This window comes from Paeniglutamicibacter kerguelensis (assembly GCF_017876535.1).
Lineage (GTDB): Bacteria > Actinomycetota > Actinomycetes > Actinomycetales > Micrococcaceae > Paeniglutamicibacter > Paeniglutamicibacter kerguelensis.
In genome coordinates this window covers 916,390-971,146 of the sequence record NZ_JAGIOF010000001.1, presented here as the reverse complement: position 1 = coordinate 971,146, position 54,757 = coordinate 916,390, and the positions used below count along the sequence as shown (strand labels likewise).

Below are 54,757 nucleotides of genomic sequence, written 5' to 3'. Positions count from 1 at the left end.
GAGGCCAAGGAGCTGGGCTCCTTCTAGCCGGCACCGCGCGGATCCCGCCACGGGCCCGACACGGATCGGTCCCCGAGGGCCCGGGTGGGATAGGTTTAACGGCATGAACTCCGATGTGATGACGTACAACGACGACCTGCGCCTGGCCCACGTGATTGCGGACTCGGTCGACTCGTTGACCCTCTCCCGCTTCAAGGCCGTGGACCTGGTGGTGGAGACCAAGCCGGACCTCACCCCGGTCTCCGACGCGGACAAGGCGGCGGAGGAAGCGATCCGCTCGCACCTGGCCCGCGCCCGCCCGCGCGACGCCGTCACCGGCGAGGAATTCGGCACCACCGGCAAGTCGAACCGCCACTGGGTGATCGACCCGATCGACGGCACCAAGAACTTCGTGCGCGGCGTCCCGGTCTGGGCCACGCTGATCGCGCTGATCGAGGACGGGGAACCGGTGGTCGGGCTGGTCTCCGCCCCGGCCCTGGGGCGGCGCTGGTGGGCCGCCAAGGACATGGGCGCCTACACCGGCAAGTCGATGTCCGCCGCCCACAAGCTGCAGGTCTCCTCCGTCGCCAAGCTGGAGGACGCCTCGCTGTCCTACTCCTCGCTCTCGGGCTGGAAGGAACGCGGGCAGCGGGAGAACTTCATCGAGCTGACCGACGCCCTCTGGCGCACGCGCGCCTACGGGGATTTCTGGTCCTACTGCATGGTCGCCGAGGGCGCCGTGGACCTTGCGGCCGAACCGGAGCTGAACCTCTACGACATGGCGGCCCTGGTGCCGATCGTGCGCGAGGCCGGCGGGCGCTTCACCTCCGTGGAGGGCGTCGAGGGCTGCGACGGCGGCAACGCGGTGGCCAGCAACTCGCTGCTGCACGACGCCGCCCTGGAAATCCTGAACGCCGGCCGCTGATGCGACACCCGCAGCACCCCGTGCTGACCGCCAGCGAGGAAAACTACCTCAAGGCGCTCCATGCGCTCACCGAGTGGGAAAACGACCCCGTGACCACCGGGAACATCGCCGCGCAGCTGGGCGTCGCCCCCGCCTCGGCCACCTCCATGGTGGCCAAGCTCGCCGGCAAGGAGCTGGTCGTCCACCCGCGTTACGGCGCCATCGAGTTCACCCCCGCCGGGCGCCTTGCGGCGCTTTCGGTGGTGCGCCGGCACCGGCTGATCGAGACGTTCCTGCTCAGCGAGCTCGGCTACTCCTGGGACGAGGTGCACAACGAGGCCGAACAGCTCGAGCACACCGTCTCCGACCGCTTCATCGAGGCGCTCGCGGCGCGGCTCGGCCACCCGGCCGCGGATCCGCACGGGGACCCGATTCCGGGGCCCGACGGCACGGTGGTGATGCCCCCGGCGATCCGGCTTGACCGCTTCGCCGAGGCGGGTTCCCCGGCGCGCGCGATCGTGAGCCGGATCAGCGACGAGGACCCCGCCTGGTTGCGCCGCTGCACCGAGCTCGGCATCGCTCCCGGCGTCGTCATCGAGCTTCCGCACCCGCAGCTCAGCGACATCGACGCCACCATGATGTGGGTGCTGCCCGCCGATCCCGGGTCGTAGGGCGCGGGCGTCGGGCCGGGCACCGCGGCCACCTTCAGGGCGGCCACGGCGCCGGCCACCTGACCGTTGTGTCGGAGGAGCACAGGAATTTCTAGCGGGCTGCGCGGCGCCCGGAGCCCTTCGACTTCCGACGTCGTTTCGCGGCCGCGACCTGCCCCGGTTTCCCTGCGTCCACGGTGGAATCCCGGCCGCGAACCAGCAGCGTCAATACGATGCTGGCCACCGTGAGTGCGCCCATGGCGATCGCCAACACCGGCTGCCCGGCAACAGCCAGCATCACGGTTCCCGCCGCAAAGAGCGCGTGGCTCAGCAACGCGTGCGGCACGGGGGAAACCCTGAAACGCGCCTTCGGGGACATGAACAGGCCCCAGAAGACCATCAGCGGGATCACCGTGACCAGCACGGCGGCCGCGGGGGCCAGCGGCAACGCCCCCAGGGCCCACAGCGCGCCGGCGCCGAGCAACGCGACCTCCAGTACAAACGAGACCACCATCAACGCCGTGAGCGCCACGGTGCCGCCGCTGCGGTCCGTTCGACCCTCGGCCGGGGCGGCCGCCGGGGCTTTCGCAACCACAGGCACGGCGGATTCAACAGGTCCTGAGTCGGCGGCCGGTTCATCGGATTCAGTAGATGCCGACGGCTTCATGGGTGGCGACGGTTCGCTGGACGAAGCCGGCTCCGCCACCGGCATCTCCTCGCCGGGTTCCCGCACCGGTGCCGCAACTTCGGCCAACGGGGTCAAGGTGTCGTCCAGCGCGGACGGACCGAGGTCCCCTTCGCCGGCCGGCCCGTCCGCCTCCTTGACGGCGGGCGCTTCGGCCGATCCATCGGCAACGGGAACGACGGCCTCCGGCGTTGCCGGCCGCCCGTCATCCACGGGGAATGCCTGATCCCCCGGCACGGATGCCGCGGCCGCGGCCGCTGCCGGGGGAACATCGTGGCGTTCCCGCACCGCCGGAGCAGGCTTCACGCCCGGAACGGTCTTGACGTCCGGTACAGCATTCATGCCCGAAACGGCACTGACCGACAACTCTTTCGCCGGGGTTGCGGGCTGCGCTGCAACTGCCTCGGGCGCTGCGCCGCTCGCCACGGGTACCTTCGGCGCCGCCGGCTTCACGGGCTTCGGCGCCGACGAGGCACCCTGCGGCTTGCCGGCAACAAATCCCGGTGCAGCCGCGGCCGGGCCGGCAGGCGCTTCGTTGCCGGCACCCGCCTTGGCCGCGGGCTGGACCGGGTGCGGCTTCATCATTGCCGGCGAAGGCCGCTCGACGGAGGTCGCCAGACCACCCACGGGGCGCCCCGTCGGGGAACCCGCAGCACTCGCGGCCCCCGGCTTCATGCCCGACCCCGGTTTCGCATGCACGGCAGGCTTCGCGCCAGCGGCAGGCCTCGGCACCTCCCCGGGGCCCGTTTTGGCAACGCGCATGACCGCATCCACCGGTTTGCCGGGCTTACCGGGCTTCGAAGCGACCCTCGGCCCCGGCTTCGGCATTGGCTTCGCCTGCACCTTGGCCCCATGCTGCGGCCCCGGCTTCGGGACCGTCATTCTCTCCGTGGCAGGGCGCGCAACATCGTCTCTGGCACCGGCGGCACCGGAATTCTCCATGGGTTTCCCGTTGCTGGACGCTGGTTGCTTCTGCATGTTGGCCTAACCTCACCAAAACTCGTCATTGCCCGGCCTTCGCCGAGCTCAACACTTACATCTCAAGTCTATGTCCACGCTCCGGGCACCCCCAACGGAGCTCCCGCCGCCCCGCTCCTGCCACCCTTCGTTGGCGACTTTTCCACACCACGCAGCCGCGCGCTTTCGGCACACACCGCGCATGGCCCATGATCGTGGAATGAACACCGAGCAGTTCATCGACCGGCTGGCCCGGGAGCGCGGAGGACCCGCGCCACACGCCCGGCCCGGGCACCCAGGGTCCCGGGCCGACCGGGTGCGCGCCCTGCTCGCCGTGGAAGAGCTCTTCGTCGGCCTCGCCACCGACATCGCTGCCGACCACGGCTCCCCCACCGTGGCCGCACTGTTGGGCATGATCACCGAACGGGCCCACCGGCGCATCGGCTTCACCCAGATCCTTGCCGCGGACGCGGCACGGTCCACCCTCGCCCATGAACTGCCTGCCCGGACCCTGAACCACCTGCGCGGCATCATCAGCGACCCCGCTGGTTTCCTCTCGGGCGCCGAGGCACTGCCGGAGGACCCGTACACGGTTCCCTCCGGCAGGCCGCAGCACAAGGACACCCCAGAATTCCTGCAGAAGGTCCTTGGCATCAACCTATTCGAGGCCCGGGATCGCATCCAAGCGGCCGACGCACTGTTGCCGCACACCGACGTCAACGGGATCCCTGAGCCCGCCCGCTACCCCGGAATCGCCGGCGCACTCGGCAAGGCCGCAACCATCACCGAGCGTGAGCAGATGGAAGCTCTGCCGGATGGCTCAGCGTTCATTGATTCAGCCGATGATATTGGCACGGTTCATCTGGGCAAGGTTTGGTATCCGGAGACTGCGCCGATCACCCTCGAGCGTGCCGCTGGGCGGTTCTTGCCCGCCCGCGTCCTGCACCGGGGCTCCGCGTGACAACGCGAAGGAGGCCCCAACCCCGAAAGGTTAGAGCCTCCTCCACATGCATAATCTACGCCTTCTTGCGCGTCAACAATCCCCAGACAACGAGGACGATCAACGCTCCGCCGATGGCCAGCAACCACGTCGACAGCGACCAGAACTCATTGATGTTCACATCGAAGATCAACGAGCCCAACCAGCCGCCGAGTACGGCACCAACTACACCGAGCAGCAGGGTGGCGAACAAACCGCCGCCCTGGTCACCTGGCTTGATCGCCTTAGCGATCGCACCGGCAAGCAGGCCCAGAACAATCCAACCAATGAATCCCATGACTTTTCTCCGTTCGGATGAAGTTACGTCGTTCAGCATCAGGATCGCGATGCACGTAGAGAACCCTACTAGGGAGCATTGCCCGAGTGTGTCGACACGCCTAGGTAAAGGAGAAGCAACGCATGAATGCTGATATTTCGGGCGGCGGCCAAGCCGGATCGCTTGATCTGGCCGCAAACATCACCGAGCGCGAACAGCTCACCTCACTGCCGAACAACTCGGTGATCGAGGACTGTTCGGGCGACGTGGGCAGCATCTTCAACGGGAAGATCTGGCATCCCGAGACTGCCCCGCTGAGCCTGGGACGCGCCACCCGCTACCTGCCCGCAACAGTCGTCCACCAGGGCACCGAATGATTGCCGATCACTTCAACCCGATAGGTCGAAAGTACAGGCCAGCCGGAGTAATCGTTGCCGATGCCATGGGCCGAGAATGGAAGAATGAAGCATGACCACCACCCCGACCCCTATTGACCTGGGCACACTACGAGCCGAGGTCGAGCCGTACGACGCCGGGCAGCGAGCGCACGTGACCAACCGCGAAGTGCTCGCCCTGCTCGATGCGGTGGCACGCCTGAACGTAGCCGCGGCCGACCTCTTCAACGAAGGCGTACGGCAGAAGGAGCGCGCCGTTGACGCCGAAGCCCGCGCCGAGGCCGCCGAAGACGCAGTAACGCGGGCGTACGCCCTGGCGGACAGGTGGGAGCATAGTGGGCCGCACGAAGCCGGATTGCTGCGCGCCGCACTGGACGGGGAACCGGACTCGAGCGCACCCCTCGCCCACCTCAACGAACCCCGCATCGGACGCTTCGACGGGCAGGTGCTGCTCATTGGCGGCACGTACCGGAAGCCGCTCACCCCAGACGCAGCGCGGAACCTCGCCGATGCACTCAAAGTGAACGCCGACAGCCTGGACCAACCACCGCGCCGCTGACCGCGTGGTGGGCCACGTTCTTCGCGATCATCTGAAACTCCCCGGCTCGTGGCCTTACCACTACCCAGACACATGACTCTGACAAAGCAGAAAGGCGCCGACCGGGTAACCCCAGCCGGCGCCTTCACGAACGAACCGCTGCTACTTCTTTACGGTCAACGTCTGCTTCATCGTCTTGGTCTGTTCTTTCGACCATACCTTGGAGGTGGTCTTCTGAACGGTGTTGGTGGACTTGAACAGGTCCTTCGGCGACAGGACGTTCAGCTTGGCCGTCTCGCTGGAGTTCTCCGGAACGAAGACGCCCGGGTTTCCGCCCGGGACGAATGCCGGATCCCAGCCGTTGTAGCCCTCGGCGTCCAGGGCGATGTTTCCCTCCGTTGCCGGGGCGCTGATTCCGTGAACCTCGAAGGAGCCGTCGAATCCTCCGGTGCAGGTGGTCGTCACGAGAAGGATTTCCACCCCGTCTTTATCGGCAGGATCTCCTGTGAAAATGCCAAGGGGCGCTATACCGTCTGTCGAGTTCTTGAACTTGCAGGTGACCGCAACGTTGCTGCCCTTCTTGGCAACGAGCTTCTTGGTGGTGACAGCCTTGCTGGTCGTCTTGCTGGTCCAGGTCTTGTACTTGGCAGTTGTCGTAACCGAGTACTTGCCCGCCTTGAGCTTGGCTGAGGACACGTTCTTGGCGACGGTCTTTTTGCCCTGCTTCACGGTGATCTTGGACGAGGAGACCTTGACCTGGCCGGAGGACTTCACCGATGGCTTGACCGTTGCCTTCTTCGTCTTCTTGTTCACCTTGGCGGTCTTGATCTTGCTGATCGCGACCTTGTTCGGCACTGGCTTCGCAGCTTGAACGGCGGCAATCGGTGCGACCGGAGCTGCATTGGCGGGCAATGTGCCGCCGATGACTAGCCCTGCCGACATGGTGAGCGCCAGGAATGGCGCAAAGGCCTATAGGCCCAGCCGAAAGGTTGGCGGCTTTACTTCGTTAACGTGGTCAAAGTCAGGTGCCGACCAACTCCCGGAACAACGCCCCCAAGGTCTGCACATTCCCCACGGCCGCAGACCTGCCACACCGCGCATGGTGGTAGCGCTCTAACAAACCCACCCGCATGGTTCATCGACGACAGGAACCCGACTAGCCGGCGTAACCGGCCCAAGACCTTTGCAGTCGCAACGCACTTCAACACTCGTCAAGCGAACCGCAAGCAAGGGCACACAACCACCGGACACCGCCTCAGCCAAATCGGAAGCACAAGCAGAGGAAACAACTGAATAGCCCAACCGGAACATGAGCCGCCGGGCAGGGATGACAGCCAGGCTGACAGCGCGATCAAGGCGCGGCATCCCACTCACGGCCCGGAGCCTTCCACCTCTCGACATTCTGGCCATGCTCAGATCAGTATGGGTACAGAACAAGCCGCCCTCATCCCCAAGGAGTTACCGTGACAGAAATTCCAAGCGACATCGGCAACACCCGAAACAGGTACAGCCACGTGCGCATCAAAGCAACCGGCGAAATTGGTCGACTGGCCTACAACCAAGGGCCCAGCCACCTCATGAAAACTTCCGAGGGGCATGAACTGACTGCCTACGTACAGTTTGAAGAGACCGGCGAATTCCGAATGTTCCCATTCGCATCCCTAGAGCTCGTCGAGTTCTAAGATCCTTCCATTGCCCGTCCTCACCAACGTGAGGGCGGGCTTTGCTACGTGCCACTCCGCGCAGACGCTAGACCATGGCCCGACGCGCCTTCCACCGTCGGGCCTGCTACTTAGCCGCTAAGCGGCAGACAGCGCCAAATGCTTGGCACGGACATGAGCCTTGATTCCTGCGTACTGCTGATCGCGAGCAGCCAGCTCACCGAGTGACATCGACCCGGGAGCAGACTGGAGCCAGAAGTTGCCGCACTCCGAATTGAGGCACGTGACCTCATCGCATTCAAGCGCACCATAACTCTCCGGACCAAAAGGCATCAGAACATAGTGGAGCAACATGCCACATGAATCGCATGGAACGAGGCCTGGACTGAATTCCTTGATGTCTTGCAAAACTTCCCCTTTGTCGATTTTCCAAAGAGTCAAGCCTACCAAACGGTCAGTTCAGCACGCCGAAGACGGCAGCCCGCCCCCACGTTGGTGAGGGCGGGATAAGTCACAGGCAAAATGTGGCCGATTCGGGCGATCAAGTCACAGAGCTCACACCAAAACAAGGCAAACCGGCAACCTATTGCCGAAGTAATGGAAGTGAGAGTGATGGCCAACCATCGCAATGGTCGCGGGCATCGCGCCTACCGACGCAAGCAAGCACGCCTCAAGCGCGAACAACTCCCCCTGCGCATAGTGCGGCAAACCAATCGACTACACCCTGCACTACAACGACCCCATGGCCTACACCGCAGACCTCCCCTGACAGGCTCTCGGCGGCCTGACCCCCTACGGCCTGTTGATGCTGGCGATCTGGCTGATCCTCACCAGCCAGCTCGTTCCGAAGAGCATCTACGACGTGATGGTGAGAGCGAAGGAGCATTGGCGGGACGCAGCGGAAACGCTGAAGGAAACCAACGCCGTCCAAGCCCGCACCATCGAGAAGCAAACCATGGTCGGCGAGTCCGTCATCAAGGTGATGGGCGCGGCGCGGGACGGTGACGGGACATGAAATGGTTCCGCCGATTCTGCCCCTCGCAAGACGACAGCACCGAGGCGCTGGCCGCAAAGATCGAAGCCAGCGTGCACCACAAGGCCGCGCTTGACCGTTTCGCCGAAGCCCGGGAGCAATCCGTGCAGCTTGAGCGGATCAACCACCGCAACCACTTCAGCGAGAGCCTGACCAAGGCGTTTCGGGACAGGCCGCTATGACCATCCAACCGCTGACCGGGATCCTAGTCCTGTCCGCTTGCCTGTCCACGCTGGGCGTGATGATCGGCTGGCACGTCCTCACCCGGGGCGTGTGGCGCCGGCACGCGGCCGGGCGCGCACTCATGGGGCTACTGGCCACCCAGTCCGCGATCACCGCCCTGGCGACCGCGAGCAGCTTCTTCCCGGAGTTCCCCGGCCGCGCCCACGTCTGCCTCGCGCTCAACGTCCTGCTGATCGCCTCAGTCTGGCGCATCGGCTGGACCGTCTTCCGCGAACAGCGCCGCAACCTCTGACTGCATTATTTGTTCGGCTTCCATACGGCGGTCGCATGATGCGGTTCGGGGAACAGTTTAGTCACGTCGTAGGGAAGCGCGTGCGACAACCCGTTCCAGACATACCGACCACCGGGCAGGTGCATCGGGAAGACACTGACGTCCAGCAATGTCTTTTCGTCGTCACGCGGGCCGCCACGAAAAGTGAATATGTAGTCCATCAATCCAATCTAACTCGCTCAAGCCGCCCCACCTAGATGATTGATTCCAAGGGGTGACTATGCAGGCAAGGGTGTCCAGAATCGAGGTGTAATACCCAACATTCGAACCTGGAGAGTTCTGATGGACAACGACCTGGACACCCTTGGCAACAGCACTGTACTCCTCGACGGACGACTTTTTGAAGGCCAATCCGGACGCGGCCCCGTGGCGGCCGGAGGTCGGTTTGCAACCGCTGATCACCGACGCGGAACTGGTCATCGTGACCGTGCTGCAGGCCCTGCCCGGCTACACCCCGGAACGCCGGTGGCTGCGCCATGCCCGGGTTGACCTGATCGAATGGTTCCCGCACCTGCCGGGCCAGTCCGGCTACAACAAGCACCTGCGGCACCTGGGCGGAACCCTGCAGGCCGTGACCGCACACCTGGGCCGGGACACCGGGTTGTGGGCCGACGGGATCACAGGTGGCCGACTCGACACCGGTCGAATGCGGCCGCTCCCGCGAAACGGTCCACCGCTCCGGGCTGGCCGGGTTCGCCGAAACCGGGTACTGCGCCTCGCACTCCCGCTGGTTCCGGGGCCTGCGCCTGCACCCTTTGTGCACGCTGGCCGGGGTTGCCGGTGGGCTTCGCCCTGACCGGGGCGAAGCCCGATGAACGCGAGGTCCTGCTCGGGATCCTGGACTCCACCCCCGCCAGGATCGGGGCCGGGCAAACGATCCTGGCGGACAAGAACTACTTCGGTCGGGCCTTCGAGACAGACCTCGCCGAGGCCGGAATCGTCCTGGTCCGGCCCACCCGGCCGGGCAGGGAGTTCCTCAAGCCATTGCGGCAGGTCATCGAGTCAATCAACGACACCCTCAAGGGCCAGCCGGGCCTCGAGGCCCACGGCGGGAGAACCGTCGCCGGGGTCACCGTGCGGGTGTTGCAGCGCCTCCTGGCCATGACCGCGGCGATCTGGCACAACCTGAACATCGGCGCCCATCCGCTGCGTTCATTGACCGCCTATGACCACTGACCCCTTGGAATCAACCATCTATGGCGGCTTTACCTACGCCCAGGAGGCTCCCATTGGAAGTTATCGTCATCTCTTCAGACGCACCCGCGGCGGTCAAGGCCACCGCGGGAACCTACGTTCTCGTGGCAACCGGCACGAACGACGGGGCCGTCATCAACGCTGCCATCGATCTTGCCGCCGCCCTGCAGGCGCGCAACGACACCTCACCGGCAGGCGCGGCCCAACTGGGCACGGTGCGCCTGACCGGTGGCCGGTTCAACATCACCAGCCCGATCCTGATGCGTTCCGGCGTGCGGCTGACCGGCGCCGGCTGGCTCACCGAACTGCGCGCCGTGAACTGCACCGCGGCGGGCATGATCATGCTGGCCTCGGCCGGGGACCACATGGTGATGGTCGAAAAGTGTGGTTGAACGGCAACTATTCCTCCGGCGGAACCAGCGCCGGGATCTACTTCAACATGACCGGCAGCACGAACGCCGACGTGTCCAAGTACCCGCCGAGCAACCCCGACAGCTACCACACCATCCAAGACGTCTACATCCGCGCTTTCACCAGCGGCGTGAACCGGCACGGCATCGTGCTCTTCTGCACGAGCACCGCCGCCCAGCGCGGTTGGATGATCGACCGGGTGCAGCTGCGCGAAATCGGCGGGCACGGCATCTGGGTCCAGTCGTCCTCGGATGGGTTCATCTCCAACGTGCACGCAGGCACGGTCACCGGGGACGGCTTCAAGATCGACACCGCAAACGTGAAGATGGCCAACTCCAAGGCGTTCTACTGCGACGGCTGGGGGCTCAACTGGTTATCCAGCTACGGCGTGGTCAGCGGCTTCGAGTCGCAGGACAACGCCAAGGGCGTCTATGTGGGACAGCCGAACAACACGCTGACCGGCATCGTCGTTGACGACTGCCGCGACGAGGGGCTCTACATCGACCACGACCGGATCACCGCGACGGGCTTCACCATCGGCAAGAACGGCTCCCGCTACGCCACGATGGCCAACGGCGTGCGCATCGGTTCCGGGTGCGCCGACACGACCGCCATCGGCATGGTCGCCAACGCCACCAACCGGGTCGTTGGAACCTGGGGCGCCGGCTCGTATGTCCGCATCAACGGCAACGGCTCCCTTGTGGCGGTTGGCTGACACCCGGACTGGCCGACTCCCCTGTGTGCCCGCCACAATCCGTGGCGGGCACACCCGTTTCCCCCGAATGATCCGAAAACCAATCCACCCCATAGCCCCAAGCCAGTGCCAACGCGCTGGCTTTTTCATGCCCGGGAGGCACCCATGGCCTATCACCTTGCCCCATCCCTGATGCGCCTACGCGGCCAGGTCAACAAACGCTGGCCGGACCGCGACAGGGATTCCGACGGCTGGATCGGCGACCCGTCCCACCAGGCCCGACCGTCCGACCACAACCCGGACTATGCGGACGGCGGCGTGGTCCGCGCTCTCGACTTCGACAAGGACGGCATCGACGTCGACGAGCTGCTGGCCACCATCGTCGGTGAACCCCGGGTCGCCTACGTCATCTGGAACCGCCGCATCTGGACCCACGCCGCGGGCTGGCAGCCGTACACCGGCCCGAATGGCCACACCGCCCACCTCCACGTGCGCATCCGCCACACGGCCGCGGCTTCGGCAGCCGGGGCATGGAAGATCGGCAGCGACGTGAAGCCGGCCGGCGCCAGCAAGCCGAATCCCCAGGTCGCAACCCCCGGCGAAGTCGTGGCCCAACAGCAAGCTCAAGGCCACCGACTCCCACACCCTCGCCAGCGACCAGGCATGGCGCGAAATCATGCGCCGCGAAGGCTACAAGGACAAGTCGCTGACCACGAACCTCCAGCGGTGGCTCAAGAAGCTCGGCTATTACAAGGGCACCATCGAAGCCGACCGCGGGAAGAAGCCGGTCTTCGGCACGGTCCTCGTTCGCGCCCTGCAAGCCCTGCTTGTGGCCAACGGGTTCCTGCCGTCCAAGGCGTACATCGACGGGAAGCGCGAGGCCAAGACCATCCGCGGCGAAATCGGATGGCTCAACCACCAAGCCCAGTACTTCAAGAAGTAGGAGACACACATGCTCATCTCGATTCTTCGAACGATCGCCCCGGCAATGTGGGGCAGCTTCATTGTGTGTCTGCTCGGTGTCGCACCGGTGCTGAAGCCGCTGCGTGCCGACCTGCTGGCCTACGGTGACCTTGCCGTGCCAGTCATCAGCGCGTTCATCATCGGCGCCTGGTACGCGCTCTGGCGCTGGCTGGAACCCAAGCTGCCCGACTGGCTGACCCGTGCAGTGCTCGGCTCCGCCAAGGCACCTGTCTACGCACAGGGCCGCCACGAGGCAATTACACAGGATGACACCGATGACAGCACTGTTCACAGTGGTGATCACGAGCCCACGCGGGCCGCCCCCGAACGCTACGCACAGCGCGCCACCGAATAGACAGCAAAATAGCACCACCCGATCCGAAAGGAAAGGGTGGGGCTATTTTGTGTTCAGGAGGACCCGCGGGCTAGCGGTGATCCCGAATCTGATAGATCCGCGGCTTCGACAGTCCGCTTGCTTCGGCGATCCGCACGGCCGTTAGGCCCTGCGCACAGGCTTCGCGCACAAGCCCGTTCAGCGCCTCGGACCGCTCGTCAAGAGCGGCCTGTGCCTCGCCTTTAGCGTCGGCGGCCTCGCGGATCTGGTCGAGTACGCTCATTGGTCGTTCACCGCTTTCCGCCCGCGGCCGGGGCGGCTGGCGTTCCAAGCATCGATCGTTTCGGGAAGCCAGCCGCGGACGCTCTTGGGCCCGTCGCCGGTAATGGCATCAGGCTCAGGCAGTCGTCCGTCATCGGCATACTTCTTGATCGTATTGGGCGAGACTCCCACGCGAGTGGCGATGCCCGCAATGGCTAGATAGCGAACGGTCACTGTGACTCCTTGCGCGCTTTGATCAAGTATCGGATGGCAACCCCGAGCGCCACGCAGGCGAGGATGAATCGGGGAATGGTCGGCAGTGGAAGGAAAAATACCACTAGTGCCATCACTACGATGGCGACTGTTGTTTTGTTGATCTTCATGATGATGTTGGTGTCATAATTATGGGGTGGGCCGGTTCCCGCCTACTTGGTTTAGGCGGGAACCGGCTCTACTTCTTTTTCTGCTTTCGCTTCCGGTCTGGCTGTTTGGCCTCGACCAGTTGGGCGTAGGCTCCGACGAGCAGTGCGAGTGATGCGATCACTCCGGTTAGCCCGTCTAGAAGTTCCCGATATTGTGACATCCGTACCTCCTTTCTGTAATTAGTACATACGCTAACATTGCAGTTCGCAACTAAGGTAAAGCCCCGCACCTCCCTCGCGGAAAGGGTGGGGGCTTCGATCTCGAAGTAGGGACATTCATTGGCACCTGAGAACACTGGTATGGTTGCCGTTGCGCAGGTAACCCCCCAGTACCTGCGCAACCGTTCGCAGGTAACCCCCAAGGACCTGCGCAACCGTTCGTAGACGCTCATGCCCGTCATGGCATCTGCGAATAGATGAGCCCTACCCTCACGGGTGGGGCTCATTTTGTCGTTAGGCGGCCCCCTGGTTTACGTCTCGAACCCGCCAACCACCGGTGGGGTGATGATGAACCAGCTCCCAGGTCAACAGATCCGACGATCGGCACCCAGGGTGACCTGCACCTGCCACACCAGCGCATTAATCCCGGGCGATACAACCCGTAGACAAGCGGCAATCGACGGCGTAGCTTTTCAGAACAACTCCATAAACTCCGCGACTCGTTTCCACGCCCTACCGCGGAGGATCCGTAAATAGATGGCTCCCACTCGACCTTTTCGGATGGGAGCCAATTGTTGTGCTCTCTATGAACCCGGGATCTCGCGTATGGCTGGGGAAATCTCGGAATCTGGAGCGGCGCCAGCCCCCTGCCACCTCGACTCCGCCGTCTTGGTCTGCCGCTCACGACGGGTCGCCCAACAGCGACCAAGGCCCGAGGCCACCAGCACCACGACCGTCATCCCCGCGACGCCAAAGCCACTTGACCCTCAAGCATTGTCATAGGAACCCCTTTGCCTGATCATCCAGGGGCGGAATGCCACTCGGTTGGTTGAGGAAACAACACCAAAAAACCCACCTGAATGCAATAGAAAATCCAGGGCAGCAGGGCGTCAATTTTCCCGCTTGCAGGGAACGTCCAGAAAACTTTCCTAGGGTCGAAGAGGTAAGCCAGATCATCGAAAGGAAACCCACATGGGACTCGGAGACAAGATCAGCAACAAAGCCAAGGAAGCAACCGGCAAGGCCAAGGAAGGCGTTGGAAACGCCACCAACAACCCAGACCTCAAGGCAGAAGGCCACAAGGACAAAGCGGTCGCAAACGCCAAACAGGCAGGCGAAAACGTCAAGGACGCAGCCAAAGACCTCAAGGGGAAGTAACCAGCCCTGAACGAAATCGCCCCACCCAATCCGAAAGGAATTGGGTGGGGCGATTTTTTTGTTCCCGAAATGCGCGGTCGCTAGTCGGGTGTGGAGTTCAGCGCTTCGCGGCGGCGTTCCGCGATCGCTTGGTGTCGCTCTACCGGGCGTTCGGTTGTCTCGCATCGCAATCGGTTGCGAGAGGGTTGGATTCGCCGCCTTGGCGGATGACGGTTCCAGGCAAATCCACCCCGACAGGGTCTGTGCCTGTCCATCAGTACGGCCGGGGCCGGGCAGCTCTGCGGGCTTCGCATCCTTGCGGCACCAGCGGTGCGGAGCGGGCTTGAGGGATGCCGGGGTAGCCGGCGGTGGGCTCACCCCCTGCGGGTGATGTCGTCCCATGCCTCGGCGCACTAGGTTTGCGGGTAGAGCCGGGGCGATCCGATCCCGTCGCGTCCCTCGGCCCACACCACCGCAACCGGATGGAGACATGACCATGGCCGAAGAAGAAAACCCAGTCCTCGACACCCTCGTCGAGATCACCACCGCATCACTGGATCGCTGCAGCCTCGATCCTCGTGAGCTGATGCTGGCACGGATCGCGGCCCTCGCGGCGGTCGACGCCCCGCCCGCCTCCTACCTGTTCAACGCCGGTGGAGCGATGGAGCTCGGAATCACCCTGCAGGATGCGCAGGGCATCCTCGTCGCCGTTGCACCCATCATCGGCACGCCCCGGGTCGTGGAGGCAGCCAGCAGCCTCGCCGCGGCGCTCGGCTTCGCCGTCGGGCTCGCAGCCGCGGCTGACGCCGAGGCCGAAGGCTGAGCCTGTCCCGGTGGGCACTTTTGCGTTAGCGCACCGGCCATCCTGGATCGCGGACCTGCCAACCGCCGGTCTGCGGATGATGCATCAGTTGCCATGTCACTGGCTCCGAGGCCGGCGACCCAAGCGTCACTTGCACCTGCCACACCTGCACTTCAATCCGGAAAGGCTCACCCTTCGGTGCGCGCAATTCCGTCCTCCACCAAGCAACCCACTCAAACCAGCAGACCGGCTCAACAACCACAGTCCACACGCGACCAGCACGACGCACCCGCAAAGGCTTCCCCGACGCCGTCCACTGAATCTCCACACCCTCCATGGGAACAAGTGTACGATTTTCAAGTAACTAAATAGAACATATGCACTACTAGTCAGCACAAGAACGCCCCCGAACTCGGTTGAGTTCGGGGGCTACTTTTTGTTGCCAGGAATCAGCCGAGCACGTCGGCAGCGTTACGGTCGTCGTCGTTTGTCAGTCTCGCGTAGATCTTGAGCGTCGTCTGGGGATCCTCTCATGCCCGAGTCGAGCTTGCACCACGTTCACCGCCACGCCCTTCTGAAGAAGGTGTGTGGTGTGAGCCTTGCGGATCTCATGAATCCACGGCTTTTCATCCAGGTCGCCGTCCGCCACAAGCTTGTTGATCACCGGCTGCCATGTGTATTTGTGGAAGTAGCTGTTGCGAAGGAACTCGCCGCCAACCCTAGTGAACAACAGCCCCCCCCCCCCCCCCCCCGGGCCGCATGTCCTTCATGGGTTCAATCAGGTCAGCGGAGAACTCCAGGGAGCAGGTGACATTGCGTTTCGCCATTGAGGTCTTCGGCGGGCCGATCACTTCGCCGATGTCGCTGCTTTTCCAAGCTCGGGTGATCATGATTACGCACCGCTCCCCCTCCACGCGAATGTCTCACTTGCGAAGGGCCGTAGCTTCGTTGTATCGAAGTCCGGTCTTGGAAAGGACGCGGATGAATAGCTTGTAACGTTCCGGCATCGCGTTTTCGATGATCACGAGGTCTTCCGGGGACAGGTAGACAGGCTCCCGAGCTTCGTGCGTGTCCGGGTCGCCCATCCCCTTGGCCACATTCTTGTTCATCAGCCCGGCGTCTACAGCTGTATCAAACGCGCTGGACGGGAGCGCGTGGATGTTCTTCTTGGTCCGCTGCGAAAGCTCCGACCCCTCGGGGATGTTTGATTCCTTGGCGGATCGGAGCCCGTCAATCCAGTCGATCACATGCTGCTTGGATACTTTGTTGATTGCCATCTTGCCCAGGGCGGACTCGTTGATGTGCCCGTTCGCATGGTTGCGATAGCGCTTGATGGTTCCGGACTGAGGCTTCGTGAGCTGATCAATATGTGTCTTAACAATTTCGTGCACACGCGGAAGCTTCTTGTCATAGACACGCTTTACCTCCGTCGCGGCCTTGAGGCCGTGCCCGTTGCCTTCCAAGAAATCTCTGAAGGTTTCAGCTTTGTCCTGCTCTGGGAAAACCCGAGAAGCGACCTTGCCCGTATCTGTGTTCCGGTACACGACTCGGTACACGGAGCCTTTCTTGCGTTCGATAACTTGTATCGTTACCAGGCCGTTCCACCCTGCCTTCATGCCGTTCTGGGCAACATTTAAGCCGGTTTAAGCAACAGGCAAAAAGAAAACCCCTAGATCAATGCGATCTAGGGGTTTTCTTATGTGGAGATGGGGAGAATTGAACTCCCGTCCGATGTGGTGTTGCCAGGTCTTCTCCGGGCGCAGTTTGCAGTGGAATTTCTCTGCTCCAGCCGTCACGCAAACAAGCGGCTGATCCGAGCACAGTTACCTAAATTATGCAGGTCGTTCCGGTAACGCTAACTTCCCGCAGTGGCTATCTAAATGACGTTAGGAACAGGGGCGATAGCATCCCCTGGCTAACGGACTGGTCTGGCTGCTTAGGCAGCGAGAGCGAAGTCAGTGCGATTTGAGTCGGCACTTATTGTTTTGCAAAGAGCGTTTACGAGATAACTTTGCATCCTCGGCCCGCTTCACCTGTCGCGACTCACACCGTCGAAACCGATCATCCCCGTATTTTGTTGTCAACGAACGGCTTGCACCGCTCCAACTCCACGGTTTTATCCGTGGATACCTAGTCTAACGCACAAATGAGTTACGTCTATTCCCTATTTTACTCGCGGTTTCCCCGGTTGCGTTCGCGCATGGTGCGCAACGCCTCGCGGTTGTCTTGCTTCTCACGCAGCGACTGGCGCTTGTCGTACTCCTTCTTGCCGCGTGCCACGCCGATCTCAATCTTGGCGCGCCCGTTCTTGAAGTACAGGCTCAGTGGCACGATCGTCAGGCCGGATTCGGAGATCTTGCGTTCGATCTTCGTCAGCTCTTGGCGGTGCAGCAGCAGCTTGCGTCGGCGACGGGCCGCATGGTTGGTCCAGGAACCGTTGAGGTACTCGGGAATGTAAACATTCTCGATATACAACTCGTCACGGTAAAACTGGCCGAACCCGTCAACTAGCGATGCCTTGCCTTCGCGAAGCGACTTCACCTCAGTGCCGCTAAGCACCATTCCGGCTTCAAAGGTATCGAGGATTTCATAGTCATGCCGGGCCTTGCGATTGCTCGCAATGATCCGTTCCTCCGAGTCTTTTTTAGCCACGTCGGCAGCTCCTCTCCACGTAAGACTTCATAGTTCAGCGAAACTTCAGTTTACCGCTAGAGAAGTCCCAATGGGTTCACGGCCGTGCCGTTGACGATGGTCTCGAAGTGCATGTGGCAGCCGGTGGAGTTGCCCGTGGTGCCGACGTATCCAATAATTTGGCCCTGCTTGACATGCTGGCCGTTGCGGACGTTCAGGCTCTGCATGTGGTGGTAGTTCGTCGCGAGGGCCTTGCCGCGAATCACGCCGTGGCTAATCGTGACCTTGTTGCCGGAGGTGCCACCCCACCCGGAGAACCAAACTTCACCGTCGGCCGCAGCCATCACCGGCGAACCGCACTGGCCGCCAAAGCCCCAGTCCACACCGGCGTGCACGTAGCCTCCACGTCCGCCGTAGTCAATGGTCCCGGCGGGAGTGGGACGCCAACCGAAGCTCGAGGTCTGGCGGCCACCGCTGACGGGCTTGACCAAACCCCAAGAACTACGTTCGGCGTCTGGAGCCTGAGCCTTGGGAGGAACATACTGCGGCTTCACATAACTGTTCGGCTTCTTGGCGGCGGACGCTTCCTTTTTGGCCTTCGCCGCCCGCGCGGCCTCCTCACGTTCCCATTTGGCCTTGGCCTCGGCGATCCGCTGGCGTTCGGCTTCCTCTGCCTTGCGCTTCCGTTCGGCCGCTTCTCGGATCAATCGTTCCTGACGTTCCTTGAGGGCCGCGTTGTTCTGGGCTTGGGCGGACTCCTCCGCTTCCAGCTTTTCCTGGATTTGCGGACGCTTGGCCAACAATTCGGCACTCAGCGATTCGGTTTTGGAAATGATTCCATCAAGTTCCTGCTTCTTGGATTCAGCCTCATTGCGCGCGACTTCTTCACGGGCCAATGCTGCGTCGGCCTGGGACTTGAAATCGGAAATCTCCTTTTCGACTGCCGCCAGACGCAGTTTCGAGTTCGCGTCCGTTGCCGACTGCTGGCTCAGGGAATCCAAGGCAGCGTTCTGCGAACGCATTGCCTGATCCGCCAGGTCCATTCCGGTCGCAAGATTGCCTGATGAACTCACATTGAGCATCAAGGTCAAGTCCGAAGAAACACCACCGCGCTTGTAAGCCTGGGTGGCGATCTGGCCGATGATCTTCCTGGTGTCCTCTAGCTTGGCTTTGTCTTCGGCCATCTTCACATTCAGTTGGTCGCGCGTCTCACGGGCCGCCTGAAGCCGGCGTTCAAGATCGGCAACTTCATCGGAGGCTCGCTGCACACGTCCCTGGGCATCAGCCAATGCCAGACGGGCATTCGGGAGCTGCGCCTGAAAACCCCGGAGCTCGGCATCGGCAGCCTTGATGTCGGCGTCAAGGAATTCCATGTCTTCCGACAGGTCATCGATGTTCTGCTGGATCTCGACCTTGCGGTCGTCAAGCTCATCGGAGTGGGCACCGACACCGCCAGAGACCAGCAACGCAGCTGAAATCGCACCCACCACTCCTGCACGCGCGACCCGACACCATACTGCTTTGGCCAACATTAGTTTCCTTTGTCCCGTTAGATTCTTAGTGACAGACATGAAAAAACGACGCACTAAACCTTCAAGTAGCGCCGCAAGGTCACGATCGACGATACACCAGCTAAAACCACTCCGAGTAGGATCAACGCAGGTGCGACCATGAATACCTCGCCGGTGGAGATGAATGCCGTATCCGGATATTCCTTGGCAAGCTTTCCGTCAATGAAGAACGTGGCCATGCCCCACAGCACTCCGGAGGCCAAGAGCGCACCCAACAGACCGGCGATGACACCTTCCACCACGAAGGGCAGCTGGATGGAGGCCTTCGACGCCCCGACCAAACGCATGATCCCTGTTTCACGACGACGCGTGAATGCGGAAAGCCTGATCGTTGTTCCCACCAAGAGCACCGCACAAACGATCATGACTCCGGCAATGCCGATGGCCACGACCGAAGCAATATTGATGATCGAGAAGATTTTTTCGAGCAGTTCACGCTGGTCGATCACGACGTCTACGCCCTTCATGGATGAGAAGAGCTCGTTGATTACATCGTATTTTTCGGGGTCGACCAGGGATACGCGGAATGATTCGGGAAGCTGGTCGGCCGTGACGGTGTCGACGATGGCGGAATTTTCAAACTGCTCGCGGAAATGCGCGAGTGCCTGCTCCTTGGATTCATGTTCAAAGCTGGCCACATACGGCTTGACCGCAGCCGATTCGAGCATCGACTGGATGTCGCTGCGCTGCGGATCGGTCACTGCCCCGTCGGCACAGGTGGCCGATCCGTAGTCTTCGCCACAGAGGAAGACGGCAACCTGTACCTTGTCGTACCAGTAGCCCTTCATCTGGGTGATCTGCATCTGCAAGAGTGCCGCGGCGCCCACGAATGTCAATGAAACGAACGTGACCAGCACGACGGAAATCACCATGGAAAGGTTGCGACGCAGGCCGTAGCCTACTTCGCCAAGAATAAATCCGAGCCTCATGGCATGTCATCCTCTGTGTCGAACGGGGCGAAGGCCTGCTTGCTGGGTACGCCTTTGCTCAGCTCACCAGGACCGGCAACGCGCAATTCGCGTGTGCCGTCCTGGTTGACCACCGGGATCATCGACGTGTATTCACCGGCCGTCTCATCGCGCAGGATCTTGCCTGCGGAAAGCTCGATCACCCGGCGACGCATTGAGTTCACGATGCCGTCATCGTGTGTGGCCATCAGGACCGTGGTGCCGTTTTGGTTGATGCGGTCCAGGACATTCATGATGCCGACGCTGGTGGCAGGATCCAGGTTGCCGGTTGGCTCATCGGCCAACAGGATTGCCGGCTTGTTGGCGATGGCGCGGGCAATGGCCACTCGCTGCTGCTCACCGCCGGAAAGCTCGTTCGGCTTGCGTTTTTCCTTGCCCTCGAGGCCCACCATTTTCAGGACCTCGGGAACGTGCTCACGAATGGAATTTCGATTCTCACCAATGACCTGCATGGCAAAGGCAACGTTGTCGAAAACGTTCTTCTGGGGAAGCAAGCGGAAATCCTGGAATACGACGCCGATGCCGCGGCGCAGCTTGGGCACGCGCCACGAAGGAATGCGCGCCACGTTCTGCCCGGCCACGTGGACCGAACCGCTGGTTGCAACAAGTTCCCGCAACACCAGGCTCAGGAAGGTGGACTTACCGGATCCCGAGGCACCGACTAGGAACGCAAAGTCGCCACGGTCAATCTCGATACTGATGTTGTCCAAACCTGGACGTGACTTCTGGTCGTAGACCATAGTGACGTTTTCGAATCTAATCATCACAGCTCTGCCCGTCGGATCGCCGGCAGAGGATCCTGGGAACGGGACTTTTGTTTTAAGGGAGATTCAAGGCCAGCCCTTGAACTCTATCGGCACCGCAGCGGCTGCACGGCGCTCATGGCAGGCGTGTCCCGAAACTGTGTGCCGCATCGCAGAACGCTCCGAGCCCAAACATGCCGCCCCTCCCGGCCCGCTCCTGAGCGCGGAAAACACCGGCCGCGATTCGGCCCGGATACGCGACGGAATGGCAAGAGGCCCTCGTCGATTCGCGTATCAACGAGGGCCTCTTGCCTGGAAAAGCCTTTTCCGGCGGTTGGCTACTAGGCGACCGGGCGGCGCTGGGTTGCACGCCAGCGGATGCCCGCATCGATGAAGTCGTCGATTTCCCCGTCAAGCACGGCGGAGGTGTTGCCGACCTCGTGCTCGGTGCGAAGGTCCTTGACCATTTGGTAGGGGTTCAACACGTAGGAGCGCATCTGGTCGCCCCACGACGCCTTCACGTCGCCGGCCATCTCCTTCTTCTGGGCGTCCTGTTCCGCCTTTTTCACCAGCATCAACCGGGACTGCAGCACGCGAAGGGCCGCGGCACGGTTCTGGATCTGCGACTTCTCGTTCTGCATCGACACCACGATGCCCGTGGGAATGTGGGTCATGCGCACGGCGGAGTCGGTGGTGTTCACCGACTGGCCACCCGGGCCCGACGAGCGGAACACGTCGACACGGATCTCGTTTTCCGGGATCTCGATGGAGTCGGTTTGCTCGATCAGCGGGATGACCTCGACCGCAGCGAACGAGGTTTGGCGGCGCCCCTGGTTGTCGAAGGGGGAAATGCGCACGAGGCGGTGGGTGCCGGCCTCGACGGACAGCGTGCCGAAGGCATAGGGCGCGTTGACCTCGAAGGTTGCGGACTTCAGCCCGGCTTCTTCGGCGTAGGAGGTGTCCATGACGCGGGTGGAGTAGCCGTGCTTTTCCGCCCAGCGCAGGTACATGCGCATCAACATTTCGGCAAAGTCCGCGGCATCCACGCCGCCCGCGCCGGCGCGGATCGTCACCACGGCCTCGCGCGAATCAAATTCGCCCGACAGCAGGGTGACGACCTCGAGGTCGGCGAGTGCCTTGCGGACGGACTTGAGTTCGTCCTCCGCCTCGCGCAGCGAATCCTCGTCGGCTTCCATCTCGGCGAGCTCAACGAGCACCTCGAGGTCGTCGATGCGGGTGGCGATGGTGGTCAGCCGCTCGAGTTCGGACTGGCGGTGCGAGAGCTTGGAGGTCACGACCTGGGCGGCGGCCGGGTTGTCCCAGAGATTCGGCACACCGGCTTCCTCGGAGAGCATCTCGATGTCGGCTCGAATGCGCGGAACATCGGACACCTCTTCGATCGAGGCGTAGGTGGAGCGCAGTGCGCGGATTTCAGCGGGGAAGTCAGTTGAAGCCATGGTGGTTCCAGCCTACGACATTTGCGGGCCATCTCTTGGCGGACGACGGGTTATTTCCGCCAAGTGCGTGTTCGGCCCTCCCCTGCGGTGGAACGGCACCGGGGAATGCCCCTATCTGGAGAGCAGGGTGCGCGCCTTGGATTCCACGGAGATCCCCACGCCGGTCGGGACCACCCAGCCGAAGATCGGCGGGTGGACCACCGCACCGAGCCGCAGATGCGCGGTCAGCCCGTCACCCTGGACGCCGGCCGACACAATGCGCAGATCGGCGAAATCCGCGCCGGCTCCGATGTCATCGAGGTATTTTCCCGCGGCGGCCCTTACCTCGGCCGGGTTCAGGCGAAGCGACGCCTCCGACTGCCCCGTGGCATCGAGCTCGAAATTGTCCGCCGCCGCGGCGACGGCCCCGTCGGCCACCGACAGCAGCTTCCGGGCCTGGACGTTGACGGCCGTGGCGGCCAACACGACGCTGATCGTGAGCAGCGCAAGGGCGATCATCCCGATAATCAGGATGATCGACTGCCCGGCCTCGGCGTCGGCATTACTGCCTTCCCACGCGCGGGTGCGGATCCTGCAGCCGCCACGGCGGCGGCTGCTGTGGCCGGTGGCGTCACGGCGGCTGGCGCCCGGGCTACCCATACCGGTCCACCCGGTGGGTGGTGCTTGAACTGATTTCACCCGTCCGCCAACTCCAGCCCCGCGGCATCAATGGGAGGACCGTGTCGATCGAGACGCGCACCGTGACGGTGCTGCCCGGCGAAAGGCAAGCCCCGTTGCAGCTGTAGCTGAAGTTCGCCCGGCCCCGGTCGATGCCCATGTTGGCCGCCGCCCGGTTCACCGCGTCGGCCACGCGGTCGCCGGCCTGGGCCTCGGATTTGGCAGTGACAAAGACCTTGGCCCCGTGGTCGGCTGCCCCCACCGCCGCATAGGTCGCCGACTGGAGCTGTGCGGCCCCGATCACCAGGTAGACCAACGGCACCATGAGCAGCACCACCAGGAAAATGAACTCGATCACTGCCGATCCGGCTTCGCGGTTGCCCGCGGGATCCGAATCGCCGGTGCCGGTGGACAGTTGTTCGGGGACTTCGGCGCGCCACCTACCCATAGCGCACCGACTCGCCGTGCACGACGAATTCGCCGAATCCCGGGACCATGCCGATCAGCGGGATTCCCGCACGCACAGTGATCACCAGCCCCGGACGGCCGCCGATCTCGACCACCTGGCCCTGGACTTCGCGGGCGAACCCGGGGTTCAGCGCCCCGGCGATCAATTCCCTGGTGCGTTGCACCCCGTCGGCGGCGCCGCGGTCGGCCAGCGTGCCGTAACGGGCGCCGCTGGCGGCGGCATCCATCAGGGTGTTGCGCACGTGCAGCGCCAGCGCCAATTGCACCACACCGAGGAAGACGGCGATCAGCAGTGCGCTAACCATGACGAATTCGGCCACCGCGGAACCCCGCTGGCCGCCGTCTCTGCACGTGCCGGCGCCGGCGCCCATGGCCGTTGAAGAGGCGGTCGCGGAAGGGCACGGGTATTCCGTGCGGCGTGTGGGAAGGGCGCGGGACGCGGAAACTGCGCGGTTCACGGAAAATGCACGGAGCGGGGACATAGCGCGGGGTCGCAGCCGTTCTAGCCCAGGCCCGAAACGCTGTCGATCGCCTGGTTGAAGAGCTCCTGCAGGCGCGGTCCCGCGATGGCCAGCAACGCCGCGACCAGCAACGCGCTCATGAGCGTGATCATGACCCAGCCGGGCACGTCCCCGCGCTCGTCGCGCCGCAGCCTCCGCGCCAGGTTGCCGGTGCAGGCAGCCACCCACAAGCCAACGCCGAACATCAAATACCCGATCCTGTGTGCCATTCTCATGACGGTTCCTCCTTGGGTTCGACCCTTGGTTGCGCCCCTTCGCCCGGGGTCTGTGCTGCGGCGAAGGGGCAGGTGGCTGTGCGTGCAATCGTGCTGTTGCCCGTGTGGACTCCCCCGGCCGACAGGCATCAGTAGCTCATGTCGATCAGCGACAGCCCGGGGTACACGGCAAAGACGATGGTCAGCGGGAGGATTCCGAAGACGATCGGCACCATCATGCCGATCTCCTTCTTGCCCGCGGTTTCCATCAGGTCGCGCTTGGCCGCGTCGCGCACATCCTGCGCCTGGGCGCGCATGACCTGGGCGATCGGCGTGCCGCGCTCGCTGGCAACGGTGATCGCGTCGACGAAGCGCGTCATGGCGGTGAGCTGGATGCGGTCCGACATCGCCGCAAGCGCGGCAACCAGCGTCGAGCCGGAGCGGACATCGGCCAGGGCCATCGAGAATTCCTCGCTGAGCGCCCCCTTGGAGGTGCGGGCCACGCGTTCGATGGAGCCGATGGCGCTCTCCCCCGCACCGACGGCGAGCGCCATCAGCTCGGCGATCGTCGGGAACTGGTTCAGGATGCGTTTGCTGCGGCGGGCGATCTGTTCGCCCAGGTACCAGTCGCGCAGCAGGTAGCCGCCGAGGCCGCAGAAAACCAGCACCACCAGCGCCAGCATCGGGTTGAAGCGCCCGGCGGCGAGGTTCAGCCCGATGAACCCGGCGCCGGCAAGCGTCAGCGCCGCGGACCAGAGCAGCTGCTGGGCACGGAAATCCAGCACGCCGATCGACAGTCCGGCGCGGGCCAGCCGCCGGGCCAGCGCCTCGTTGCCGGGGTTCAGCCGGTGGGTGAAGCGGGCGAGGTCGGCGAGCGCCGGGCCCAGGATGCGGCCCAGCGGCCCGAACGGGGTTTGCGCAGCGAGCGGTTCGCCGAGCATGCGCGAGCTGGTGCGGCCGGTGCGCAGGTGCGGGGCCATGCGCTCGGCGAAGCTGATCGGGCGCATGGCCGGCAGCCGCACCAGCACCAGCCAGAGGCCGCTGCCCATGCACAGTCCCAGGGCCAGCGCGAGGATCGTCGTGGTGCTCATGCGAAGACCCGTTCCTCCGCCGGGAGCCGCCCGATGCGCATCATCGCCCGGTAGCAGATGAAGGACACGGCCAGCCCGGTAAACAGCACCAGCATGCCGGTCACGGTGGAGTAGGCGGCGACAGCGGCGGGCTGGCCGGCCAGCAGCAACAGGATGACCCAGAGGGCGGCGACGGCCAGCCGCGCCGCGGAGACGGTCCAGGACTGCCGCGCCTCCAGCTCCCCGCGGGTGCGGGCGGCATCGCGCAGGAAGGAGCTGAGCGTGCCGAGCATCTCGCCCAAGTCCGTGCCGCCGACCTCCCGGGTGATGCGCAGGGCGGCGACGATCTTGTCCGCTACAGGGTCCGCGAGCCGTTGGGCCAGTCGCTCGAGCGACTCCTCGAAGCGTGCGGTGGCCCGGTAGTCGAGCCCGAAGTCGGTGAAGGCCGGGCGCAGCGCCTCGGGCCCCTGCCGGCCCAGCTGGGTCAGTGCCTCGGGCAGCGAGAGCCCCGCGCGGATGGCCGAGCGCAGGTGGTCCACGACGTCGGGCCACTGTTCGCGCAGCGCGGCGCGGCGCTTGCCGGCCTGCCGGTGCACGATGGCCCACGGCGCAAAGGCCCCGAACCCGGCGAAGGTCAGCGCGATCATGAACGCGCCGGTGAGCACCAGCACCGTGAGGCCGGCGACCAGGGCGCTGGTGACCGACGCGGAGACGAAGCCGGCCCGGGTGACCTTGTCCATCCCCGCGTGCAACAGCAGGGTGTCGATGCGCGAGGGGCGCACGGCCCGGGTGCGGGCCTTGGCGGGGGTGAAGGAGCGGAAGATGAGCAGCAGCCCGGATCCCAGGGTCAGTCCCAGCAGCAGGCTCATGCCACGGCCCTCCCGAGTTCGGCCACGTCGATCCCGGCGTCGAGCAGCTTCTGGTGGGCCAGGTCGGCGGACGGCTGCAGCTGCAGCACCCCGTCGACGGCCTCGAAGAGCGTGGTGGTTTCGATGGCGCCGTTCTCCACCCGGCGCCCCAGTGCCAGGATCTCCCCCACGTAGCGCCGCCCGGAGGCATCGCGCCGGCAATGCACCACCAGGTCGATGCATGCGGCGACGGTGGGAACCACGAACGCGGAAGATATGTTCTCCCCGGCCAGCAACGGCAGCGTGCACAGCTTGGTGACGGCGTCGTGCGCCGAATTCGCGTGGATCGTTGACAACCCTGGAAGTCCGCTGTTCAACGCGATCAGCATGTCCAGGGACTCGGCCTGCCGCACCTCCCCGACGATCAGCCGGTCCGGGCGCATGCGCAGGGCCTCCTTGACCAGCTTGCGCATGTCGATCTCGCCGGTGCCTTCCAGGTTCTGCTGCCTGGTCTGCAGCCCGACGACGTCGCGCAGGTGGATCTTCAGCTCGAAGATCTCCTCGATGGTGATCACGCGCTCGCGGCTGCCGATCGAGGAGGACAGGCAGTTGAGCATCGTGGTCTTGCCGGCCTGGGTGGCCCCGGAGACCAGCACGTTCAGCCCTGCCGCAACCGCGACGTCCAGGTAGTGGGCGCCCTGCGGGGTGATCGTCCCGAGCTCCACCAGGTGCTCCAGCCGGCTGGCCTTGACGATGAACTTGCGGATGTTCACCGCCCAGTGCCTCCGGGTGATGTCCGGGATGACCACGTGCAGCCGCGAGCCGTCGGCCAGCTGGCAGTCGACGAAGGGCTGCGAGAGGTCCAGCCGGCGGCCCGAGGCCTTGAGCATGCGCTCGACCAGCGCCGGAATTTCGGCCTCGGGGATCCGGAGGGAGGTGAGTTCGGAGGTGCCTCCGCGTGCGACGAAGACCTCGTGCGGGCCGTTGATCCAGATTTCCTCGATCTCCGGGTCATCCAGCAGCGGCTGCAGCGCCCCGAGCCCGGCTACGGCATCCAGCACGCGCCGCCTGGCCGCGGCAAGGTCCCCCAGCGGGGGCAGCACCCCCATGAGCGAGCGCTCGTCGTAGTCGTGCACCACGTCCTCGGCCAGCCGGCGCACGTCCCCCAGCTGGGTGGCCGGGTCCAGCCCGTGCCGGCGGATGAGCTCGCGCACCTCATCGACCACGATGTTTATTGCGTCCACGTCTTCGCCCCCGGTTCGTCCCCACCCAAGCCGTTCCACCAAAGGTCCGGCGGAATCCGGCGTTTCGTAGTGCGCGTGCGCCTCGGGCTGACTGTCTTGCCCCATGTGACGCCGGTTTCCCCACAATTACAGCGAGAATACCCGTGCCCGCCGCGGCCAAACAAGGGTGCGGCGGCATCTGTTGATACTCGATTCGGGCCGTGATGACCGGTGATCCACAGTGTGCACCACCCGGACGCCGCACCACCACTTGCGCTCCTACTGTGGAACCAGGGGGTTTTCGATGCGGCGGGGCGCTGGGGCCCGCCGCCTGGGATCTGCGAAGAAAGGCACGCAATGGCCGATCGCCTATTCATCCGGTTGTGCTCCGAGAGCGCGCAGCGGCGGGCCCTGCTTGAGCTGGTTTCTGCCCGGCAGTGCAGCGGCCGGCAGCTGGCAGGTGCGTTGGGCGGGCACTGGCCGGATGCGAGCTGGCACTGGGGACCGGTCCCCCTTTCCGAGGTCGAGCGGCTGCCCGTGTCCGGCGAAATCTTCCTGTGCGACATGCCGATGGACGGCCCGGCGGGCGGGCCGCCGGAGTCCCGCGGACCCCGGGCAGCGGCCGCCCTGGTTGTCGTGGAGGGCCCGGATCCCGGCGGGGTGCTGCCCCTGCGCCGGGGCGTGTACTCGCTGGGGCGCGGCGACGTCGATTTCCGCATCAACGATCCGCGGCTGTCCCGGCTGCATGCGGTGATCCGGGTGTCCCGGACCTCCATTGTGCTCAGCGACGAGGGCTCCGCCAACGGGCTCTGGTCCGGCGGGGCACGGATCCGTGAACGCCGGTTGCTGCTCGGGGAGCGGTTCACGGCCGGCGGCAGCACCCTGGCGTTGCTGGACGCGCGGCCCCGCGAGGCCGGGCGCGGGCCCTGGCCCCTGCAGCCCGTCGCGGTTGAGGGAAGGGAGCCGCCATCGCACCCCGGCACCGTGCTGCTGGGGGCGTTCACCCCGCTGGCGCTGGGAGGGGGGCTCTACCTGATGACCGGCAGCGCCTTTTTCCTGCTCTTCTCCACGCTCTCCCTGCTCACCGGGGGCCTGCCCGCGTTTTTCATGCTCCGGGCCCGGCGGGCCCACCGGCGTTCCGCCGGGCTGGCGCGCGCCAGGGACGCGGCACGGCGCGAGGAGCTGGCGGCGCCGATCGGGGCGGTGGCCGCCGGCTTGTGCCCGGCCACCACCACGGCACCCGACGGCTTCCCGCCGCTGGTGCCGGGGCATGCGGTGCAGCGGGCGTGGATCCGCGCGGCATCCGGGGCCGCAGCCGGGCCGGGGTCCGCCACGGGGGCACCCGGAACCCGGGGCGATCCCGCGCGGCGTTCCCCGGTGCTGCTGGCCATCCACGACGGCCTGGTGCTGTCCCTTGAGGGCGGCACATCCCAGTGGGGCGGGGCGTTGCGCGCGGTGTTGGTGCGCTGGCTGCCGTTGCTGCACAGCGGGGCCCTGCGGGTGCTCGTGGTTGGTCCGGCGGATTTCCTGCCGGCCGAATTCCTCATGCTCAGCGGGGTCGAGATCGGAGGGGCCGGAACCAGCGGGATCGGACCGAAGAGCGCCGGTTCCAATGTTGACTCCGGGCCGGTGCCGACCATCGTGTTGGTGGCACCGGGCGAAGGAAACACCGCCTCGGGGAACGACGTCGACGGGCACCCCGCCATGCCGGCTCCGCGGCGCAGCGCCGCCGCGGAGCCGGGCGGCACTGCCGGTGCAGCGGTGGCATGGGTGTACGGTGGCGGGACACCACAGCATGTGCGCGCGCAGGTCACCCTCAGCGCTTCGGGCCTGCTGCTGCTCGACGAGGAGGCGCTTGCCCGAAGCCCGTGGCTCGGGACGGTGGCAACCTCCGAGGGACTGCGGATCGAACCTGCTGCGCTTGGCTTTGAGGCCCTGGCCCGGGCGGTCCGCCGGATGCTGTCGGCGGGAACCGAGGACCGGCCGCGGCGTCCCGCGCCGGGGTTCCCTCCGGACACCGGCACACTGCAGCCCAGGCCGCTCCGGCGGGCCCTGGGCACCGTCATCGGAGACGCGGCCTCCGGACCCGTCCTGCTGGATTTGTTCCTCCACGGCCCGCACGTGCTGGTCGCCGGGACAACCGGGTCCGGCAAATCCGAGTTGTTGCGCACGTTGGTGCTTGGCCTCGCGCGCGGCCACGGCCCTCACGAACTGGCTTTCATGCTGGTCGATTTCAAGGGCGGGGCGACGCTGGCCCCGTTGGCCGCACTGCCCCACGTGCAAAACCTGGTGTCCGATCTCGATGCCGCGGCGGCCCACCGCGTGCTGGAACAGCTCTCCTGCGAATTGCGCCGCCGCGAACGCCTGCTCGCGGCGCACCAGGCCACCGACATCGCCGGCTACCTGGAATCGCGCACCGACGCCGACCCGCTGCTACCGGCCCTGGTGGTTGTCGTCGACGAATTCCGCGTCTTCGCCACCGAGCTTCCCGGGGCGCTGGAACAGATCGTGCAGGTGGCCACCGTGGGCAGGTCGCTGGGCATCCACCTGGTGCTCAGCACCCAACGCCCCGCCGGCACCCTTAACGCACAGCTGCGCGCCAACATTTCCAGTGTCATCGCCCTGCGCACCAGCGGCGAATTCGAGTCGGCCGACCTGATCGGCACCGACGCTGCGGCACACCTGGATCCCGGGAAACCGGGGTGGGCGTTCCTTCGGTTCGGCAGCGAGGCCCCGATGAAGTTCAGAGCGCGCATCAATGCCGGGCCCGGCGCCCGGGCAAGCGTCCGGGCTTGGGGCAGGAGCCTGCGTGCACCCCTGTGGCAGCAGGAACTCGGCGAATCAGGGCCCGGCGATTCGGTGCCAGGTGATTCGGTGCCGGGTGACCAAGTGCCAGGCGCGAAAACTCCGGGCGGCGGGCTTGCGGCGGCCCTCGAGCAAATCCGCGACATTTGGTCTGGTCATGAACGCGCTGCAAACCCCTTCTCCCCCGCGCTGCCGGAGCTGCTGTTGCAGCTGCCCCGGTCGTCGTTGCAGTCGGTCCCCGGGGACGGCGCCGTCGTCGGGCTGGTCGACCGGGTGGAATCCGCCCGTCCCACGGCGCTGCGCTTTGACGTCCGCTCGTGCGGCGGGCTGGCGGTGTTCGGCCTGCCCGGATCCGGCATCGAAACCGTGCCGGAACTGCTGGTCCGGGCGCTGAACCGGCGGGCATGGACGGCGCCCTGCTTTGTGCTCGACGGCAACGCCAGCCAGCGGGAGCTCGCCTCGCACCCCGGGGTCGGCGGGTACTTCGGGCCGCAGGATTCCTGGCGCATCCAGGAACTGGTCCGGCAACTGGACGATGCCGCAAGCACCGACCCGTTGGTGCTGGTGGTCAGCGGGCTCGGCGGCTGGGCGCAGTCGTTGGGGCCCGCCGCCTTTGGGCTGCTCGATGCCGCGCTGGGCACCTTTGCGCGCACGGCGCAGTCGCCGGGGCGGGTGCTGGTGCTCTGCGGCGACCGCGATCTGGCCGGTTCCCGGGTCGCCTCCCTGTGTGAATCGCGGTGGTATTTTCCACGCGGCGCCGGTCCCGAGGTCCTGATGGGCTGGCCCAAGCTCAAGCCGGTCGGCCCGTTTCCGGGGCGCGGCCTGCTGGTGGGCCCGGGCGAACCGGAGACTGGCACCGAGTTCCAGCTCCTCGACCCCGCGGCCGTGGTTGGCCATCCCCCGGGACCGACTCCGCCCGGATGGCTCCGCTCAGACCCGTTGCCGGAGCTGCTGCATCCGGCGGATTTGAATGCGTTGCGGCCCGCCGCGGTTTCGGTTTCGGCACCGGTTTCGGGGATGCGAACCGGAACCGGGTCGGGCATGCGCCCGTCGTCGCTCCCGGTCGGCGTCTGCGGGCCGGACAACCGGGCCTTCCTGTGGTCGCCGGGGCCATTCGGCGTGGTCATCGGGCATGAAGGCTCCGGCAAGGGCTCATTGTTCAGCCACCTGGCATCGTGCGGCCTGCCCGGGAGCCAACGGTGCCTGCGGTTCGGGCTGGACGATGCGTTGCCCGCGCACCCGGGCCAGCTGAAAGAGGGGTGCTTCGCGGCCGGGCCGATGGAAGGCGATTCGATGAACGACGGACCGATGACAGCCGGGCCATTGTCGGCCGCGGACCCGCCGGTTGGCCGGGTCCTGATCGATCGGGCCGACCTGCGGGTGCGGGAGACGGCCCGGGCCCTGGAAATCCTGTGCGCTGCGCGGATCCAGGTGGTCTTCAGCACCGAGCCGTCCACGCGCATCCTGATGGAACTGGGCATCGGCGCTGTGGTGCGCGATCAGCAGAGCTTCCTGGCGCTCGATCCGCGCTCGCTCGCCGACGCCGACCCTTCCGGGTTCAGGTTCGTTCCCGATCCCCGCAGCATCCCGGGCCGGGCGCTGGTAAATGACAACGGAACGCTGCGCCAGATCCAGTGCGCGAATGGTGCTTGAGCGGGTGCGCCCCGCAGTTGGGCTATTCGGCGTCGCCGGGGCCCGTGCCGGCCCGGCCCTCGGAAGGCCGGTCGCCCAGGAATCCGGTGGTGCGCGGATCGAAAAGCAGCACCATGACAACCGCGGCGGGAACCAGCCACAGCCAGGCCATCAGCGCGTCACCGGTCTGGAAGTACGGGAAGGCCAGGATGATCTGGAAGACCTGCCAGAACAGTGCGGCGGCTCGGGTCCAGGCACGCCCGCGGAAGAAGAAGTGGGCGACCAGCAGCTGCCACACGCCGGCGGCAAGGATCAGCACCAGCATGAACAGCCGCGCACCCATGCCCAGCGCCCCGGCGTCGCCCAGCTGCAACGCGTAGCTCAGCCCGTAGAACAGCACCGCCGCACCCTCAAGCACCAGCAGGGCGCAGATCAGCATCACCGAAACCGGACGGCGCTTGGGAACGGGATTTGCTGGTTGCACTGCAGGCTGGTTCATCACCCCTCAAATCTAGCTGGGCGGGCCGTGCGATGCGAAAGCGTCGGGGACCGGAAATCGGGCCAAACGGTGGCGAAGGTGCCCAACAACACCCTTGTCAGCGGCGCCGAAACCTGTTAGTCGACACCCCGCCTGGACAGCTTGTGACGAAGCACTCAGGACTGTAGCCGTATTTACAACACCGGCCCCTTGTTTACGTGAACGTAACATGAAAACCTTGTTAGGCAGTCGTTCGGGCGAGACTATTTCTCCCGTCATGCTGTTTTCGCCCCGGCTGCAAGCCTTGGGCAGTTCTTCCTCAGACCTACTTTCAAGGAGCATCATCAAGCATGGATTGGCGTAGCCGCGCGGCCTGTCTGGACAAGGACCCGGAGCTGTTTTTCCCGGTTGGAAACACCGGACCGGCTCTGCTCCAGATTGAAGAAGCCAAGAGTGTCTGCCGACGTTGCCCCGTCGTCGACACCTGCCTGCAATGGGCCATCGAATCCGGCCAGGATGCCGGTGTCTGGGGTGGCATGAGCGAAGACGAGCGCCGTGCGCTCAAGCGCCGGGCTGCACGCGCCCGTCGCGCTTCCTGACGCTTCACAGCACCAAGATTTTGATCGGGGGCCGGTTCCATTGGAGCCGGCCCCCGATTTTGCACCTCCATCCATCCCGATCCGGTCACCGGCAGCAACAAACCGGACTGATTCGTGTTGGAATGATCCGATATCCGCACCAATAGTTACGATCGATAAGTGACAGAGCCCCGAACCGACCCACGCATTAGCACCACGCTCGATGGCCGATACCACCTGGAAGCACGCATCGCAGACGGCGGCATGTCCACCGTCTACCGCGCCATGGACACCCGCCTGCACCGCACGGTGGCCGTCAAGGTGCTGCACGCGCACATGGCCTCCGACCCGGTGGTGCTCGAACGCTTCGCCGCCGAGGCCATCATCTCCGCCGGGCTGACGCACCCGAACATCGTTGGAGTTCGCGACCACCATGTCTCGGGCGACACCGCGTACCTGGTCATGGAGTACGTGCGCGGGCTGAACCTGCGCGAGGTCCTGGCCGAACGCGGCAGGTTCACCCCGCGCCAGACCCTCGCCGTGCTGCAGGCCATCTGCACCGGCCTGTCCGTCGCGCACGCCGAAGGCATCGTCCACCGGGACATGAAGCCGGCCAACGTGCTGATTTCCGACGACGGACGCGTGAAGGTCGCCGACTTCGGGCTGGCCCGGGCCGCGTCCGCGCACACCAACGCCACGACGTTCTTCGGCACCGCCGCCTACATCTCCCCCGAGCTTGCCGTGGGCGACCCGGCCGATGAGCGCAGCGACATCTACGCGGTGGGCATCATCGCCTACGAGCTGCTCACCGGGCAGCAGCCGTTCACCTCCGAAAGCGCCTACGGGTTGGCGTTCAAGCACATCAACGACCGCGTCCCGGCGCCCTCGGCGATCGTGCCCGGGCTCTCCGTCGAGCTCGATGAGCTCGTCGCCTATTGCACCAACAAGGACCCGGAGGACCGCCCGCAGGACGCATCGTTCCTGCTCAGCGATCTCAAGCAGATCCAGCAGTCGATGACCCGCGAACAGCTGGACCTCGATTCGGAGACCCTGGGCGGCATCACCGACCTCATTCCCCCGTCCGCGGCCCCGCACACCACGGTCCATGACCGGCTGGCCCAGGCACAGCTGTTCCGCAATTCCGCGGCCGAAACCGCTGCCGCGGCACTGGCCGGCGCGGCGGGCGAAACCGCCGTCCATGCGCCGATGTCCGATGCGTCGATGTCCGACGCCACGGCCGCGCTCACGGCCTCTGCGCCGGACGCCACCCCGGGACCCGCATCCAGATTCCCGGAAGCGGCGCCGCTCTCCGATGACCGGACGCAGGCGATGGGTGCTCCATCCCAGGAGACCACGTTGCTGCAGCCCCGGTCCGACCAGACCAGCGTGCTTTCCACGCGGCCGGGTTCGGCCGGCGGCAACACCGGGCAGCTTGCCGCGGTGCCGGCACCGGGCCAGCGCCCGCTCTCGGCGCGGCAGGCCAAGAAGAACGCCCGGGCCGCGGAACTGGCGTGGAAAAAACAAGCCCAGATCCCCACGCACCAGCTCGCTCCGAAGTCCCCGGCCCGGCGCAAGTGGCTCATTGCCGTGCTGCTGACGCTGCTTGCGGCTGCGGTCGTGGCGGTCGGGTTGTTCTTCGGCATGGGCCCGGGCGCACCGTTCACGATTCCGCAACTGAGGGGCCTGGCAAGTGCCGACGCGATCTCGCGGCTCGAGTCCCAGGGCGTCGCCGCCGCCACCAAGGAAGTTTTCGACGAGAAGATCGAGCGCGGCCTCGTGGTGGGAAGTGAACCCGCCGCGGGGGAAACGATCCGCCGGTTTCAAGGCCTGGAGCTGAACGTTTCCAAGGGACCGGAGCTTTTTGCCGTGCCGAACCTGACCGGCCGCAAGCAGGCCGACGCCGAGAAGGACTTGAAGGCGGCCGGGCTGGCCCTCGGCGAGGTGTCCGGGAAGTACTCCGAGGAGGTCGCCAAGGGCGTGGTGATCAGCCACAAGCCGACGGTCGGAGAGAAGGTGCGGCGCAGCAGCAAGGTCGCGCTTGTCGTCTCCCGCGGGCCTGCGCCGGTCGATGTGCCGGCCGTGCTTGGGCTCAGTGCCGCGAAGGCAAACGCCGTGCTCAAGGAGGCGGGGCTGAAGGGCGCCGAGGATTCGAAGGCATACAGCCGCACGGTCCCCCAGGGCGCGATCATTTCTCAGAAGCCCGCGGGCGGCCAGGCGGAGCGCGGCTCCACGGTCACCTACTTGATCTCCCGCGGCCCGCGGATGATCGAGGTCCCCGACGTGCAGGGCAAGCAGGTGGGCGAGGCCCGCGCGATCCTGGAGGCGCTCGGCTTCAAGGTCGAGGTCGATGAGTTCCTCGGCGGGTTCTTCGGCACCGTGCGCACCCAGAGCCCTTCCGGAGGCACCGCCCCGGAGGGATCGACCATCAAGCTGGTCGTCGTCTAGCAAGCTGGTCAGCCGGCCCGCGCATTCATGCCGGCTGGCCGGCTGCAGCCAGCCGGCCGACCCCGTGGATCGTCGAGAATGCGGGCCTGCCGGAGTTCTCCACGATGATCATGGCGCGGGCCTTCCCGGGAGACGGCCTGCAACCGGTCAAAGTCCCAGCCGCACAAAGTCCGATGGCCGGGTTCCTTCCACCACATGTGGTGGAAGGAACCCGGCCATCGTGTTGTGCCGTGGTTGCGGGAACCGCTAGCTGCGCTGTCCGCGCTTGGCCAGCGCACCCGAGACCAGGAACGCCATCTCCAGGGACTGGCGGTGGTTCAGGCGCGGGTCGCAGACCGACTCGTACAGGTCGTCGAACTGTTCCTGGCGGATCGGGTCGGCGCCGCCGAGGCACTCGGCCACGTCGTCGCCGGTCATCTCCACGTGCAGGCCGCCCGGGAAGGTGCCCAGCGAATCGTGCACCTCGAAGAAGCCGCGGACCTCGTCCATGACGTCGTCGAAGTTGCGGGTCTTGTAGCCGTTGCCGCTGGTCACGGTGTTGCCGTGCATCGGGTCGGTGACCCAGAGGACCTGGGCGCCGGAAGCGGTGACCTTCTCGACGAGGTTCGGCAGCTTTTCGCGGATGTTCTTCGCGCCCATGCGGGTGATGAAGGTCAGGCGGCCCGGCTCGCGGTTCGGGTCGAGCTTCTCGATCAGCGCCAGCGCGTCCTCCGGGGTGGTGCTCGGGCCGAGCTTGACGCCGATCGGGTTGCGGACGCGGGAGAGGAAGTCCACGTGGGCGCCGTCGAGCTGGCGGGTGCGCTCACCGATCCACAAGAAGTGGCCGGAGGTGTCGTAGGGCAGCTCGGTGCGCGAGTCGGTGCGGGTCAGCGCGCGCTCGTAGTCAAGCAGCAGGGCCTCGTGGGAGGCGAAGAACTCGGTGCGCTTGAGCGCCTCGAAGTCCGCGCCGCAGGCGGCCATGAACTTCACGGCGCGGTCGATCTCGCCGGCCAGCTGCTCGTAGGCGGTGTGCGCCGGGTTGGTCGTGAAACCCTTGTTCCACGAGTGCACGTCGCGCAGGTCGGCGAAGCCGCCCTGGGTGAAGGCGCGGATCAGGTTCAGCGTGGCCGAGGAGGTGTTGTACGCCTGCACCATGCGGCGCGGGTCGTGGGCGCGGGATTTCGGGGTGAAGTCGTAGCCGTTGACGATGTCGCCGCGGAAGGCCGGCAGCGTCACGCCGTCGCGGGTCTCGTCGTTGGAGGAGCGCGGCTTGGCGAACTGGCCGGCCATGCGGCCCATCTTGATGACCGGCATGGAGGCGCCGTAGGTCAGAACGACGGCCATCTGCAGGATGGTGCGCACGCGGGCGGAGATCTTGTCGGCGGTGGCGCCGTCGAAGGTCTCCGCGCAGTCGCCGCCCTGGAGCAGGAACGCCTTGCCCTGTGCCGCGGCGGCCAGGCGCTCGCGCAGCACGTCGACCTCGCCGGCAAAGACCAGCGGAGGGCGGGAGCCGAGTTCACGAATGGACTCGGCATAGTGCGGGTTGTCGTTCCAGGTCGGCTGCTGGGCGACCGGCAGGGTGCGCCAAATATCCAGTGCTGGGTCGGCTGCGGGGCCCGCCGGCGAACGGCCTGGCAATGAGGAATTCGAAGATAGCTGAGTCACCCTCTAAGCGTAAACCGCCGCGCCCGCCGCGCGGGTATCCGACGCGTAACCCAAAGCACCGGGCCGTTCACAGTGCACCGGCAACTCGCAGTGCGCCGGCGGCGGCTCCTGCTACTTTTTCCCCTGCTGCTCGCGGCGTTCGGCATCGAGCCGCGCCTTCACCGTTGCTGCATAGGAGTCGACGTATTCCTGGCCGGAGAGTCGCATGATCGCGTACATGATCTCGTCGGTCACCGATCGCTGTACAAAGCGGTCCTCGCTCATGCCCGCGTAGCGGGAGAAGTCCAGCGGTTCGCCGATGATCATGCCGACGCGGCGGATGTTGGGCACGCGCTTGCCGATGGGCTGGACCTTGTCGGTTCCGATCATCGCCACGGGGATGACGGGGACCCCGGCCTCCAGCGCGAGCTTGGCCACACCGAGCTTGCCGCGGTAGAGCCGGCCGTCGGGGCTGCGGGTGCCCTCCGGGTAGATGCCCAGCAGCTGGCCGTCGACCAGCGCCTGGGCGCCGGTGCCGAGCGAGTTCGCGCTTGCGGCCCCGCCGGAGCGGTCCATCGGCAGCTGGTTGATCATCCGGAAGAACCACGCGGTGATGCGGCCCTTGAGGCCCTTGCCGTTGAAGTAGTCGCTCTTGGCCAGGAAGATCACCGGGCGGTCGACGGCCACCGGCAGGAAGATCGAGTCGGAGACCGAGAGGTGGTTGCTGGCCAGGATCGCTCCCCCGGCTTCGGGGATGTGCTCGATCCCCTTGACCCACGGCCTGAAGAACACTGTTACCAGCGGTCCGACGATGAACCGCTTCATGAAGAGGTAAAACATGTGTTGTGTGCCTTCCGGGCCGGGATGGGTTGCTGCTGGCGTGCGTGCAGAATATGCCCGCGCCTCAAATCAAGTGATGATTCAGTCGTTCTCCGTTAGGCTCTAACTGTAGGCAAAACATTGCCAAAGGTCATACCCCGGCCCGTGCCGAGAGCGCCGTTCGGCCAAACCCATGCGAGGGAGAAAACCGTGCCAAGCAACCAAGAGGTTTCCGGCCAGGACACAGCAGCCAACGCGCCGTTCCACCACCGGGGGGAGAACGGCGAAGCGGTCTTGGTCATCCACGGGTTCACCTCGGGTCCGGCCAGCATGCTTCCCTGGGCCCAGGCATTCGCCAAGGCCGGATACACCGTGGACCTGCCGGTGCTTCCCGGGCATGTGACAAGTTGGCAAGAGCTCTCCAGGACGCCGCACTCGGACATCGTCTCGGCGGTGGAACGGGCCTACGAGGCGCTGGCGGCCAAGCATTCGCGGGTTTACGTGGCGGGCATGTCGATGGGCGGGGCGCTGGCCCTGCACCTCGCTGCGACGCACTCGCCGGCCGGTCTGGCACTGGTCAACCCGGGGTTGACGATCGAATCCCCCGTGGTGAAATTCACCGGCGTGCTGCGCTTTTTCCTGCCGTCGATCAAGTCGATCTCCAACGACATCGCCAAGCCCGGCGGCGACGAACAGGCGTATTCCCGCACCCCCGTCGGCGGCGTCCACCAGTTGCGCAAGCTGTTCAAGGCCGCGACGCGGGGCCTGCCGAAAATCACCGCGCCCATCATCGTCTTCAGGTCCGACCAAGACCATGTGGTCCCCGAAAGCAGCATCGAGGTGCTGTGCTCCGGGTTGGACGAGGCCCTTCCGGTCCAGATCCGCCGCTTAACCCGGAGTTACCATGTGGCGACGCTGGACCACGAGGCCGACGAAATCTTCAACGAATCCATCGAGTTTTTCAGGAAGCTGAGCAGCGCGCACCATGACTAATCCGTTTCACGAGCCCGCATCCCCCGGCGATTCCGACGACGCCGTCTGGGAGGACCTGGTGCGCCGCCTGGAAGCAGATCCCGCGGCCGGGCCGGAGCTGCCCGGGGAACAGGCTTCCGGGGCCGACGCAGGGACTGGCGCAGGCACTGGCGGCACCGGACGCGTGGATCCGACGCTATTCCAAATGCACCCGGCGCTTGGCGGCCCGCGCGACTACGAGGCCGACGATGACGACGAAGGATTCGTCCCCGAGGAACCCCCGGCGCTGGGCTCCGGGAACCCGCTGCTCACCCTCGCCTGGACCGCCGCCGCGGGCGCTCCGCTGATGCTTCTGGTACTTGCCATTTTCTGGCGCCGGGCGCCCATGCCGCTGTGGATCGGCCTGTGCGTTGTGGCGCTGGCCGCGGGCGGGTTCCTCTTCGCCCGGCTGCCGCGCTTCCGCCACGAGGGCGACGACGGGGCCCGCGTCTAGGGAGCCCCCCCGCCACGTCGGAAAAGCGCCGGAATTCGTGCATCCCCGCTCCCGCCACCGCGAAGGCCGGCAGTCCTGTTGCCAAGACCGGAAAATCCCCGTAAGTTACCAGTGAGTAAACAATGTGATGCAAACCACTAGCATGGTGGTAGTGGGACCGGCAGCCGGCACGCTGCTCCCGGCCCTCCGACCGAAGGAGACCCGATGCAGGAATTAGTTGTCCCACCGCTGGTGGAGACGCCGCCGCAGACCAACATCACCGATTTGCTGCTGCGCCACGCACGCTCCGCGGCAAATCCGCCGTTGCTCTCAAAGCCCGGGCCCAAGGGCAGCTGGATCGACATCTCCGCATCCGAGTTCGCCGCGGATGCATCCGCGCTGGCCAAGGGGTTCATCGCCAGCGGCATCGAGCCCGGCGCCCGCATCGGCCTGATGGCCCGCACCCGGTACGAGTGGACGCTCGTCGACTTCGCCATCTGGTTTGCCGGCTGCGTCACGGTCCCCGTCTACGAAACTTCCTCCCCCGGACAGGTCGCCTGGATCCTCGGCGATTCGCATGCAGCCGCCGTGGTGGTCGAGGCTCCGCGCCACGAGAACGTCGTCCGCCAGGCAGCGCACCAGGAGGGCCTGGACAAGCTCGGCCACGTGTGGCAGATCGACGGCAACGGCCTGGACACCCTGCGCGTGGCCGGCAAGGAAGTGGGCGACGCGGTCCTGGAGGAGCGCCGCTCTGCCGCCGGGCTCGACTCGCTGGCGACCATCATCTACACCTCCGGAACCACCGGGCGCCCCAAGGGCTGCGAGCTGACCCACTCGAACTTCGTGGAGCTCAGCGACAATGCCGCCGCGGCCCTGCCCGAGTGCGTATACCCCGGCGCCTCCACCATCATGTTCCTGCCGCTGGCGCATGTGTTCGCCCGCTATATTTCGGTCCTGAGCGTCGCCGCGGGGGTCCGGGTTGCACACACCGCAGACGTGAAGAACCTGATGGGCGACCTGCAGTCGTTCAAGCCGAACTTCATCCTGGCCGTGCCGCGCGTCTTCGAAAAGGTCTACAACTCCTCGATGCTCAAGGCCGAGGACGGCGGCAAGGGCAAGATCTTCCACGCCGGCGCCGACACCGCGATCGCCTTCTCGCGGGCGGAGCAGGACGGCAAGGTGCCGCTGGGCCTGAAGCTCAAGCACAAGCTCTTCGACGTGCTGCTCTACTCGAAGATCCGCGCCGCCATGGGCGGAAACGTGGTGCACGCGGTCTCCGGCGGCGCGCCGCTGGGCGAACGGCTGGGCCACTTCTTCCACGGCATCGGGCTGACCGTCCTTGAGGGCTACGGCCTGACCGAGACCACCGCGCCGATCACCGTGAACACCCCGAAGCAGATCAAGATCGGCACGGTCGGTCGCCCGCTGCCGGGCAACGGCGTGCGGATCGCCGAGGACGGGGAGATCCTGGCCAAGGGCTTCTGCGTGATGCGCGGCTACTACAACCGCCCGGACCTCACCGCGGAAACCTTCGTGGACGGGTGGTTCCGCACCGGGGACATCGGCGAGCTGGATGCCGACGGCTTCCTGCGCATCACCGGGCGCAAGAAGGAAATCATCGTCACCGCCAGCGGCAAGAACGTCGTCCCGGCAATGCTTGAGGACCAGATCCGCGCCGACGCCCTGGTGTCCCAGTGCGTCGTGGTGGGCGATGCCCGCCCGTTCATTTCCGCGCTGATCACCGTGGACGAGGAGGCGCTGCCGGGCTGGCTGGAACGCCACCACCTTCCGGCCGGCACCACCACCGCGCAGGCGGCCGTGATGCCGGAGGTCCAAGAGACGGTTGCGGCGCTGGTTGCCAAGGCCAACGCCAGCGTCTCGCGCGCCGAGCAGATCAAGGAGTTCCGGATCGTGCCGACCGACTTCACCGAGGAATCCGGGCATCTGACGCCGTCGATGAAGATCAAGCGCGCCCAAGTCCTGAAGGACTTCGACTCGGTGGTCGAGGAGATCTACGCGGGCGTGAAGCCGCTCGCCTGACCGCATCGGCCGGGCCCTGCGCGGCACGGGAAAACGCTTCACGCATGCGGGGCGGGGACGGCACCTTTGGTGTCCGTCGCCGCCCCGCATTTTCGTGCCGGAGGACAACACGTTGAAACGCCTCACAGGTCCGGACAGCTACACGGTCAGAGCGGATCCCCGGGTCGGGACTCGAGGCCCAGCGACAGCAACGCGTTTTCCACGACCTCGCTGAGCGCCGGGTGGATCCAGAACTGCCCGCGCGCCATCTCGACGAGGTCCAGGTCCGTCACCATGGCCTGGATGAGCGGCTGGACCAGCAGCGCCGCCTCGTGCCCCATGATGTGGGCGCCGAGCAACCGGCGGGTGCCCCGGTGGGCCACCAGTTTCACGATGCCCTCGGTGTCCTCCATCGCCCAGCCGTAGGCGGTTGACCCGAAGGGCTGGATCGCCGTGGCCACGTCGTTTGCCCCGTGCGCCTGGACCGCCTGGGCCTCGGTGAGCCCGACGGCGGCGACCTGCGGGTTGCTGAACACCGCGGCGGGCACGGCACTGCGGTCCATGGACCGCATCGCCCCGGGGTTCTCCAGGTTGTGCACCACCACCCGCGCCTCGCGGTTGGCCACGTGCTTGAGCTGGTCGACGTTGGCCACGTCGCCCAGCGCGAACATGCCCTCGACGGGTTCCCCGCCGCGCGTCACGCGCTGGTACCCATCAACACACAGGGCGCCGTTGGGACGCAGATCCAGGCCGAGCGCAGCAACGCCCAGCGTGTCGGTGTTGGGCCGGCGGCCCACCGCGACCAGCACCGTGTCGGCGTCCAGCACCAGTTCGCCCTCGGCGCGCGCAAAATGCAGGCGCAGGTGGCCGTCGTGTTCCTCGATGCGCACCAGCTTTGCCTCGAGCTCGACGTTCCAGCGCCCTGCCGCGGCGTCGGTGAATGCCGCGGAAATGTCTGCGTCCTGTTCCCGCAGGAGCGCGCCGGAGCGGTTCACCTGGGTCACCTTCGAGCCGAAGGAGGAGAACACCGCAGCGAACTCGCTGGCGACGTACCCGCCGCCGACCACCACCAAGCGTTCGGGCAGCGCCTCGAGGCGCATGATGGTGTCCGAGGTGTGGATCCCGGGCAACTCGATGCCCGGCACCTGGGGCAGCACGGCACGCGAACCGGCCGCGATCACGATCTTCGCGGCGTCGATCGTCGTTCCGGAATCCGTCAGCAGCCTGTGGTCGGCGGTGATGGTGACGTGCTCCTGGTAGAGGTCGACGTTTTCCAGCTCGTCGGCCCGGTAGTGCCGGCCACCCTCGGAGATCGCGTCGATGCGCCCGAAGATCCTGTCCCGGATCGCCACCCAGTCGCTGCCCTCGTGCACGAGGTTCACCCCGAGTTCACGGGCCTGGGCGGCACTGGCGGCAAGTTGTGCCGGGTAGGCGAACATCTTGGTGGGGATGCACCCGACGTTGAGGCAGGTGCCTCCGAAGGTGCCGGCGTCGATGATGGCGACCTTCTTGTCGTCCCAGAACGGGGTGATCAGCGAGTTGCCGGAGCCCGACCCGATGATGGCGAGATCGTACTGCGCCACGTCGTAGTGTGCCATGGCCTAGCGCCCCGCCCGGATCGTCGCCACTTCGGCGACAAGCTGGTCCAGTGCGTGGCGGGCCGCCCGGCGCGGCGCCCGCTGCTGCTGCGCAGGCAGGCTCAACGCCCCGTCAAAGGGCAGCACGACCACAGGCCTGGCCAGGGACGCGGGCAGTTCGAGCGCGCCGCCGCCATCGTCGTCGGCACCGTAGTTGACAACAAAAACCGTGCGATCCACGAGCCCGGCGCTGTCGTTGGCCACCAGCCAATCCAGCTTCTCCTGGAAGGTCCCGGTTGTGGCGGCCGTGGCGGGTGCCAGCAGGACCAGGACATCCGCGTCCGTGAGCATTCCGTCGAAGGCGGCACGCATAAGGCCCGGGCCCGCTCCGCGGACCTGCAGGTTGTGGCCGTCGAGCCGGTATTCGAGCGCCGCGCAAAGCGTCGCCAGGCCCGCATGCGGCTCCAGGGCAACAACCGTGACATTCCCCGGAGCACCGCCCGAAGCCGCCGGTGGTGCACCGGCCCGCTCCCCCGCCTCGCCGGAGGGGAATTCCGCCGGCGTGGCCGCGGCGTGCAATCCCGCCGGGGCACCGGGCTGCGGCTTGCCAGCCGACGCGACGTTCGGGCCGGCCGACGGATCTGTCTCCGTTGCCTCCCGTGCCGATGTCACGGCCTCCCCGCTGGCTGCGCCGCGTTTCCGGAACAACCTGGCGAAGAAACCCGCAGAACTCCCTGGCATGAAACCCGACCCCTTTTCGCAGTGTCTATTTTCGCAGTGACTACTTTTTGAAGTTGCTGTTCGCAGTGACCGGCGGATCCGGCCGATCCGCCGCCAAAACGCACCATAACACGTGAGCGAGGATGAACGCCCGGTTCGGGGCCCATCCTCGCTCACGTGTCCAGCTGGTGCACCAACCGCAGTCAATGCGCAGTTGGTGCGCCAGCTTCCGTTGCCTAGGCGTGGTCGATGACGAGCAGCAGGTCCCCGCCCTGCACCTGCGCGGTGCCGCCGATGGCCAGGCGGGTCACGGTGCCGGCGACGGTGGAGGTGATGCCGGCTTCCATCTTCATGGCCTCGATCGTCGCCACCGTGGCGCCGGCCTCGACCGTGTCGCCCACGGCGACCTTGGCCGTGACGGCCCCGGCGAACGGGGCCGCGATGTGGCCGTGGTTGGCCGTGTCGGCCTTCTCCGCGAGCACCGCGGTGGACTCCACCGAGTTGTCGCGCACCATGAGCTGGCGCGACTGCCCGTTGAGCGTGACCATCACGGTGCGCATGCCTTTTTCGTCGGCCTCGGAGATCGACTGCAGGCTCACCAGCAGGCGCACGCCCTTGCCCAGGGAGACGACGTGCTCGCGGCCCTTGACCAGCCCGTAGAGGTAGTCGCGGGTGTGCAGCGAGGACAGGTCCCCGTAGGTCTCCAGGGTCGCGGCGAAGTCGCGGGTCGGGCCGGCGAAGAGCAGGCGGTTCAGCGTGGCGCGGCGGGTGTCCGAGTCCTGGTGCAGCGCAGCGGAATCCTCGGGGTCCAGCACCTCGACGTGCGGGCGCACGACGCGGCCCTCGAGCGCCTTGGAACGGAACGGTTCCGGCCAGCCGCCCGGGGGGTTGCCGAGCTCGCCGGAGAGGAACTGGATCACGGAGTCCGGGATGTCGAAGGACTTCGGGTCGGCCGCGAACTCGTCGGGGTCAACGCCCATGCCCACCAGCGCCAGGGCCAGGTCGCCCACCACCTTGGAGGACGGGGTGACCTTCACCAGGCGGCCCAGGATGTGGTTCGCCGCGGTGTACATGTCCTCGATGGCCTCGAAGCGCTCCCCCAGACCCAGTGCGATGGCCTGCTGGCGCAGGTTCGACAGCTGGCCGCCCGGGATCTCGTGGCGGTAGACGCGGCCGGTCGGGGCCGCGAGCCCGGACTCGAACGGCGCGTACATGGCACGCACCGATTCCCAGTACGGTTCCAGGGAGGCAGCTGCCTCCAGGGAGATGCCGGTGTCGCGCTCGGTGTTCTCCAGCGCGGCGATCAGCGCCGAGGAGGAGGGCTGGGAGGTGGTCCCGGCCATCGAGGCGGCCGCCACGTCCACGGCGTCGACGCCCGCGTTGATCGCGGCCATCAGGGTGGCCATCTGGCCGCCGGCAGTGTCGTGGGTGTGCAGGTGCACCGGCAGGTCGAAGCGCTCGCGCAGGGCCGTGACAAGCTTCGCGGCCGCGGCCGGACGCAGCAGCCCGGCCATGTCCTTGATCGCCAGGATGTGCGCGCCGGCGTCAACGATCTGCTGCGCCAACTCCAGGTAGTAGTCCAGCGTGTACAGGTCCTCGTTCGGGTCCAGCAGGTTGCCGGTGTAGCACAGCGCCACCTCGGCCACCGCGGTGCCGGTTGCGCGGACGGCCTTGATGGCCGGGGCCATCTGGGAGACGTCGTTCAGCGCATCGAAGATGCGGAAGATGTCGATGCCGGTTGCCGCGGCTTCCTTCACGAACGCGTCGGTGACCTCGGTCGGGTACGGGGTGTAGCCCACGGTGTTGCGCCCGCGCAGCAGCATTTGCAGCGGCACGTTCGGCAGTTCCGCGCGCAGCAGCTCCAGGCGCTTCCACGGATCCTCGCCCAGGAAGCGCAGCGATACGTCGTACGTCGCCCCGCCCCAGACCTCCATGGAGAACAGCTGCGGCATGATGTGCGCGTAGGCCGGGGCCGCGGCCAGCAGGTCGCGGGTGCGCACGCGGGTGGCGAGCAGCGACTGGTGCGCATCGCGGAAGGTGGTGTCGGTGACGGCAACGGCGGTCTCCGCGCGCAGCGCCTTGGCGAAGCCCTCCGGGCCGAGTTCCAGCAAACGCTGGCGCCAGCCCGCGGGCGGGGCGTGCTCGACGGAGGGGCCGTCGAACGGGCTGCGGTCCGGTTCGGACTGCTTGTCGCCCGGGAAGGCCGGCAGCTTCTCGCGCGGGTCGATGCCCTCGATGCGCGGGCCGTTCGGGTGGTTCACGGTCACGCCGGCCAGGAAGGCCAGGGCCTTGGTGCCGCGGTCCTGCGACTTGTTGCCGGTCAGCAGGTCCGGGCGTTTGTCGATGAAGTCGGTGGCGACGTCCCCGGCAATGAACTGCGGGTCGGCCAGCACGTTCATCAGGAACGGGATGTTGGTGGTGACGCCGCGGACACGGAATTCGGCCAGGGCGCGGCGCGCACGGGCAATCGCGGTGTTGTAGTCGCGGCCGCGGCAGGTGAGCTTGACCAGCATCGAGTCGAAGTGCGGGGAAACCTCGGCACCGGTGTAGATGGTGCCGCCGTCCAGGCGCACGCCCGAGCCGCCGGCGGAGCGGTAGACCGTGATCGTTCCGACGTCGGGGCGGAAGCCGTTGGCAGGGTCCTCGGTGGTGATGCGGGACTGCAGGGCGACACCGCGGATCTGCAGCTCCTCCTGGCGGATGCCGAGGTCCTCGAGGGACTCGCCCGCCGCAATGCGCATCTGCGCCTGCACCAGGTCGACGTCGGTGATTTCCTCGGTGACGGTGTGCTCGACCTGGATGCGCGGGTTCATTTCGATGAACACGTGCTGTCCGGCTCGCTCGCCCACGGTGTCAAGCAGGAACTCGACGGTTCCGGCGTTCTGGTAGCCCAGGGCCTTGGCGAACTTGATGGCATCGGCGTACAGCGCCTGGCGGATGTTTTCGTCCAGGTTCTGGGCCGGGGCGATCTCGATGACCTTCTGGTGGCGGCGCTGCAGCGAGCAGTCACGCTCGAACAGGTGCACGATGTTGCCGTGCTCATCGGCCAGGATCTGCACTTCGATGTGGCGCGGGCGCAGGACCGCCTGCTCCAGGAAGACCGTGGGATCCCCGAAGGCGCTGCCTGCCTCGCGCATCGCCGCGGAAAGCGATTCGGCCAGCGCCTCGCGGGTGTCCACGCGGCGCATGCCGCGCCCGCCGCCGCCGGCAACCGCCTTGACGAAGATCGGGAAGCCGATCTTGTCCGCCTCGGCGGTCAGGTAGGCAACGTCGTCGCTCGGTTCCGAGGACTGCAGCACGGGGATGCCCGCGGCACGGGCCGCCTTCAGCGCGGCAACCTTGTTGCCGGCGAGCTCCAGCACGTCCGCGGAGGGGCCGATGAACTTGATGCCCTCGGCGGCTGCGGCACGGGCCAGGTCCGGGTTCTCGGACAGGAATCCGTAGCCCGGGTAGATGGCGTCCGCGCCGGCTTCCTTCGCGACACGGATGACCTCGGCAACATCAAGGTAGGCGCGGACCGGGTGGCCCTCTTCGCCGATGCGGTATGCCTCGTCCGACTTCTGGCGGTGGATCGAGTTGCGGTCCTCGTACGGGTAAACGGCGACAGTCTTTGCGCCCAGTTCATAACCGGCCCGGAAGGCGCGAATCGCGATTTCACCGCGGTTGGCTACCAAGATCTTCGTAAACATGGCGCTCCTGCAAAATGATAATAAGGGTGAATTAAGCACACGGGTTCGAGGGTATGAACTCATGATTGCGGGATGGAAGCCAAGGTTTCAGGCCCCCAAAGTCACACCATACCGTGATCTGGCGCACCCAAAGCAAAAAGATTGCGCCGGGCACGAAACAGTGGTCTCACCGCCGGGCAGTCACCGTGGCGGCAAAGGCCCGTGAACCCGATTATGATATTAAGGGAACCAATCGTTGCATCATGGGAAATCGACAGAAGAAAAGGGCGTGGTCCGTTCCGTGCAGGTAGTGAGCATTAGCAGCCTTAAAGGTGGCGTAGGAAAAACCTCCGTTACATTGGGGCTCGCTTCGGCCGCCCTGGCAGCTGGTATCCCCACGCTCGTCATCGACCTAGATCCGCATGCTGATGCCAGCACCGGCTTGGGTGTCCGCGCCGACGGCAAGATGACCATTGGCCACATGCTGAAATATGCACGCAAGACGGACTTGTCCCAGAACATCGTTTCAAGTGCGTGGCAAGCCAAGGCAATTTCGAAGCGTTCCCTCACCCGCGTTCCCGTACTGGACGTCGCCGTCGGCGATGCCTACACCGGCATCTACGACAGGCCAGACCTGCGCGCACGCGATTTACGCCGGCTGACCCAGCTGCTTGCACGCACCTCGGGATACGCATTGGTCCTCATCGACTGCCCGCCATCCCTCAACGGCCTGACGCGCATGGCCTGGAGCGCAAGCGATCGCGTGCTGCTGGTTGCCGAGCCGAGCTTGTTCTCCGTGGCCGGTACCGAACGCACCCAGCGCGCCCTGGAAATGTTCCGCAATGAATACGCCCCGGACTTGGGACCGATCGACGTCGTGATCAACCGGGTGCGCAAGGACTCGGACGAACACCGTTTCCGGCTCACCGAAATGCGCTCGATGTTTGGCTCGGCAGTGCTCAGCCCCGAATTGCCCGAGTTCGCCGATTGGCAGCAAATCCAGGGTGCCGCCTATTCCGTGCACCAGTGGCCGGGCAAGGCCGCAAGAAAGACTGCGGAGTTGTTCGACGACCTGCTGCGCAATATTTCCGACTCAGGAAAAATGCGCGCAAGGTAGCCAATTCCTGGCCCATATACATAGAGAAGCCGGCGTCCTACTGGAAAACCAGTAGGACGCCGGCTCCTTTGTTGCCGCTGGGCAACGCCTGACCTCGGAGGACAACGCAGCGGCCGACCGGTCCGAACACCTGATGGTGTGCCGACCGGCCGGCCGCTGGGAAGATTCTGGAGATCGCGAAGCCCTAGCTGGCCGTTCGCTTCGCAGCCCGGCGTTGGGCCAGTTCATCCTCGGGAAAATCGGAGGCACGCTCGCTTGGCAATTGCGACAGAGAACCCTCTACCTCGCGCCAGACACGGCCCACTGCAATCCCGAAGACGCCCTGTCCGCCCTGGACCAAATCAATGACTTCGTCCGCGGAAGTGCATTCGTAGACCGATGCGCCGTCGCTCATGAGGGTGATTTGCGCCAGGTCTTCCACCCCCCGTTCGCGAAGGTGCTCAACGGCCGTCCGAATCTGCTGCAGGGACACACCCGTGTCCAGCAAGCGCTTGACGACCTTAAGAACAAGGATGTCGCGGAATCCATAGAGACGCTGGGAGCCGGAGCCCCTGGCGATGCGAACAGCCGGTTCAACCAGACCCGTGCGGGCCCAGTAATCCAGCTGTCGGTAGGTGATTCCGGCGGCCTTGCAGACGATCGGGCCGCGGTAGCCCGCGTCTTCGTCCAACACCGGCAGGTCTTCGGTGAAGAGCAGGCCTTGGGTGTTGCCGGTCGACGCGGCAGGCCGGTTCGCGGTTGCGCGTTGATCATCAGTGGGATTCATCGGAATCTCCTTGCTCAAGCATCCCCATAAGGGAAGGAGGGTTGCTCATAGCGTGGAACGATTCCTTGCGAGTGAAATCGGCGTCCGCGGTCGGCAAACCTTGGGAACTTATGCTTCGACGGTACGACTTGAAAGGTGCTTCGTCAAAGACCTTCAAGCCAAACTTGAGGCGTGTCGCGGACGGTCGTCTATTTATCGAAATCTTCGGGCTCGACCTCATCCAGGAATTCACGGAATTCCCGCAGCTGGTCTTCCTCGCCGTCGGTGGCGTCCTCGTCGTCGGCGACAAGCACCCCCGCCTCGTCCAGGACGTGGTCGTGGCACATGATCGGGCACTGCGCGCGCAGCGCCAGGGCAATGGCATCGGACGAACGGGCGTCGACCCGCACGTCGTTGGCAAACACGAGCTCCGCCGTGAAGACCGCGTTGAGCACAGAGACGATTTCCACGCGCAGGATCGGGGCATGAAGCGACTCCAGCGTCGCAATCATCAAATCATGGGTCAGTGGCCGCGGCGGGATGATCCCCTGCTGGAACATGGCGATCGCCGAGGCCTCCGGGGCGCCGATCCAGATTGGCAGGTGGCGCTTGGAATTGACATCCTTGAGCAGGACTAGGGGCTGGTTGGAGGGAAGTTCGATGCGAACTCCCACAACTTCAAGCTCATGCATGGTTCGCTCCTTAGCGTGATCCCTGCTCCAAGGGACACCATAGTCGGTTGACCTAGTGGTCCAGCTTGGCGATGGCACCATTGACCAACGCACCATGCAACGCCATGCAGGCATCGCTTATTTCACGGGCCGTCTCGGCGGCCCGCGCACGGGAGGCGACGTCGCGCCTGCTCATCTGGGGTGCAACGGCTCGTTCCACCAGGCCGACCTCTCGATCGGCAGCGGCACGGAAGGCCCGCAAGTGCCGGGGTTCGATCCCGTGGGCGGCCAGTGCCGCGGAAGCCGCAGTGATTTTCTGTGCGTGTTCGTCGAAACGGTCGTTTTCGGGAACGATCATCCCGAATGCCAGCAGGTCGTCAACGAGGCCGGAGCTTGCACCACACAGGCCCTGCAACTCGGCCTTGGTGACGGGTCGCGCGTGCGCGACCAAATCCTGGGCCATCTGTTTGCTGATGCTGCGCGGGGCCAAGGTGTGCCCGCCGGGCAGTTGGTCGGGGCGTTCTCCCCTGTCAACGGCGTCCAGATAGTCCTTGATGACCTTCAGCGGCAGGTACTGGTCGCGCTGCAGCCCCAGGATGAAACGCAACCGCCCCACGTCGTCCGGCAGGTACTTGCGGTAGCCGGCCGACGTGCGCTGCGGCGTCAGCAGGCCCTTTTCCTCGAGAAAGCGAATCTTCGAGGCCGTCACCTGCGGGAATTCGTCATGAAGCTCCGAAAGCACCTCGCCGATATTGAGTGCAGCAGGGCGCGCGCTATCGCCGCTGATGACAGCCAGTCGAGGGTTCCGGGCTACATGATTCACAGAGTTTCCTGCTTAGTCGAGCGTGTTGGCCGGGTTGTTCGGCAGCGTGACGTAGAAGGTCAGGCGGAATTTTCCGATCTGCACCTCGGCGCCGTTGACTAGGCGCACCGAGTCCACGCGGTCGTTGTTGACGTATGTGCCGTTCAACGAACCGGAGTCCACAACGGTGAAGCCGGTGGCGTCGCGAAGGAATTGTGCGTGCTTGCGCGAAACCGTGACGTCGTCAAGGAACACGTCGGCCTGCGGGTGGCGGCCGGCCTGCGTGACGTCCTGGTCCAGCAGGAAGCGTGCACCCTGGTTTGGGCCGGAGTGCGCAATGAGCAGGGCGGAGCCCGCGGGCAAGGCCGAAACCGCTGCGCGCTCCTCGGGGCTCAGGGCGTAGAAAACGACTGGCTCGCGCTGCACCGGCGGCAGGGTGATGCCCGTCGTTTCGGTCGAAGTCTCGCGTTGCTGGTTCGGCACCCGAGTTTCATCCATGTCCAGTCCTCCCAAAATTCTTTCTCAAATGACTCCGTAGCCGCTGCCCCATCCCAGATTGGGGCAATGCGTCTACAACCAGATTAGCCTACTAGCGATCAATAGAGATTCCCTGCAAGAGCGCCATAAAATCTCCGCCGTTTCCGCTTCTGCATGGGATGATGCACGCATGCCAGATTCAGATATCCCCGCACCGACGGCGGCGGCAGGCCTTCCCCCATTGTTCCCCGCGGCCCCGAAACCCCGTTGGGGCCTGCGGATCGCCCTGGGCGCGGCGGGTCTTGCCCTGCTGGCGGTCGCTTTCCTGGTCATTCGCCTGCTCCTGCCCGTCTGGTGGGCCACCCGGATCGCCAACCAAACGCAGGGCTCGCTCAGCGGCGGGTTGCTGCTGGGCCTGACCTACGGTTTTGTCTTCACCTTCATCCCGCTGCTCATTGCGTGGCAGGTGCGCTACAAGAAGATTTCTTGGCCCTGGAAATGGGTGATCATCGGCGCCGCCGTCCTTGTTGCCCTGCCGAACCTGCTCACCTTGGGCATCTACCTGAATTCATCCGGCGCGCCCCAGAAGGCCCGGCTGATGATCGACACCTCGGCGATTTGGTTCCCCTCGTGGTCGATCGGCGGCGCGGTTGCCGGCCTGCTCCTCTTCGCGGGCATCGCAACTTTTTGGCACATGCTGGCGTTCCCGCGGGCGCAAGCTCAAGTCGCTGCGGCTGGAAGCGAAGTCCCGCACCCTGGCCGGGCCGGGCACGGCCGCCTCGCAGGGAGGGACAACGGTCGGACCGTCCGGTGAGGCTGCAGGCGATGCTGTCGGCGATCCGGCCGAAGGGCAGCCGCCGGGAAGCCCGCCGGCATAGATCCACCGGTGGGGCCCAGAGCCTCGGAGTCGGGCAAAAAACCAAAACAGCAGTGTCGCGGCGAATCCAATTCGCCGCGACACTGCTGTTTCCGGATGCGGCCGGCCACCGGAGATCGGGGCCGGACACGGGCTCTTGGTGCGCTGGGTTCCGGATCCGGCCTAGTGCTCGATGAGGATGGGCGCGAAGAACTCGCTCAGTTCCTCGCGGGCGCCCAACGGCAGCACATTTGCCACGTACTGGTCCGGGCGGACCACCACGATGGCGCCGTCGCGGGAGATGCCGCGCTTCTCGAAGATGTCGTCTCCCTCGAGCGTCGCGTAGACCTTCTCGTAGTCGATGGTCCCGAACACGCCGGTCCGGGGCATGAACGCGGCCGGGATCTGGCCCAGGTCGACGTTGGTGTAGTCCTGCTGGTAGACGACCTTGACGTCGAACACCGAATCGATGTCGGTGCCGGCCGGGGTGTACTTCAACAGCGGGGACTGCGGGGACTCGGTGAGCCAGGCTGCCCATTCGCGCAGCGCGGAGGCCTCCTGCGGCGCCGCGGCGTCGGCGAAGGCGTACAGTCGCCAGCGGCCGTCGGCCCGGTGATGGTGGCCCAGCTGCACCGGGTTGGCGTCGCAGACTCGCAACGCCGGCGAGGACTTGAAGCGCTTGCCCACCGGGAAGCCGGTGGCCAGCTCCTGGTGGATCGCCTCGCCGACCAGCATGGAAGGCTTGTACTCGGTCATGAAGCCGGCCGGGAATTCGGCGGTCTGCACGTAGAAGCGCTCCAGCTCGGCCGGATCGGCCATTTCCTCCGGTTTTGCGGCCATGAGCGTGGACCACTGCTTGTCGAAGTCGATCAGGTTCTTCGCGATGACCTGGCGCTCGGCGGAGTAGGTGCGCAGCAGTTCGGCCGGGCTGCGGCCCTCGAGCACGTGGCCGAGCTTCCAGCCGATGTTGAAGCCGTCCTGCATCGAGACGTTCATGCCCTGGCCGGCCTTGGCGCTGTGCGTGTGGCAGGCGTCGCCCGTGATGAAGACGCGCGGGGTGCGGTCCGCCGCGTCGCCGTCCTTGAGGTTGTCGAACCTGTCGGTGAGGCGGTGGCCGACCTCGTAGACGCTGTGCCAGGCCACCGACTTCACATCGAGCGTGTACGGGTGCAGGATCTGGTTGGCCTTCTCGATGATCTCATCCAGCGGGGTGTTGCGCACGTTGCCGTTGTCATCCCCGGCAACCTCGCCCAGGTCGACATACATGCGGAAGAGCGAGCCGCCCTCGCGCGGGATGTGCAGGATGCTGCCGCCGTTGCCGGACTGGATGGCGCACTTGGTTCGGATGTCGGGGAAATCGGTGACGGCCAGGACGTCCATGACACCCCAGGCGTGGTTGGCCTTGTCGCCGGACATCGTGCAGCCGATGGATTCGCGGACCTTGGAGCGGGCGCCGTCGGAGCCGACCACGTACTTGGCCTTGACGATGCGTTCCAGGCCCTCGAGCTCTCCCGAGGTGTGCACGAGGGTCACCGTGACCGGGTACTCAGCCTCGTCGTCGACGCTCAGCGTGCGGAACTCGTAGCCGTAGTCGGGCGTCATGCGCGTTGGCGCGTTGTGCATGAACTCGGCGAAGTAGTCGAGCACGCGGGCCTGGTTCACGATCAGGTGTGGGAATTCGCTGATGCCGTGCGGGTCGTCCGCTGTGCGGGCCGCGCGATGGATCTTCGAGGGATCCTCCGGGTTCGGCTTCCAGAACGCGGTTTCGGTGATGTGGTACGCCTCTTCGCTGATGCGTTTGGCGAAGCCGAAGGCCTGGAAGGTCTCCACGCTGCGGGCCTGGATGCCATCGGCCTGGCCGATTTCCAGGCGGCCGGGGCGGCGTTCGACGATGCGGGTGGTGACGCCCGGGAACTGGGAAAGCTGGGCGGCGGCGATCATGCCGGCCGGGCCCGAGCCGACGATCAGGACGTCCACCTCGTCGGGGAGTTCCGCTGGGCGGTCAATGCCAACACCCGCAGGTGGCTGGGTGAGCGGGTTTCCGGAAACATACCCGTTGTGGTGGAACTGCACTGGTTTTCCTCACTTCTCTGTGAACGATTCAGTCACTTCAGTCGTCATCGTTTCGTGGCGTTCTATAATCGAACACGGAATTCTAATATCGCACACATAGCATAACCGGAAGTGAGTGCACTCACAAAGGCGCATGACGCAGCGCATATTGAGTAACGGGTTGAAGCACGGATCCGGGACGCAGCGGCGGCCTGCTCACGGTGCCCTAGTTCAGGGCGAAGCGGCCAGGCGCAGTCGACTGCCAACCGGAGTGCCGCATCGCCCTGGGCATGGAGAATCCGGGCGGCTTGCCAAACGCTTGTCAAACCACCCGGGCATCGGCCGATCGGGCCAACGGGATACGAACCCGCGGCCGCCATCTCAGGCGGACACGCAGTCAGGCGGCGCGCATCCTTGCGCGCCCATCACGGGCCAGACACTTCGGGGAAAACCCCCGCAATTTCAGAACCGGAAGCGGCCCCACGATCCTGCAGCCTCAACTCCGCCTCCCGGGCCAACCGTTCACGATGATTCGCCCAGCGTTGCCCCAGGATCGAGGAAGCCAGCACAGCGAGCATCATGCCGACCATGGCCAAGAGCATTTGTCCTTCAAGCATTGTCATGGGAACCCCATACGCCGAATTGTTCATAATGTTGAACGCCGTCTTGCCGCATGCGGCAACAGCTCCGAAGAATTCGCTTGAACGCATTGGCGGCTCCAGCGAATCATGACACCAAATCACTCGTTGCCAGTGAATGTACAGCAAACCTTCCCAAGGTCGAAGAGGTAAACCAGATCTTCGAAAGGAAACCCTCATGGGTTTCGAAGAGGAGATCGGCAACATGGCCCGGGAAGTGGCCGGCAGGGGCAAGGAAGGCGATGGAAGGTCCGCCGACCATCCGCGTCTCAGGGGCAGGCACGCCACCCC

At 65.5% G+C, this 54,757-nt stretch carries 59 protein-coding genes, 1 other RNA gene and 2 pseudogenes (1 of these 62 cut by a window edge); 27 read left to right on the top strand and 35 right to left on the bottom strand.

The window, feature by feature from the left end:
* From rsgA to JOF47_RS04365, 3 genes are all read left to right on the top strand, one after another.
* Window positions 1-27: the end of a ribosome small subunit-dependent GTPase A gene (gene rsgA, locus JOF47_RS04375; protein WP_209996196.1), read on the top strand. It extends 1,077 nt beyond the left edge of the window; 27 of the gene's 1,104 nt are visible here — the last part of the coding sequence; its start codon lies beyond the left edge, outside the window; its stop codon occupies window positions 25-27.
* Between the two features lie 76 nt (window positions 28-103).
* Window positions 104-904 carry a histidinol-phosphatase gene (gene hisN, locus JOF47_RS04370; protein WP_209996195.1) on the top strand — a complete coding sequence of 267 codons (801 nt, stop codon included), beginning with the start codon at window positions 104-106 and terminating at the stop codon, window positions 902-904.
* Complete coding sequence (locus JOF47_RS04365; RefSeq protein ID WP_209996193.1) at window positions 904-1,554, top strand: metal-dependent transcriptional regulator; 651 nt, start codon at window positions 904-906, stop codon at window positions 1,552-1,554. Before hisN ends, JOF47_RS04365 begins: the two co-directional genes overlap by 1 nt.
* 91 nt (window positions 1,555-1,645) lie before the next feature.
* Here the strand turns inward: JOF47_RS04365 and JOF47_RS04360 are convergent, their stop codons facing one another.
* Entirely contained in the window at window positions 1,646-2,560 is a 915-nt protein-coding gene (locus JOF47_RS04360) for a YrdB family protein (RefSeq protein WP_209996192.1), read from the bottom strand.
* Here JOF47_RS04360 and JOF47_RS04355 point away from each other — a divergent pair.
* Together JOF47_RS04355 and JOF47_RS04350 are read left to right on the top strand one after the other, a co-directional pair.
* A complete protein-coding gene (locus JOF47_RS04355) occupies window positions 2,559-3,206 on the top strand; it encodes a hypothetical protein (RefSeq protein ID WP_209996191.1) in 648 nt (215 codons plus the stop codon). The two genes, JOF47_RS04360 and JOF47_RS04355, sit on opposite strands and share 2 nt — an antisense overlap.
* Before the next feature lie 189 nt (window positions 3,207-3,395).
* Window positions 3,396-4,136 (top strand): hypothetical protein, encoded by a 741-nt coding sequence (locus JOF47_RS04350; protein ID WP_209996190.1) that lies wholly within the window; start codon window positions 3,396-3,398, stop codon window positions 4,134-4,136.
* Between the two features lie 55 nt (window positions 4,137-4,191).
* On the opposite strand, the gene JOF47_RS04345 is transcribed toward JOF47_RS04350, so the two are convergent.
* Entirely contained in the window at window positions 4,192-4,452 is a 261-nt protein-coding gene (locus JOF47_RS04345) for a GlsB/YeaQ/YmgE family stress response membrane protein (protein WP_209996189.1), read from the bottom strand.
* Between the two features lie 122 nt (window positions 4,453-4,574).
* Between JOF47_RS04345 and JOF47_RS04340 the strand changes: the two genes are divergently transcribed.
* Together JOF47_RS04340 and JOF47_RS04335 are read left to right on the top strand one after the other, a co-directional pair.
* A complete protein-coding gene (locus JOF47_RS04340; RefSeq protein WP_209996188.1) occupies window positions 4,575-4,808 on the top strand; it encodes a hypothetical protein in 234 nt (77 codons plus the stop codon).
* A gap of 91 nt (window positions 4,809-4,899) precedes the next feature.
* Window positions 4,900-5,385, top strand: a complete 486-nt coding sequence (locus tag JOF47_RS04335; protein ID WP_209996187.1) for a hypothetical protein — start codon at window positions 4,900-4,902, stop codon at window positions 5,383-5,385.
* Between the two features lie 141 nt (window positions 5,386-5,526).
* On the opposite strand, the gene JOF47_RS04330 is transcribed toward JOF47_RS04335, so the two are convergent.
* Window positions 5,527-6,306, bottom strand: coding sequence for a hypothetical protein (locus tag JOF47_RS04330; RefSeq protein ID WP_209996186.1), 780 nt, complete (start codon window positions 6,304-6,306; stop codon window positions 5,527-5,529).
* A gap of 521 nt (window positions 6,307-6,827) precedes the next feature.
* Here JOF47_RS04330 and JOF47_RS04325 point away from each other — a divergent pair.
* The 4 genes from JOF47_RS04325 (at window position 6,828) to JOF47_RS04310 (ending at window position 8,533) form a co-directional block, all read left to right on the top strand.
* Entirely contained in the window at window positions 6,828-7,046 is a 219-nt protein-coding gene (locus JOF47_RS04325) for a hypothetical protein (RefSeq protein ID WP_209996184.1), read from the top strand.
* Window positions 7,047-7,830: 784 nt separating this feature from the next.
* Window positions 7,831-8,040, top strand: a complete 210-nt coding sequence (locus JOF47_RS04320; RefSeq protein ID WP_209996182.1) for a hypothetical protein — start codon at window positions 7,831-7,833, stop codon at window positions 8,038-8,040.
* Window positions 8,037-8,240: a DUF7620 family protein gene (locus tag JOF47_RS04315; RefSeq protein WP_209996180.1), complete on the top strand. Its 204-nt coding sequence runs from the start codon at window positions 8,037-8,039 to the stop codon at window positions 8,238-8,240. Before JOF47_RS04320 ends, JOF47_RS04315 begins: the two co-directional genes overlap by 4 nt.
* Window positions 8,237-8,533, top strand: a complete 297-nt coding sequence (locus tag JOF47_RS04310) for a putative phage holin (RefSeq protein ID WP_209996178.1) — start codon at window positions 8,237-8,239, stop codon at window positions 8,531-8,533. The genes JOF47_RS04315 and JOF47_RS04310 overlap by 4 nt, the downstream gene beginning before the upstream one ends.
* 5 nt (window positions 8,534-8,538) lie before the next feature.
* On the opposite strand, the gene JOF47_RS04305 is transcribed toward JOF47_RS04310, so the two are convergent.
* Complete coding sequence (locus JOF47_RS04305; RefSeq protein WP_209996176.1) at window positions 8,539-8,733, bottom strand: hypothetical protein; 195 nt, start codon at window positions 8,731-8,733, stop codon at window positions 8,539-8,541.
* A 121-nt stretch (window positions 8,734-8,854) separates the two neighbouring features.
* On the opposite strand from JOF47_RS04305, the pseudogene JOF47_RS22445 reads away from it, so the two are divergent.
* The 6 genes and pseudogenes from JOF47_RS22445 to JOF47_RS04270 all read left to right on the top strand — a co-directional run bounded on the left by JOF47_RS22445 (window position 8,855) and on the right by JOF47_RS04270 (window position 12,189).
* Window positions 8,855-9,748 (top strand): annotated as a pseudogene (locus JOF47_RS22445) (IS982 family transposase).
* Window positions 9,749-9,801: 53 nt separating this feature from the next.
* Window positions 9,802-10,158 carry a hypothetical protein gene (locus tag JOF47_RS04290; RefSeq protein ID WP_209996171.1) on the top strand — a complete coding sequence of 119 codons (357 nt, stop codon included), beginning with the start codon at window positions 9,802-9,804 and terminating at the stop codon, window positions 10,156-10,158.
* A complete protein-coding gene (locus JOF47_RS04285; protein ID WP_209996170.1) occupies window positions 10,149-10,892 on the top strand; it encodes a right-handed parallel beta-helix repeat-containing protein in 744 nt (247 codons plus the stop codon). Before JOF47_RS04290 ends, JOF47_RS04285 begins: the two co-directional genes overlap by 10 nt.
* A 144-nt stretch (window positions 10,893-11,036) precedes the next feature.
* Window positions 11,037-11,297: pseudogene (locus JOF47_RS22540) on the top strand (hypothetical protein); the annotation flags it as partial.
* Between the two features lie 250 nt (window positions 11,298-11,547).
* Window positions 11,548-11,814 (top strand): hypothetical protein, encoded by a 267-nt coding sequence (locus JOF47_RS04275; RefSeq protein ID WP_209996168.1) that lies wholly within the window; start codon window positions 11,548-11,550, stop codon window positions 11,812-11,814.
* Between the two features lie 9 nt (window positions 11,815-11,823).
* Window positions 11,824-12,189: a hypothetical protein gene (locus JOF47_RS04270; protein ID WP_209996167.1), complete on the top strand. Its 366-nt coding sequence runs from the start codon at window positions 11,824-11,826 to the stop codon at window positions 12,187-12,189.
* A gap of 70 nt (window positions 12,190-12,259) precedes the next feature.
* Here the strand turns inward: JOF47_RS04270 and JOF47_RS04265 are convergent, their stop codons facing one another.
* The 4 genes from JOF47_RS04265 to JOF47_RS04250 all read right to left on the bottom strand — a co-directional run bounded on the left by JOF47_RS04265 (window position 12,260) and on the right by JOF47_RS04250 (window position 13,243).
* Complete coding sequence (locus JOF47_RS04265) at window positions 12,260-12,451, bottom strand: hypothetical protein (protein WP_209996166.1); 192 nt, start codon at window positions 12,449-12,451, stop codon at window positions 12,260-12,262.
* Complete coding sequence (locus JOF47_RS04260) at window positions 12,448-12,663, bottom strand: helix-turn-helix transcriptional regulator (protein ID WP_209996165.1); 216 nt, start codon at window positions 12,661-12,663, stop codon at window positions 12,448-12,450. Before JOF47_RS04260 ends, JOF47_RS04265 begins: the two co-directional genes overlap by 4 nt.
* A complete protein-coding gene (locus JOF47_RS04255; RefSeq protein WP_209996164.1) occupies window positions 12,660-12,812 on the bottom strand; it encodes a hypothetical protein in 153 nt (50 codons plus the stop codon). Before JOF47_RS04255 ends, JOF47_RS04260 begins: the two co-directional genes overlap by 4 nt.
* Window positions 12,813-12,880: 68 nt before the next feature.
* Window positions 12,881-13,243, bottom strand: a complete 363-nt coding sequence (locus tag JOF47_RS04250; protein WP_209996163.1) for a hypothetical protein — start codon at window positions 13,241-13,243, stop codon at window positions 12,881-12,883.
* A 739-nt stretch (window positions 13,244-13,982) separates the two neighbouring features.
* Between JOF47_RS04250 and JOF47_RS04245 the strand changes: the two genes are divergently transcribed.
* Together JOF47_RS04245 and JOF47_RS04240 are read left to right on the top strand one after the other, a co-directional pair.
* Window positions 13,983-14,168, top strand: a complete 186-nt coding sequence (locus JOF47_RS04245; protein ID WP_209996161.1) for a CsbD family protein — start codon at window positions 13,983-13,985, stop codon at window positions 14,166-14,168.
* Window positions 14,169-14,643: 475 nt separating this feature from the next.
* Window positions 14,644-14,970, top strand: coding sequence for a carboxymuconolactone decarboxylase family protein (locus tag JOF47_RS04240; RefSeq protein WP_209996159.1), 327 nt, complete (start codon window positions 14,644-14,646; stop codon window positions 14,968-14,970).
* Between the two features lie 469 nt (window positions 14,971-15,439).
* On the opposite strand, the gene JOF47_RS22440 is transcribed toward JOF47_RS04240, so the two are convergent.
* The 15 genes from JOF47_RS22440 to JOF47_RS04165 all read right to left on the bottom strand — a co-directional run bounded on the left by JOF47_RS22440 (window position 15,440) and on the right by JOF47_RS04165 (window position 27,321).
* Window positions 15,440-15,679 (bottom strand): tyrosine-type recombinase/integrase, encoded by a 240-nt coding sequence (locus JOF47_RS22440; RefSeq protein WP_209996158.1) that lies wholly within the window; start codon window positions 15,677-15,679, stop codon window positions 15,440-15,442.
* A gap of 193 nt (window positions 15,680-15,872) precedes the next feature.
* Window positions 15,873-16,565: a hypothetical protein gene (locus tag JOF47_RS04230; protein WP_209996155.1), complete on the bottom strand. Its 693-nt coding sequence runs from the start codon at window positions 16,563-16,565 to the stop codon at window positions 15,873-15,875.
* 82 nt (window positions 16,566-16,647) lie between these two features.
* Window positions 16,648-17,018: a transfer-messenger RNA gene (gene ssrA / locus JOF47_RS04225) on the bottom strand.
* Window positions 17,019-17,118: 100 nt separating this feature from the next.
* Complete coding sequence (gene smpB, locus JOF47_RS04220; protein WP_209996154.1) at window positions 17,119-17,601, bottom strand: SsrA-binding protein SmpB; 483 nt, start codon at window positions 17,599-17,601, stop codon at window positions 17,119-17,121.
* A 56-nt stretch (window positions 17,602-17,657) separates the two neighbouring features.
* Complete coding sequence (locus JOF47_RS04215; protein ID WP_342592708.1) at window positions 17,658-19,166, bottom strand: peptidoglycan DD-metalloendopeptidase family protein; 1,509 nt, start codon at window positions 19,164-19,166, stop codon at window positions 17,658-17,660.
* On the bottom strand, window positions 19,166-20,080 hold the full coding sequence (gene ftsX, locus JOF47_RS04210) for a permease-like cell division protein FtsX (protein ID WP_209996153.1): 915 nt from the start codon (window positions 20,078-20,080) through the stop codon (window positions 19,166-19,168). The genes JOF47_RS04215 and ftsX overlap by 1 nt, the downstream gene beginning before the upstream one ends.
* Window positions 20,077-20,883: a cell division ATP-binding protein FtsE gene (gene ftsE / locus JOF47_RS04205; RefSeq protein WP_209996152.1), complete on the bottom strand. Its 807-nt coding sequence runs from the start codon at window positions 20,881-20,883 to the stop codon at window positions 20,077-20,079. The genes ftsX and ftsE overlap by 4 nt, the downstream gene beginning before the upstream one ends.
* Before the next feature lie 320 nt (window positions 20,884-21,203).
* Entirely contained in the window at window positions 21,204-22,319 is a 1,116-nt protein-coding gene (gene prfB / locus JOF47_RS04200) for a peptide chain release factor 2 (RefSeq protein ID WP_209996151.1), read from the bottom strand.
* Window positions 22,320-22,430: 111 nt separating this feature from the next.
* Window positions 22,431-22,958, bottom strand: a complete 528-nt coding sequence (locus tag JOF47_RS04195) for a hypothetical protein (protein ID WP_209996150.1) — start codon at window positions 22,956-22,958, stop codon at window positions 22,431-22,433.
* On the bottom strand, window positions 22,951-23,424 hold the full coding sequence (locus tag JOF47_RS04190; RefSeq protein ID WP_209996149.1) for a hypothetical protein: 474 nt from the start codon (window positions 23,422-23,424) through the stop codon (window positions 22,951-22,953). Before JOF47_RS04190 ends, JOF47_RS04195 begins: the two co-directional genes overlap by 8 nt.
* Window positions 23,417-23,815, bottom strand: a complete 399-nt coding sequence (locus JOF47_RS04185; RefSeq protein WP_210001393.1) for a TadE family protein — start codon at window positions 23,813-23,815, stop codon at window positions 23,417-23,419. Before JOF47_RS04185 ends, JOF47_RS04190 begins: the two co-directional genes overlap by 8 nt.
* A gap of 131 nt (window positions 23,816-23,946) precedes the next feature.
* Window positions 23,947-24,150, bottom strand: coding sequence for a hypothetical protein (locus JOF47_RS04180; RefSeq protein ID WP_210001392.1), 204 nt, complete (start codon window positions 24,148-24,150; stop codon window positions 23,947-23,949).
* 158 nt (window positions 24,151-24,308) lie between these two features.
* Window positions 24,309-25,250 (bottom strand): type II secretion system F family protein, encoded by a 942-nt coding sequence (locus JOF47_RS04175; RefSeq protein WP_209996148.1) that lies wholly within the window; start codon window positions 25,248-25,250, stop codon window positions 24,309-24,311.
* A complete protein-coding gene (locus JOF47_RS04170) occupies window positions 25,247-26,098 on the bottom strand; it encodes a type II secretion system F family protein (RefSeq protein ID WP_209996146.1) in 852 nt (283 codons plus the stop codon). Before JOF47_RS04170 ends, JOF47_RS04175 begins: the two co-directional genes overlap by 4 nt.
* On the bottom strand, window positions 26,095-27,321 hold the full coding sequence (locus JOF47_RS04165) for a TadA family conjugal transfer-associated ATPase (RefSeq protein WP_210001391.1): 1,227 nt from the start codon (window positions 27,319-27,321) through the stop codon (window positions 26,095-26,097). Before JOF47_RS04165 ends, JOF47_RS04170 begins: the two co-directional genes overlap by 4 nt.
* Window positions 27,322-27,657: 336 nt before the next feature.
* On the opposite strand from JOF47_RS04165, the gene JOF47_RS04160 reads away from it, so the two are divergent.
* A complete protein-coding gene (locus tag JOF47_RS04160) occupies window positions 27,658-31,758 on the top strand; it encodes an FtsK/SpoIIIE domain-containing protein (protein WP_209996144.1) in 4,101 nt (1,366 codons plus the stop codon).
* 22 nt (window positions 31,759-31,780) lie between these two features.
* Here the strand turns inward: JOF47_RS04160 and JOF47_RS04155 are convergent, their stop codons facing one another.
* Window positions 31,781-32,236, bottom strand: a complete 456-nt coding sequence (locus JOF47_RS04155) for a hypothetical protein (RefSeq protein WP_209996142.1) — start codon at window positions 32,234-32,236, stop codon at window positions 31,781-31,783.
* A gap of 329 nt (window positions 32,237-32,565) precedes the next feature.
* On the opposite strand from JOF47_RS04155, the gene JOF47_RS04150 reads away from it, so the two are divergent.
* Complete coding sequence (locus JOF47_RS04150; protein WP_068738138.1) at window positions 32,566-32,814, top strand: WhiB family transcriptional regulator; 249 nt, start codon at window positions 32,566-32,568, stop codon at window positions 32,812-32,814.
* 159 nt (window positions 32,815-32,973) lie between these two features.
* Window positions 32,974-35,238 (top strand): protein kinase domain-containing protein, encoded by a 2,265-nt coding sequence (locus tag JOF47_RS04145; RefSeq protein ID WP_209996141.1) that lies wholly within the window; start codon window positions 32,974-32,976, stop codon window positions 35,236-35,238.
* 246 nt (window positions 35,239-35,484) lie between these two features.
* Here JOF47_RS04145 and JOF47_RS04140 read toward each other — a convergent pair whose 3' ends face one another.
* Together JOF47_RS04140 and JOF47_RS04135 are read right to left on the bottom strand one after the other, a co-directional pair.
* Window positions 35,485-36,882 (bottom strand): class II 3-deoxy-7-phosphoheptulonate synthase, encoded by a 1,398-nt coding sequence (locus tag JOF47_RS04140; RefSeq protein ID WP_209996139.1) that lies wholly within the window; start codon window positions 36,880-36,882, stop codon window positions 35,485-35,487.
* Between the two features lie 111 nt (window positions 36,883-36,993).
* The gene (locus JOF47_RS04135) at window positions 36,994-37,701 is read right to left on the bottom strand and encodes a lysophospholipid acyltransferase family protein (RefSeq protein ID WP_209996137.1); all 708 of its coding nucleotides are present in this window, start codon (window positions 37,699-37,701) and stop codon (window positions 36,994-36,996) included.
* Window positions 37,702-37,890: 189 nt separating this feature from the next.
* On the opposite strand from JOF47_RS04135, the gene JOF47_RS04130 reads away from it, so the two are divergent.
* The 3 genes from JOF47_RS04130 to JOF47_RS04120 all read left to right on the top strand — a co-directional run bounded on the left by JOF47_RS04130 (window position 37,891) and on the right by JOF47_RS04120 (window position 41,164).
* Window positions 37,891-38,673 carry an alpha/beta hydrolase gene (locus JOF47_RS04130; RefSeq protein ID WP_342592707.1) on the top strand — a complete coding sequence of 261 codons (783 nt, stop codon included), beginning with the start codon at window positions 37,891-37,893 and terminating at the stop codon, window positions 38,671-38,673.
* On the top strand, window positions 38,666-39,145 hold the full coding sequence (locus JOF47_RS04125; RefSeq protein ID WP_209996136.1) for a hypothetical protein: 480 nt from the start codon (window positions 38,666-38,668) through the stop codon (window positions 39,143-39,145). Before JOF47_RS04130 ends, JOF47_RS04125 begins: the two co-directional genes overlap by 8 nt.
* Before the next feature lie 204 nt (window positions 39,146-39,349).
* Complete coding sequence (locus JOF47_RS04120; RefSeq protein ID WP_209996134.1) at window positions 39,350-41,164, top strand: AMP-dependent synthetase/ligase; 1,815 nt, start codon at window positions 39,350-39,352, stop codon at window positions 41,162-41,164.
* A gap of 146 nt (window positions 41,165-41,310) precedes the next feature.
* On the opposite strand, the gene JOF47_RS04115 is transcribed toward JOF47_RS04120, so the two are convergent.
* The 3 genes from JOF47_RS04115 to JOF47_RS04105 form a co-directional block, all read right to left on the bottom strand.
* Window positions 41,311-42,741 carry a mycothione reductase gene (locus JOF47_RS04115; protein ID WP_245356242.1) on the bottom strand — a complete coding sequence of 477 codons (1,431 nt, stop codon included), beginning with the start codon at window positions 42,739-42,741 and terminating at the stop codon, window positions 41,311-41,313.
* Window positions 42,742-42,744: 3 nt separating this feature from the next.
* Entirely contained in the window at window positions 42,745-43,461 is a 717-nt protein-coding gene (locus JOF47_RS04110) for a hypothetical protein (protein ID WP_209996132.1), read from the bottom strand.
* Window positions 43,462-43,676: 215 nt separating this feature from the next.
* Window positions 43,677-47,129, bottom strand: a complete 3,453-nt coding sequence (locus JOF47_RS04105; protein WP_209996130.1) for a pyruvate carboxylase — start codon at window positions 47,127-47,129, stop codon at window positions 43,677-43,679.
* Between the two features lie 280 nt (window positions 47,130-47,409).
* Between JOF47_RS04105 and JOF47_RS04100 the strand changes: the two genes are divergently transcribed.
* A complete protein-coding gene (locus JOF47_RS04100) occupies window positions 47,410-48,225 on the top strand; it encodes a ParA family protein (protein ID WP_342592850.1) in 816 nt (271 codons plus the stop codon).
* Between the two features lie 184 nt (window positions 48,226-48,409).
* Here JOF47_RS04100 and JOF47_RS04095 read toward each other — a convergent pair whose 3' ends face one another.
* The 4 genes from JOF47_RS04095 to JOF47_RS04080 all read right to left on the bottom strand — a co-directional run bounded on the left by JOF47_RS04095 (window position 48,410) and on the right by JOF47_RS04080 (window position 50,941).
* A complete protein-coding gene (locus JOF47_RS04095; protein ID WP_209996128.1) occupies window positions 48,410-48,991 on the bottom strand; it encodes a MerR family transcriptional regulator in 582 nt (193 codons plus the stop codon).
* A 188-nt stretch (window positions 48,992-49,179) separates the two neighbouring features.
* Entirely contained in the window at window positions 49,180-49,662 is a 483-nt protein-coding gene (locus tag JOF47_RS04090; protein ID WP_209996127.1) for a bifunctional nuclease family protein, read from the bottom strand.
* A gap of 52 nt (window positions 49,663-49,714) precedes the next feature.
* Window positions 49,715-50,464 (bottom strand): transcriptional regulator FtsR, encoded by a 750-nt coding sequence (gene ftsR / locus JOF47_RS04085; RefSeq protein ID WP_342592706.1) that lies wholly within the window; start codon window positions 50,462-50,464, stop codon window positions 49,715-49,717.
* Window positions 50,465-50,476: 12 nt separating this feature from the next.
* Window positions 50,477-50,941, bottom strand: a complete 465-nt coding sequence (locus JOF47_RS04080; protein WP_209996126.1) for an FHA domain-containing protein — start codon at window positions 50,939-50,941, stop codon at window positions 50,477-50,479.
* A gap of 169 nt (window positions 50,942-51,110) precedes the next feature.
* Between JOF47_RS04080 and JOF47_RS04075 the strand changes: the two genes are divergently transcribed.
* Window positions 51,111-51,734, top strand: coding sequence for a hypothetical protein (locus JOF47_RS04075; protein WP_209996125.1), 624 nt, complete (start codon window positions 51,111-51,113; stop codon window positions 51,732-51,734).
* Between the two features lie 225 nt (window positions 51,735-51,959).
* On the opposite strand, the gene JOF47_RS04070 is transcribed toward JOF47_RS04075, so the two are convergent.
* Complete coding sequence (locus JOF47_RS04070; RefSeq protein ID WP_209996124.1) at window positions 51,960-53,849, bottom strand: FAD-binding monooxygenase; 1,890 nt, start codon at window positions 53,847-53,849, stop codon at window positions 51,960-51,962.
* Between the two features lie 404 nt (window positions 53,850-54,253).
* On the bottom strand, window positions 54,254-54,538 hold the full coding sequence (locus tag JOF47_RS04065) for a hypothetical protein (protein WP_209996123.1): 285 nt from the start codon (window positions 54,536-54,538) through the stop codon (window positions 54,254-54,256).
* Window positions 54,539-54,757 lie beyond the last annotated feature (219 nt).

Coding starts and splice junctions, on each gene's coding strand:
- JOF47_RS04230 (WP_209996155.1), bottom strand. CDS start 16,565: ATGAAGGCAGGGTGGAACGGCCTGGTAACGATACAAGTTATCGAACGC.
- JOF47_RS04160 (WP_209996144.1), top strand. CDS start 27,658: ATGGCCGATCGCCTATTCATCCGGTTGTGCTCCGAGAGCGCGCAGCGG.
- JOF47_RS04125 (WP_209996136.1), top strand. CDS start 38,666: ATGACTAATCCGTTTCACGAGCCCGCATCCCCCGGCGATTCCGACGAC.
- JOF47_RS04355 (WP_209996191.1), top strand. CDS start 2,559: ATGCCCGAAACGGCACTGACCGACAACTCTTTCGCCGGGGTTGCGGGC.
- JOF47_RS04115 (WP_245356242.1), bottom strand. CDS start 42,741: ATGGCACACTACGACGTGGCGCAGTACGATCTCGCCATCATCGGGTCG.
- JOF47_RS04185 (WP_210001393.1), bottom strand. CDS start 23,815: ATGGGCGCCGGCGCCGGCACGTGCAGAGACGGCGGCCAGCGGGGTTCC.
- JOF47_RS04340 (WP_209996188.1), top strand. CDS start 4,575: ATGAATGCTGATATTTCGGGCGGCGGCCAAGCCGGATCGCTTGATCTG.
- JOF47_RS04250 (WP_209996163.1), bottom strand. CDS start 13,243: ATGAGCGTCTACGAACGGTTGCGCAGGTCCTTGGGGGTTACCTGCGAA.
- JOF47_RS04305 (WP_209996176.1), bottom strand. CDS start 8,733: ATGGACTACATATTCACTTTTCGTGGCGGCCCGCGTGACGACGAAAAG.
- JOF47_RS04320 (WP_209996182.1), top strand. CDS start 7,831: ATGCTGGCGATCTGGCTGATCCTCACCAGCCAGCTCGTTCCGAAGAGC.
- JOF47_RS04065 (WP_209996123.1), bottom strand. CDS start 54,538: ATGCGTTCAAGCGAATTCTTCGGAGCTGTTGCCGCATGCGGCAAGACG.
- JOF47_RS04345 (WP_209996189.1), bottom strand. CDS start 4,452: ATGGGATTCATTGGTTGGATTGTTCTGGGCCTGCTTGCCGGTGCGATC.
- JOF47_RS04330 (WP_209996186.1), bottom strand. CDS start 6,306: ATGTCGGCAGGGCTAGTCATCGGCGGCACATTGCCCGCCAATGCAGCT.
- JOF47_RS04315 (WP_209996180.1), top strand. CDS start 8,037: ATGAAATGGTTCCGCCGATTCTGCCCCTCGCAAGACGACAGCACCGAG.
- JOF47_RS04360 (WP_209996192.1), bottom strand. CDS start 2,560: ATGAATGCTGTACCGGACGTCAAGACCGTTCCGGGCGTGAAGCCTGCT.
- JOF47_RS04080 (WP_209996126.1), bottom strand. CDS start 50,941: ATGGATGAAACTCGGGTGCCGAACCAGCAACGCGAGACTTCGACCGAA.
- JOF47_RS04265 (WP_209996166.1), bottom strand. CDS start 12,451: ATGAGCGTACTCGACCAGATCCGCGAGGCCGCCGACGCTAAAGGCGAG.
- JOF47_RS04275 (WP_209996168.1), top strand. CDS start 11,548: ATGCGCCGCGAAGGCTACAAGGACAAGTCGCTGACCACGAACCTCCAG.
- JOF47_RS04190 (WP_209996149.1), bottom strand. CDS start 23,424: ATGGGTAGGTGGCGCGCCGAAGTCCCCGAACAACTGTCCACCGGCACC.
- JOF47_RS04240 (WP_209996159.1), top strand. CDS start 14,644: ATGGCCGAAGAAGAAAACCCAGTCCTCGACACCCTCGTCGAGATCACC.
- JOF47_RS04110 (WP_209996132.1), bottom strand. CDS start 43,461: ATGCCAGGGAGTTCTGCGGGTTTCTTCGCCAGGTTGTTCCGGAAACGC.
- JOF47_RS04090 (WP_209996127.1), bottom strand. CDS start 49,662: ATGCATGAGCTTGAAGTTGTGGGAGTTCGCATCGAACTTCCCTCCAAC.
- prfB (WP_209996151.1), bottom strand. CDS start 22,319: ATGGCTTCAACTGACTTCCCCGCTGAAATCCGCGCACTGCGCTCCACC.
- JOF47_RS04155 (WP_209996142.1), bottom strand. CDS start 32,236: ATGAACCAGCCTGCAGTGCAACCAGCAAATCCCGTTCCCAAGCGCCGT.
- ftsX (WP_209996153.1), bottom strand. CDS start 20,080: ATGAGGCTCGGATTTATTCTTGGCGAAGTAGGCTACGGCCTGCGTCGC.
- JOF47_RS04135 (WP_209996137.1), bottom strand. CDS start 37,701: ATGTTTTACCTCTTCATGAAGCGGTTCATCGTCGGACCGCTGGTAACA.
- JOF47_RS04075 (WP_209996125.1), top strand. CDS start 51,111: ATGCCAGATTCAGATATCCCCGCACCGACGGCGGCGGCAGGCCTTCCC.
- JOF47_RS04120 (WP_209996134.1), top strand. CDS start 39,350: ATGCAGGAATTAGTTGTCCCACCGCTGGTGGAGACGCCGCCGCAGACC.
- JOF47_RS04105 (WP_209996130.1), bottom strand. CDS start 47,129: ATGTTTACGAAGATCTTGGTAGCCAACCGCGGTGAAATCGCGATTCGC.
- JOF47_RS04335 (WP_209996187.1), top strand. CDS start 4,900: ATGACCACCACCCCGACCCCTATTGACCTGGGCACACTACGAGCCGAG.
- JOF47_RS04175 (WP_209996148.1), bottom strand. CDS start 25,250: ATGAGCACCACGACGATCCTCGCGCTGGCCCTGGGACTGTGCATGGGC.
- ftsE (WP_209996152.1), bottom strand. CDS start 20,883: ATGATTAGATTCGAAAACGTCACTATGGTCTACGACCAGAAGTCACGT.
- JOF47_RS04350 (WP_209996190.1), top strand. CDS start 3,396: ATGAACACCGAGCAGTTCATCGACCGGCTGGCCCGGGAGCGCGGAGGA.
- hisN (WP_209996195.1), top strand. CDS start 104: ATGAACTCCGATGTGATGACGTACAACGACGACCTGCGCCTGGCCCAC.
- JOF47_RS04255 (WP_209996164.1), bottom strand. CDS start 12,812: ATGAAGATCAACAAAACAACAGTCGCCATCGTAGTGATGGCACTAGTG.
- JOF47_RS04180 (WP_210001392.1), bottom strand. CDS start 24,150: ATGTTCGGCGTTGGCTTGTGGGTGGCTGCCTGCACCGGCAACCTGGCG.
- JOF47_RS04310 (WP_209996178.1), top strand. CDS start 8,237: ATGACCATCCAACCGCTGACCGGGATCCTAGTCCTGTCCGCTTGCCTG.
- JOF47_RS04095 (WP_209996128.1), bottom strand. CDS start 48,991: ATGAATCCCACTGATGATCAACGCGCAACCGCGAACCGGCCTGCCGCG.
- JOF47_RS04150 (WP_068738138.1), top strand. CDS start 32,566: ATGGATTGGCGTAGCCGCGCGGCCTGTCTGGACAAGGACCCGGAGCTG.
- JOF47_RS04195 (WP_209996150.1), bottom strand. CDS start 22,958: ATGGGTAGCCCGGGCGCCAGCCGCCGTGACGCCACCGGCCACAGCAGC.
- JOF47_RS04365 (WP_209996193.1), top strand. CDS start 904: ATGCGACACCCGCAGCACCCCGTGCTGACCGCCAGCGAGGAAAACTAC.
- JOF47_RS04245 (WP_209996161.1), top strand. CDS start 13,983: ATGGGACTCGGAGACAAGATCAGCAACAAAGCCAAGGAAGCAACCGGC.
- JOF47_RS04170 (WP_209996146.1), bottom strand. CDS start 26,098: ATGAGCCTGCTGCTGGGACTGACCCTGGGATCCGGGCTGCTGCTCATC.
- JOF47_RS04270 (WP_209996167.1), top strand. CDS start 11,824: ATGCTCATCTCGATTCTTCGAACGATCGCCCCGGCAATGTGGGGCAGC.